Raw genomic sequence first — 57,471 nt, 5'->3', positions numbered from 1 at the left:
GGCCGACAGCGCGAGCCTGTACCTGTGGAACGCCGACGACCGGGGCGTCCTGCGCGCGGTGACCGTCGCTCTGCTGATCCTCGACCTGGCCTGGTACGTCGCCCTGCTGGCCGCCGAGTTCGGGTGGCCGCGTCCGCACTATGACGTCCGGCGCTGGGCGACGGTGTTCCCGATGGGGATGACGTCGGCGGCGACCCTGTCCGTGGCCACCGCGCTCGACGTGTCGTGGTTGAGGACGCCGGGTCAGGTGCTGCTGTGGATCGCGGTGGCGGCGTGGCTGGCGGTGGCGGCGGGTGCCGTGGCCTCCGCCCGGGCCGGCATCGGAGCCGACGAACCTCCCCTCACGTCCACAGCACCGCGATGAAGACGTTGGCCACGGTCAGCGCGCCGACCAGCCCGAACAGCCCCTTCTCCACCTTCTCCTCGTCCCGCTTGACGTAGACCAGCCCGAGGATCACGACCAGCAGCGCCAGCTTCACGCCGATCTTGACGTTGTTGACGTGCTGGTCGTCCGCCTGGTTGAGGCCGACCAGGATCGCGCCGGTGACCAGCATGGTCAGCGCGCCGTGCAGCATCGCGGGGACGAAGCGGGCGGTGCCCTGCCCCATCGCCTTCATCTGCGTGAGAAAGCCGCCGAGCAGCGAGGCGATGCCGATGATGTGCAGGCCGACGAAGAGATGGATGAGTACGTCCATGGCCCCGGAGCCTAATCAGGGCCACGTCCACCCCAGCACACCACCCCCGTCTCCCCCCTCCCTTCGGAACGTGCATATATGCGCCCCATAGCACCGCACCGCCCCCGCCCGCTCCGGAATCCGCAGTTCGGTCAGCACCCCGCGTGAAGCGAAATGCGCAGCGCAGGGATCACGCTCACATGCGGACACGCACCGGTCCCCTGAGACCAGTTCCGCGCAACCCGTTACCCCCACGACACACACAGGTTTAGCGTCCTCCACCAGGTGACCGGCTCCCCACCGCCGCCCGGGCCAGGGGCGGCAGTCGATCACCACCGCCGAGAAGGTCCGGCGGCGGCCCGCTCCCCCTGTGTGGGCCGCCGCCGGACGCGTGTCACCGCCCCGGGCGGCCGTACGACGCTCCCCCTGGCGTCGGCATGGCCGGTGACGGCCCGGGGCGGCCCTCCGGTCCTCCGGACCAGGCGGTAGCTCGTACGGTACGAAAGGACGTGCAGTCCACGTGGCAGCGCACCGCAAGCCCAGACAGCGCTCGGTAGGCGGCAATACGGCCCGTACAGCGGCGACGATCGCCCTGGCGGGCGCGGCGACCGCGACGGCATTCGACGGGACCGGGCACGCCGAGCCGAACCTGACACCGGCTCAGGTGAAGGCGAAGGTGGACAAGCTGTACCAGGAGGCGGAGGTCGCCACCGAGAAGTACAACGGCGCGAAGGAGAAGGCGGACGCGGCCGAGGAACGGCTGAAGACGCTGCGCGACGAGGCGGCACGCAAGACGGACAAGCTCAACTCGGCGCGGGACGCCCTGGGTTCGATGGCGGCGGCACAGTACCGGGAGGGCGGCCTGGACCCGTCCCTCCAACTGGCGCTGTCCTCCGACCCCGACCACTACCTCGACAGCGCGGAGTTCGTGGACCGCGCAGGCACGCGCCAGGCGGCATCGGTGGCGAGCGTCCGCAGGCAACTCCGCGAGATCGAACAACTCCGAGGCGCCGCCCACATCGAACTGGCGTCGCTCAAGTCCCGCCAGGCGGAGCTGAAGCGCCACAAGAAGACGATCACGACGAAGCTGGACGCGGCGCGCCGCCTGCTGTCCCAACTCCCGCCGGAGGTCCGGGCGTCGGATGTCCAGCGCGCATCCAGGGACTCGTCCACGGGCGACTCCCGCGCCGCCCTGACCCCCACCACCGCAGGCAGGGCGTCAGCCCCCAACTCCCGCGCCGCGGCGGCCGTTTCCTATGCCTACTCCAAACTCGGCAGCCCCTACGTCTGGGGCGCCACCGGCCCCGACGCCTTCGACTGCTCGGGCCTGACCCAGGCCGCGTACCGCTCCGCGGGCATCTCCCTCCCCCGCACGACCTACGCCCAGATCGACGCGGGCCGCCGCGTCTCCCGCTCCGAACTCCAGCCGGGGGACCTGGTGTTCTTCTACTCCGCCATCTCCCACGTCGGCCTCTACATCGGCAACGGCCAGATGATCCACGCGCCGAACCCGACGGCGCCGGTACGGATCGCGCCCATTGACGAGATGCCGTTCGCGGGGGCGACGCGGGTGGTGTGACCAAGAGGCTCTCGCTGGCGCCGTGCCGCCGGTACCTTGTCCTCACCGCGTGAGGAGCGAGGTACGCAGGGTGAAGGTCTATCTGTCGTCCACGGTGTCGGACCTGGAGAAGTACCGGGCGGCGGTACTGGCCAGGCTGCGCAAGCTTCCGCTGGACGTCATCGCGATGGAGGACTACGCGGCCTTCGACGAACGGCCGCTGGAGAAGTGCCTGGCAGATGTGGCGAGTTGTGACGTCTACGTCGGCCTCTTCGCCTTCCGCTACGGATACGTCCCCGACGTCGGCCCGCAGAACCCGGACGGGCGGTCGATCACCGAGCTGGAGTACCGCAAGGCCGGCGAGGCGGGCCGCAAGCGGCTGATCTTCCTGGTCGAGGACGGAGCCTCGTGGCCGATGGGTCACGTCGACGCGCTCACCGACCCCGCCGCGCCTTCGGCCACGGGCATCAAGCGCCTGCGCGACGAGCTGAAGAAGGTCCACGGCATCGGCTGGTTCACCAACCCCGGTGACCTCGCCGCGGACGTGGTGTCGGCGGTGGCGGCCGATCTGCAGTTGCCGCCGGGTGCCCTCGCCCCGCCCAGGCCGGTAGCGGAGCCACCGCATCCCCGGAAGCTGGTCCATGACCTCCATCTGCTGCACGCGCCCAAAGACCGCGATGCGGCAGCCCAGTTGGCCGCGGCGGTAGGGGCGATGTGGAACGTCACCACATCCTCCACCGCACTCCTCACCTCCACACCCCAGGAGATGCTCACCCTGGACCGGGCCGTGACCGCGGCCCGCACGGTCGGCCTCCTGCTGTCCCCGCCCCTGACGACCATGCTCGGCGAGAACCCCGACCGCACCCGCCGCGTCCTGAACCTGGCCCGAGCCCGCACCGGGCGCCCCCTGCTCGGCATCAACGCACCGGGCTCGGACCCCGGGACGGCCGCCGCCGACGCCGCCCAGTGGGGCATCACCGAGACACTCACCGAGTCCGCGACCCTGACGCTGCCCAACCGTCTGCACGCGGCCCTCCTGCAGACCATCGGACTCCAACGCCCCGACCACGAGATAGGCCTGCCGGTCGTGGTGGTGGCCATGACCGGTACGGAGGCGGACGACCTGCTCGGTACGGCGTCCGGGCAAGTACGGGACATCATCGAGGGCCTCGGTCTGCCCCCGGAGTCGATCCGCGCCCGGTACGGCACGACACGGGCGGACTGGAAGCCGTTCGGCGCCGAGGGCCTGACCGCCGGCCAGGTACTGGAGTCCGCGGTGTCGGGCGTCAACGATCCCGACCTCCTCCTGCGCGGCAGAAAGATCAGACTCCAGCCGTACCTCTTCGACGACCTGCTCTCCTACGACCTCGCCCACTCCCTCGTCTTCCAGGACATCTCCCGCAACGGCTGCCTGGTGGTGGCCGACGAACTCTCCCTGCTCCAACCGGACTTGGACGCGGCCTTCCGCGCATCGCCGCTGTACGAAGGCCCTCAGGTCTCCCTCATCACCCTCTCCCCCGGCGACCCCGCCGCCGGCACCCCGCACGAACTCATCCGCAGCGTCCTGGCCGAACGCCTCCACCACACCCACCACCGCTTCGGCAACGCGCTGGACCCACTCTGCGAAATGAACGTAGCCAGCAGACGCCACCTCGACCGCTGGCTGCGCACCAGCCTCCCCCAGACCCTGGACGCCTACCGCAACGCCCGACCGAGCGCCGACAAGGCCCGGCGTCTGGAAGAGGAACTCGGCACCCGTCCCACCGGCGCCATGGCCCGGCTCATCACGGAAGGCTGAGCCAAGTGATCGTCACGTTCTACTCCTACAAGGGTGGCGTGGGCCGCTCCATGGCCTTGGCCAACATCGCCGACCAACTGGCGAGAAGCGGCATGAGAGTGCTGATGGTCGACTTCGACCTGGAGGCGCCGGGCCTGGAGCACTTCTTCCCGATCGAGCACGAACGGGTTCGCGGCCGGGAAGGCCTGCTGGACCTGCTCCTGGCGTTCAAGTACGCGATGTCCGTGGCTGCTTCGTCCGCCGACGAGGGCGAGGAGGACGCCTATCGCGACCTGGAACGCTACATCTGCAGCGTCTACCCCCGCCGCTCGGACGGCGGCCGCCTCGACCTGCTCGCGGCGGGCCTGCGCCAGACGGACGAGCAGATCACCCGCTACGGCAGCGAACTGCGCCGCTTTGACTGGCAGGACTTCTACTACGTCTGGTCGGGAGAGCTGTTCTTCGAGTGGCTCCGCAGGACGTGTGCCGATCAGTACGACGTCGTTCTAGTCGACAGCCGTACGGGAGTGACGGAGCTCGGCGGGGTCTGTGCCTACCAACTGGCCGATGCCGTTGTCGCCCTGTGCGCACCCAACCTCCAGAACATGGAGGGCACGGCATGGATGGTCCGGCACTTCCTGTCCCCTCAGGTAAAGGCGGTGCGCGGCGACCGTCCGCTACAGGTTCTGGTGGTCCCGTCCCGGGTGGACCAACAGGACCCTGGCCTCCTGGCGGACTTCACCGAGCGTTTCGCGCGGACGTTCGACCAATTCACACCCCCTGCGCTGGACGAGGCGGGCCTGACCTTCTGGGAACTCCAGGTGCCGTATGTGCCCGCCTACGCCTTCGACGAGCAGGTCATCACTGATCCAGGGCGGACGGATGACCGCAGGGCGCTGGTACGGGCATACGACAACCTGCGCAACGCGATCGCTCTGCTGGCCCCTGATCGGAACCCTATGGCGGCGTTGCGGCCGACGCCGGGCGCCGTCGGCAGAGAGCCGGTCGAGACCCGATATGACCCTACGACGCGATTCGCGACGCCGGATGTCTCCGTGTCACACAGCCACACGGGCAGAGGGGCAGCAGATCAGATCCGTGAGCTACTCACCCTGCGGGGAAAACTCAGGGTCGCTGAACCCGTGGCAGGCCAGCGGTGGAACATGGGCATCCGACCGGCCAAGGTCAATCTGGTCCTGGTCAGCCCGCCGGGGGAGCTGAGCCTCCTGCAGCTGAGCGAACTGGACGCCCTGGCCGCCGTTGAGGCACCTGTGCTGCCCGTCCTGCTACCCGGCATCACCAGGGTGCCGGAGGAACTGCGGGACTACACATGCCTCGACTTCAGCGACGGGCTGGACGCTGACCGGCTGCTGGAGACCGTGCAGGCGGGCCTCAGACAGTCGAAGGCGAAGAGCACCTTGACGGAGAATGCCGATCCGGCGCCGTATCCCGGGCTCATGCCCTTCTCGGAGTCCGATGCGCCGGTGTTCTTCGGGCGTGACGAACTGGCCGCCGAGGTTCTGAACACCTTGGCGCGCCACGGAACGTGCGCGGTCATCGGTGAATCGGGAAGCGGCAAGACGAGCCTGGTGAACGCCGGTGTGCTCCCGGCTCTTCGCGCGGGAGTGCTGCCGGGCAGCGAACTCTGGCCGATCGTGCGGGTCCGCGAGGACGGCCGTGCGACGGAGTTGGAGGCGGGGCTGCGTTCGCTGGCCGACCTTCCCGAGAACTCCCGCAAGGTGGTCGTCGTTCTGGACCAGTTCGAAGAACTCCTCACGCGTGAGCCGGTCGGCCGCAGTCACCCCCTCGACTTGTTGCGGACGCTCATGCGTGCGCCGGATTCGGCCTTCCTCCTGCTGACCGTCCTGCGCACCGACTTTCTGGCCCAGGCTCATGAGCACGCGGCCTCCTTCATGAAGCACCGGGTGCACGTCACCCCCATGAGCCCCGAGGAACTCCGGCAGGCCGTGGAGATGCCGGCGCGCTACATGGGGCTCCAGCTGGAACCGGGTCTCACCGACCGCCTGCTCGCCGACGTGGGCGGCGAACCCGGGGCCCTGCCACTCCTGCAGTCCGCTCTCCACAACATGTGGACGCGCAGGAGCGAGGGCTACCTCACCCATGACGGATACCTGGACATGGGCGGCGTACAGGGAAGCCTGGCCATTGCCGCGGAGGAGTGGTTCTACTCGCTGTCGGAGGACGACGCGAACAGGGCCCGCGAACTCCTCTTGCACCTGGTCAACATCGGATCCGACGGCGAGCCGCTGAGGCGAGCTGTCCCCACCGAGACCATCAACACGATGGGAGCCACCGGTCTGTGCGAGCAGTTGCTGCAACGGCGGTTGCTGGTCACGGGATACCTCACCAAGTCCGGTCAACCTCAGGTACAGCTCGCCCACCAGGCTCTCGTCGACAGCTGGCCGAGACTCCACGCATGGATCCTGGAGGCGGGTTCAGCACTACGGCTCCGCCAGAGGCTTTCCGAGGCCGCCGCGGACTGGATGTGGTCCGGGCATACACCCGAGGGGCTTCTCAGCGAGCGGAGTCAGGCAGCCGTTGAGTCCTCCATCACAGGCAGACTGATGCTCGGGGAACTGGAGAAGGACTTCGTGGCGGCTTCACGGGCTGATGCCAGGAGGAGACGCCTGGCAGGCAGGCTGACTTATATCGCTTTGTTCGCTGTCGGGCTCGCAGTCGGTACTTTCGGCTACTACATGCCCCAGGGCAGTCTGATGACCGTGCTATTGGGCGCGGGCACGGCAGCCGCGGCAACTTTGGGTGGGGGCTGGGCGACGCGATTGTCCAGACGCGAACGCCGCTCCCTCACGCTCTGACCAGACCGGCACGAAGCTCCCCGACCCAGGGCCTGAACATCCCGGACTTGCCTCCCCGTCGGCAATGGCTCCGCACCCCTGTCCCGTCCTGCGCAGGCCCCCGGCAGAAACCTCCCGGCAACGCCTCGGACTCACCCCGGCACCCCACAGTCGGTGCACCTGATCATGACGCGGCGTGCTCGCGCAGGCGCAGCGGCAGAACGCTCGGGCGGCATCTTGTCGACCAACCGACGGCGTAGGAAGGCGCGGGGCGAGTGCACCTGTTCAGGGAGCCCGGAGACGAGCGCCTGCGACAGCTGGTCCGGGGACATCCCTCGGGTGAGCCATTCGCCAGCCTGTTTCTTCGAGGGCAGCGCAGTCGACGGCGGAGAGGGCGAGGCCCGGGTCGCGGAGCCCGAGCCGGGCGAGGACGTCGTACGCCTCGGACGGCCGTACGACGGCGACGGCGGCCGCCTCGGGCGTCACGTCACCTGCGTCGCCTTCGACGGCCCGGGCCCGCCATTCGTCGTCACGTGCGGTACCTGACCGGAAAGTGTGGAACGCCCACCTCGTGCCGGTCTCGCCCTCGCTCGGCGGGATACGACGCCGTGCGCGCCGCAGATGCCCAGCGCGCCCGAGTTCGTTGAGCACCGAGCGCACCGCCTGTGCCCGTACAGGGGCTGGGCCTTGACGAGGGGTTTGGCGTCCATCGCCGCGCTCTCGGGGAGCCGGTCGAGTCCGGCGCGGGGTTTTCGTGAGCCACGGGATCGCGCTTTCGATCTTGGGGCGAGACCCCGGTGGGTGCTGCTACGCGTCGCAAGCCGATCACGAAAAGTCATCTCGGCTGGTGCGCGGGCGAGTTGACGCGGAGAGGGTGGGGGAGTTCTTTCCGGGTCTCGACGCCCGAAGCCCGGGGCTCAGGCCTCGTGGGAGGCGTACGCGACGAAGGCGGCCCAGGCGTCGGAGGGAACGTCGAAGCAAGGGCCTTGGGGGCCGAGCTTCGAGTCTCGGACGTGGGTTGCGTGGGGGCCGAGGGCGACTTCGAGGCAGGCGCCGCCCTGGGAGTCGCTGTAGCTGGACTTGAACCACGACAGCTCAGTCTTCATAGCTCCTGTGCCACCTTCCTGATGAACGCAGCCGACTCCTCAACTCCGAGAGCCTGCATGCGGATCATGCCATGCGCCTGTGCGAGGTCACCGACCTTGTGCGCATCAGCGTGGAGCGCGCTGGTCTCCGGGCTCTCGACGTAGGCGAAGTGCTCACGGTCAGCCGTCTCCAACAGAATGAACGACCCGTTGAGCGCGAGGCCCCCGCACTTACCGAAGGGCAATACCTGGATCGACACGTTCCGCCGCGTGCCCACCTCCGTCAGGTGGAGCAGTTGCTCTCGCATGACCTGCGGCCCGCCAACTCCCGTATGCAGCGCGGCCTCATAGATGACGAAGCCGTACACCGTGCCCGTTCGGCGCTTCAACGCCTCCTGCCTGGCCAGTCGTCCCCGTACCCGCTCCTCCACCGTCTCGTCGTCCAACGGCGGACAACTCTCGCCGATCAGAGCAGCGGCGTACTCCCGCGTCTGCAACAAGCCCGGAACCAGCCCCAGCGAATAGTCGTGTACCGCGATCGCCTCGGCCTCCAACTCCATGTACTCCTGCGACCGCGCCGGAAACGGCTCGGGCTTCAAGAACTCATGCCCCGCCAGCAACTTCCCCCGCGCCCCGCACATCTGGTCCGCAACCTGCAACAACCGCAACGTCGGCCGACGCCGCCCGCACTCCATCGACTTGACGTACTCGTAGTCGTACCCGGCCTCTTCGGCGAGCGCCTGACGGCCGACCCCCGCCTCCTCGCGCCACAACTTGACCTGCCCGCCGCAGTACCGCCAGTTCGGCTGAGTCATCCTTCGCGCCCACCCGTCTCCCGCCGACACCCCGTGTACACACACTCTCTGTACACACCTCGCCACTCCCCGAGGTTACGCGCCAACCGCCAGCCTGATCACGGCAAATGACGGAGAAACACCCGCAAGGAAGAGAACCGCGCATGTCCGAGGAAGCCGTCGAGTGGCAACTGCCCCGCCACCCCCGCAGCGTGGGCCGCGCCCGCGAGCTGCTCCGTCAGCGGGCTGCCGACTGGAAGCTCCCGGACGAGGTCACCGATACCGCCGTCCTGCTCCTCAGCGAGCTCATGACGAACGCGTACCGTCACGCGCGCGTCTCCCCCGGCCGGGAGATCAGGGTGCGGTGTGTACTGGGCGACGACCGGCGTCTCCGCGTCTCGGTGAGCGACGCGGACGAGACCATGCCGACGTTCCGGAACCCCTCCCCGGAGGACGAGTCGGGGCGTGGCCTGATCCTGCTCACCCTGCTCGCTGACCAGTGGGGAACCGAACCCCGCCCGCACGGAGTCGGCAAGACCATCTGGTTCTCGCTGGATCTCGACGTGACTACACCAGCCGCCGCGCCGTAGCCCACCGCGTCAGCTCATGCCGATTAGACAGCTGCAACTTCCTTAGGACCGCCGACACATGCGACTCCACCGTCTTCACGGAGATGAACAGCTGCTTGGCGATCTCCTTGTAGGCATAGCCGCGGGCGATCAGCCGCAGTACCTCGCGCTCGCGCTGCGTGAGGCGGTCGAGGTCCTCGTCCACCGGAGGCGCGTCCGTCGAGGCGAAGGCGTCCAGGACGAAGCCGGCCAGCCTCGGGGAGAACACCGCGTCGCCGTCCTGGACGCGGAAGATGGAGTCGACCAGGTCCGTGCCGGTGATGGTCTTGGTGACGTAGCCCCTCGCTCCGCCCCGGATGACGCCGATCACGTCCTCCGCCGCGTCCGACACCGACAGGGCCAGGAACCGCACCGGCTGCTCCGCGTCCCCCATCAACGGGGCGCAGCGGCGCAGGACTTCGACTCCGCCGCCGCCGGGGAGGTGGACGTCGAGAAGGACCACCTCGGGGCGGGTGGCGGTGATGACCGTGACCGCCTGGTCGACGTCGGCGGCCTCGCCGACGACCTCCACGCCGGTCTGCTCGGTCTGGCCGATCTCGGCCTGCACGCCCGTACGGAACATACGGTGGTCGTCGACGAGGACCACTCGCACCCGGCGCTCGCCCGTCGCTGTGTCGTTCGCCTCGGTCGGGTCACTCATGACGTCTTCTCCGCCCTCTCCATCTCCAGCTCGACCTCCGTGCCGCCGCCCGGCACCGCGCGCAGGCGGGCCGTGCCGCCGTGCCGCTCCATGCGGCCGATGATCGATTCTCTGACACCCATGCGGTCGGCGGGTATGGAGTCGGGGTCGAAGCCGGGGCCGCGGTCCCGGACCGACACGAAAACCGTCTTTCCCTCGACCTCGGCGTAGACCTGCACCGCGCCGCCCTCGCCACCGTACTTGGCCGCGTTCACCATCGCCTCGCGCGCGGCCTGCATCTGTGCGCCGATCCGTTCGTCGAGGGGGCAGTCGCCGACGATGACGACCTCCAGGGGGACGCCGTGCTTGTCCTCGACCTCGGCCGCGTTGCGCCGGACGGCCTCGGCGAGGGTGTCGGGCTCGTCGGCCTCGTCCTTGCCCGTGCCCTCGGGTTTGTAGAGCCAGGTGCGCAGGTCGCGCTCCTGGGCGCGGGCGAGGCGGCGCACCTCCCCCGCGTTCTCCGCGTTGCGCTGGATCAGGGTCAGGGTGTGCAGCACGGAGTCGTGGACATGGGCGGCGACCTCGGCGCGCTCCTGGGCGCGGATGCGCATCAGGCGCTCCTCGGAGAGGTCCTGGGTCATGCGCACGAGGTAGGGGCCGGCGAGGAGGGTGATGCCGACCAGGACCGCGAGGGCCGCCTGGAGGACGGAGCCGAGGTGGGCGGCCGAGCCCTGCATGACGAAGATGCCGGACACCCCGGCCGTGACGAGCAGGACGCCGCCCGCGGCGCGCAGCAGGCTGAGGGTCCGCCTGCGGCGGCCGACCTCGGCCCAGCGGGCCCGGCGGGCGTTGTCGGCCTGGCGCCAGACCAGGGCCACACCGGCGCCGACGAGCACGGCAGGCCAGAGGTAGGCCTTCGCGCCCGTGCCCAGGTTGACGTTGCCCACGAAAACCATGGCCACCACGACCATGAGGAGCAGGGCGACGATCTGGCCCTTGTCCGGTCTGCGGGCGACGAGGCGACGGCGGCCGTCGGGGGACGTCTCTGTGGTGACGAAGGACGGGGCTTTCTGGCCGCTCACGCCTCCGACGCCGAGCGGCACGAAGAACCAGAACGCGGCGTACAGCAGAGCGCCGAGGCCGTCCGCCATGAACAGTCCGGCGAACACGAGCCGCACCCAGATCACGGGCAGCCCGAGATGCCCGGCGAGCCCCCGCGCCACACCCCCCAGCCAGCGTCCGTCACTGCTGCGGTAGAGCTTGCGCGGCGGCCGCGGTTCGACGAGTGGCGCTGCTGCGGCTGCTTCCGGCATGTCATCGATGTTCACACGGCGCGACGGCCCGAGCATCAGGGTCGGCCCCCTAGACTCCCCTGATCTTCGAGACACGCAGAAACGGCACGGCCCTCGCCCGTCTCCCCGGCGTCGGGTCAGGGGCGATATCAGGGTCCGGCCAGGGTCGTTCCGACTCCCGTCGCGGCAGCTCGCCCGTCACCATGGACACATGACAGATCACCAGCACGCCGCGGACCCGGCGCCCGACGAGGGCACCTCGTCTGCCGCGCCCTCCGCGACCGCCGCCGGTGAGGAACCGCGCGCGCACGAGCGGGCGGGTGCGCGGAAGGAAGAGGAGCGGCCGGGCGCGGCTGGGCCATCGGGCGAGACCGGCGACAGGGGTCTCCCGGCTGATGACGCAACGGCCGTGCCGCCGTCGAAGTTCCGCCGCGACCGGCAGCACAAGATGCTCGCGGGCGTGTGCGCCGGGCTGGGGCGGCAGTGCGACATGGACCCGGTGATCTTCCGGATCACCCTCGCCGTGCTCTCCGCGACGGGCGGCATCGGCCTCATCTTCTACGGCTTCGCGTGGCTCTTCGTGCCGTACGAGGACGACGAGGAGAACGAGGTCCGCAAGCTCCTGACCGGCCGGGTCGACGGCCAGGCCCTGGCGGCCGTGCTGTTCGCGCTGGTCGGCTGCGGCGTGTTCCTGACCATGTTGAACAACGCGACGGTGCTGACCTTCGCGGTCGTCGTCTCCCTGCTCCTCGCGGGCGCCGGGTACTGGGCGCGGCAGCGCGGCACCCCCGACACCGACCCGCTCGCCGCCCAGGCCGCCGCCGACGCCCCGCCGGAGGCCCAGGCCCCGCCCGTCAGCGCCACGTACCCCTCCTGGTGGCGCGACCCCATCGTCAAGGACGGCACCCACGAGGGCGGCACCGGCTATCTGTGGGGCCCCGGCGACTCCCGCACCCGCGACATCGCGGACGCCATCGACTTCAGCCTGGCCCGTGGCTACGGCCACGCCGGTGCGGACCTCCGCGCCGCCCGCCCGCAGCCGCCCAGGCAGCGCGGCCCCCGCTGGATCGGCGGCTGGATCTTCCTGCTGGCCCTCCTCGCGGCCGGTCTCGGCACCGGGCTGACGTGGGACGAGCACCCGCTCGGCATCAGCCTCCAGACCGGCCTGGCCTGCGCGCTGATCGTCCTGGGCCTCGGTATCGCGGTCAGCTCGTTCCTCGGGCGTACGGGGGCGGGCTCGATCTTCCTGGCGGTGCTCACGGCGGGGCTGCTCGCCGGGGCGGCCGCCGTGCCCAGGGACATCGGCACGGACTGGGTCCGGGAGAACTGGCGGCCCACCGCGGTGGCGGACGTCCAGCACAAGTACAACCTGGGCACCGGCGTCGGCACGCTCGATCTGAGCAAGCTGGACCTCACCAAGGCGCGGACGGTGACGACCAGGGCCGAGGTCGGGGTCGGCAAGCTGAAGGTGATCGTGCCGAAGGACGCGACCGTGAAGGTCCACGTCGACGTGGGCGTGGGCGACATCCAGCTGCCCGGCGACGACCAGGAGGACGTGGACGTGGAACCGGGCAAGTACAAGGAGGCCACCTTGACCCCGGCCAAGGGCGTCAAGCCCTCCGGCACCCTCGACATCGACCTCCAGGTCGGCGTCGGACAGGCGGAGGTGAGCCGTGCTGCGTCATGAGTTCCGTCCAGGCAAACTGATCGCCGGCTTCTTCCTGACCCTGGCGGGCATCATCTACGCCGGAGACGCGGGCGGCGCCTGGGAAACCCCGTGGTTCGCGATCATCCCCGTGGTCACGGCGGGCCTGTGCCTGGCGGGCGCGGTGGGACTGCTGACCCGCTCGGTCCGGCGCCGCCGCAGAACGGCCCGCGGCGCGGGGACACCGGAGGAGCCTTCGCCGGAGATACCCAGGTAGGCCCAAGCCTCCCCGCCACCGCACGGTCGGCCCTACGGTGTGGGGATGGGTGACTGGCCGGCGAGCATCGAAGTGCCTGACCTGGTGGGGATGACGGGACAAGAAGCCAGGGCTGTCTGCCGTGATCTCGGGCTGTTCCTGGGCTACTACAACATGGACCAGCAACTGCCACGGAGCATGGTCATCGCTCATCAGGAGCCGCCGCCCGGCACCATGGCAGAGCGTGCCGCGGCGGTCAGGATCTGGACGACGCTGGATCCGCCGCCCGCCGACCGTCAGCGATCGGACGAGGCCGGCTGACGGCGGGAAGCGGCGCCCTCGTCACCAGGCGGAGGCCCCGCTCGGTTCTCGGCGTCGGTTTCTGATCAGCGCGTCCAGGGACAGATAGGGCGCCCCCGCCAGCACCAGCGGCAGCCAGGCCATCAGGTAGGCGAGGTCGTTGCCGTAGTAGTAGGGCTCCGCGGCCCAGCTCATCGTCAGCCAGAGGCTGAGGGAGATCAGGGCTCCGCCCAGGGCGGCGAGGCGGGCCAGGAGGCCGAAGAGGGTGCCGAGGCCCACGGCCAGTTCACCGAAGGCGATGGCGTAGCCGAAGCCGACGGGGTTGTTGAGGGCCATGTCGACCATGGCCGGGATCGCCGACGACTGCTTGACGTTGCGCATCTGGTCGCCGATCGAGCCCACGCCCGAGTCCTTCATGAAGGCGCTGTCGGTGAGCTTGTCCAGTCCGGCATAGATGAAGGTGACGCCCAGGAAGACGCGGAGCGGGAGCAGCGCGTAGCGGGTGGCGGTGTCGCGCCAGCCGCGGCCGCCGCCATCGAAGTAGGGGGTGTGCGTGTCCGTACGAAAACCGTGAGTCATCGCTCCTAGCCGCCTCTCACCCAGCGTGCCGTGACCCCTCAAAAGACGATACGCACGAAAGGGAGGTACCGCTCAATGCCGGGACGACGGGTTTCCGCCCTCTGGGCGCGCCTTGCCCGAGGCCGGTCGTGGCGCCGGTCAGAGGTGCGCCCGGATCTGACGTACCGGGTGGCCCAGGGCCTGCGCGACGGAGGCGAGTTGCTCCTCGCTCAGCGCGTCGGTCTCCGGGTTCCAGACGGTGATCTCGAAGCGGGCGAAGCCGCAGGGGCCGTCGTAGTCGAGGCGGTCCAGGGTGGTGGCGGCCCCGCAGCAGGGGACGGTCACATCGAGGGTGGGGAAGCCGTCCTCGTGGGCCTCCACCAGGTCCTCCCACCAGGCGCGGTCGATCGTCGCCCGGCAGCTCGGGCACCCGACCCGCTCCAGGTTCTGCGCGCTGTCGACGACGGTCGGGTCGTCGTACCAGTCGACGTCGATCTCCACGTCCGTGTCCGCGCCCAGGCCTCCCGTCAGGGCGGTGACCAGGGCGACGGCGCGCTCGGCCGCGGGGTGTTCCGGCTGCCAGTGCGGGTCGGCGGGGATGACGGACAACACGTCGTCACTCATGGCTCAGGCCTCTCCTTCAGTCGTCACGGCTCGGGCTTCTCCACTGGTCGTCAGGCCTCGGGCGTCTCCGCTGGGCGTCATCGCTCCGCCCTCTCCACCGGTCGCCACCACTCGGGCGTCCCCACCGGTCGCCACCGCTCGGGCGTCCCCACCGGTCGCCACCGCTCGGGCGTCTCCGCTGGGCGTCATCGCTCAGTCCGTCACATCGATCGCGTACCGGTTCGTCTCCACGCCCGCGGCGGTGATCACCTGGACCTCGACCCGGCCCGGTTCCACGTCCGCCGGGACGGGGACGGTCAGGACAGCGTCCGTGGGGTTGCTGAAGCCGCCGGTCACCGGGACGAGCGGGACATGGACGTGGACGGTACCCACGCGGACCGTCATACGGGACAGCCGCTCCGCGCCCTGGGCGCCCGGCGGTACGAACCCGGCGCCGCGGATCTCGATGTCGTCGCCGGTGCGGATCGGGCCGTCGAGGTCGCCGGCCTCGCGGGCGCGGACGACGGAGAGGATGACGGGACGGCCGCCCTCGGCGTACTTGCCGGCCAGGTAGGTCGCGGCCGAGATGAGGACCACGACCGCCAGCCCCCAGGGGAGGTCGGGGAGTTGGTCGGGGCGGCGGGCCAGCCGTACCGCGGCGAACAGCAGGGCGACCGCGCCGATGACGACGTACTGGATGTCGGCGAAGGTGCCGCGCCCGGCGTCGTCGGTGAGCAGGTCGGCGGCCCTGGGGCGGTCGGCGCGTACCTTCTGCAGCCGCTGCCCGAGCACGCGCAGCCCGACCACGCGCCGCACCAGCACCGCGATCCCGCAGACCACGGCGAGGACGGTCACCACACCGGCACCGCGGGCGAGTTCGAGCCCGGAAATCAGGGTGTCGCGCTCGGCCGGGTCGGACGCGGCGGCGAGCCGGCCGACGAGGACGAGCACCGCGTACACGACGAACAGCACCCAGGCCACGGCGACCGCGCGGGAGGTGGAAAGACGGTTGTCCTCGCCGATGACGGGGGCCAGCGCGCCGCCCCGGGCGCGGTGGAACCAGGAGGCCGCGGTCAGGGCACCGGCGGCCAGCACGGCGGCCAGCAGCCCGGCGGTGCGGGCGGCGGTCCAGCCCGCGCCGATCGCCGTGAGCGCCTGGACGAGCAGGAGGACGACCACGCCCGCCCACACCGTGTACGCGGTGCGGCTCCACAGCCGGGCCAGCCACGCCTCGCCCTCGGCGCGGCCGCGTTCGGCGACCAGTTCCGCGGACTGGGTCAGTTCCTCCGACACCCACTGACGGGAGGCCGAGGCCGAGTGGGCCACGGCGGCCGGCAGGCCCTGTCCGGCGGCGAACTCGTCCCGCTTCAGGAGGAATGCGGCGACCGCCCGCCGATGCCCCTCCCGCGCCCCGTGCGGACAGTCCCCGCAGGTGCAGCCGCCTCCGTGCGCGCCCGCATCCGCGCTCTGTCTCGCCTCCTGCACCGCCACGCCCGACGCCCGCCTTCCCCGCGATCTCCACGCTGCGTGGCCCCTGCCGATGTCTCGGCCGCCGCCCTGCAACTCCCGTGCGATGACAGCGAATTGTGCCCTACGCCACGGCGGGCTCGTCCGGCAGGTCTGGTCAGGGCGGGTGAAGCCGGGGTCGCCGTGTTGACCTGGCTGCGAGAATTTCCGTATGGCCGAGATCATCCAGCGCGACGGGACCTGGGCCTTCGACGGCACGACGGTCAGGATCACGCCGGGACTCCACCGTTCGGTGCCGCTGTTCCGGCAGACGTACGGAGAGATCGCCGTGCCTCTGGAGGCCGTCTCGGGTGTCGTCTTCGAGCCCGAACGCAAGCGGGGGCGGCTGCGGATGCGGCTGCGCGAGGGCGCGGATCCGCTGTTGCAGGCGACCGGGGGCCGGCTGCCGGACGCGGCGGACCCGTACCGCCTTGCGGTGGACGTCGACCGGGCCGGGGTCGCGGAGTACGTGGCGGAGGAGATCCGGCATGCGCTGCTGCTCGACCAGATCCCCAAGGACCCGACGAAGACGTATCTGTTGTCGGGGCCGCCGGTCCCGGTCTCCGTGCGCTCCTCCGACGGCAGCGTCTCCTTCGACGGCCTCCAGGTCCGTATCGACTGGGCCGACACCTCGGACCGGGTGAAGCGGGCGACCGGCCCGCGGATCATCGCGCTCTCCGACCTGGTGGGCGTGGAATGGCTGCCCAACTCCGGTTACGAGGACGGTTTCCTGCGGTTCGTGACCCGCGAGACGGCGTTCTCCAAACTCCCGCCCGAGAAGGACCCGTACGCCCTGGACCTGTGGGGCAGCGCCCGCCGCGACCTGCTCACGGCGCTGGTGGCGACCGCGGTCACCGCCCGCCTCCCGCACCCCTCCACCCGCACGGCCGACGACCGCGCCAGCCGCTTCCCGCAGCTCCCGGCGGCGGTGCCTGCGCAGGCCGACCATCACGACGTGCTCCTGCGCAGGCTGCGGGAGCTGGGCGAGCTGCATCGCGAAGGGGTGCTGACGGACGAGGAGTTCGCGATGACGAAGGCAGTGATACTCAGGGGCTTCCAGGGCCTGTCCTAGCTCAGCAGATCCGGCTCGCTCCGGCTGATGTCCTGCCACAGGGGCTGGTAGTTGATCCATGCGACGAGGTCGCCGCCCAACTGCTCCCTGGTCGCGACCGCCGCCTTGTGGTCGATCAGGATCGGGCGGCCCGCCGCCTTGGCCGTCAGCTGGACCTGGGCGGAGCGTTCCATGGACAGGAACCACCAGGCCGCCGCGTCGACCGAGTCGCCGACGGTCAGCAGGCCGTGGTTGCGCAGCACCAGGCCCTTGCCGGAGCCCAGGGCGGCGGCGATCCTGCGGCCCTCGGCGGTGTCCACGGCGACGCCCGAATAGGCGTCGTACACCGCGTGGTCCTCGTAGAAGGCGCAGCTCTCCTGGGTGATCGGGTCCAGGAGGTCGCCGAGGGCGGAGAGGGCGCGGCCGTGCACGGAGTGGCAGTGGGCGACCGCGACGACATCGGGCCGGGCGGCGTGGACCTGGGCGTGCACGGTGAAGGCGGCCTGGTTGACGTGGTAGCGGCCTTCGACGACCTGTCCGTCGGTGTTGGCGAGCACCAGGTCGCTGACGGTGACGTGCTTGAAGGGCATGCCGAACGGGTTGACCCAGAAGCAGTCGGTGAACTCCGGGTCGCGTGCGGTGATGTGGCCGGAGACCCCGTCCTCGAAGCCCTGCCGCCCGAAGATCCGCACCGCGCCCGCCAGCCGTTCCTTGCGGTGCCGGCGCTCGTCCTCGACCGAGTCGTGCATCGGCGGCATCGCGAACCGGAGGCTGTCGGTGGGCAGGGGGGCCGGCGGGGTCGGTCCCGGTTCATACGTCCCGTGCATCGGTCCTCCAGCACTGGGGTGGCTTTACGGGGCGGAAGTTACCGTCGGTCAGCGCAGGAGAACAGGCGTATGAGGTAACGATGCCGTGCGCAACCCTTCCGGGGGCTCGGTGGTCTGGTGTGCGGAACGACAAGTTCCCGACACTTCAGCACCAGTTTTCAGTCATCCCCGGAGCCTTCCTTGAGCCTCGTCGAACGTCACCTCAGCTCCCTCATGCGGCAGCTCGCGACCCAGGACCATGTCGAGCTGGTCCACCCCTTCGCCGAGCACAAGCTGTTCGGGGCACTGGTCTACGTCGCCGAGTGCTTCGGCTTCCGCTACGCCGGTGTCCGCCTCGTCGGCCGCCACAAGATCCTCCACGTCCACCTGGTTCGCGACACCCACCCCGCGGCCCAGCAGCGCGCCGCCGCGAACCTCGCCGCGTTCCCGCAGGTGGGCGCGGGCGGCACGGTTCCCGGCATGTACCTGAACTCGCTCACGCCGGTCCCCGAGGCCCAGGCCGACATCGACCTGATCATCGCGCTCATCAAGTACGACGCCCTGGTCGAGGCGGGCAACCCCCGGCAGCTCAAGACCATCGGCTGGGGCGCCGCCGCCCTGTTCCTGCTGATGGCCCCGCTGACCGGCAAGTACGCCGTCCTTCTCCCGCTCGCCGTGCTGATGCCGGCGTTCATGTACGGCGCCCTGCGCATCAACACGGTCCGCCGCGCCAAGCTGGCCGCGCGGCTGACGGCGGGCGGCTGTGCGCAGGTGCGGGACGACGCGGGACGGGAGCGGTACGTGCGCCCGCTGCCGTACGCCACGCAAGGCGCGTAATACCGGACAGCAGATGTCGGGTATCGGCGCCACACTCGTCGTATGACTGCGAACTGGTCCGCCTTCACCGCCGCCGAACCCGATCTCGCCCAGCTCGTCGAGGAACGCTTCGGCGCCTTCACGCACCACACCCTCGCGACTCTCCGCAAGGACGGCTCGCCCCGCACCAGCGGCCTGGAGGTGCGGTTCCTGAACGGCGAGCTGTGGCTCGGCATGATGCCGGACTCGCTCAAGGCCCTCGACCTGCTCCGCGACCCGCGGTTCGCGCTCCAGGCGAACCCCGGGGAGGGGCAGTCGCTGGGCGGCGGCGACGTACGGATCAGCGGGCGGGCGGTCGAGGTCGTCGATGCGGCGACCAAGGCCGAATACGTCGAAGAGGTGGAACCGCCGGAGCCGTTCCACCTCTTCCGCACCGAGCTGACGGAGGTCGTCAGGACCTACGTCGAGGACGACAAGTACCTCGTCGTCCAGGTCTGGAAGCCCGGTGAGCCGGTGCGCCTGATCAAGCGCACCTGAGCCTCGAAAAGGCTCACTCCCACTCGATCGTGCCCGGCGGCTTCGAGGTCACGTCGAGGACGACTCGGTTGACGTCCGCGACCTCGTTGGTGATCCGGGTGGAGATCTTCGCCAGCACCTCGTACGGCAGGCGCGACCAGTCGGCCGTCATCGCGTCCTCGGACGAGACCGGGCGGAGGACGATCGGGTGGCCGTAGGTGCGGCCGTCGCCCTGGACGCCGACCGAGCGGACGTCCGCGAGCAGGACCACCGGGCACTGCCAGATGTCCCGGTCGAGGCCGGCCAGCGTGAGCTCCTCGCGGGCGATGGCGTCGGCGTCGCGGAGCAGGTCGAGCCGCTCCTTGGTCACCTCGCCGACGATCCGGATGCCGAGGCCCGGGCCGGGGAACGGCTGGCGCTGGACGATCTCCTCCGGCAGGCCCAGCTCCTGGCCGACCATCCGGACCTCGTCCTTGAAGAGCTTGCGCAGCGGCTCGATCAGCTTGAACTCGAGGTCCTCGGGGAGGCCGCCCACGTTGTGGTGGGACTTGATGTTGGCCGTGCCGGTGCCGCCGCCGGACTCGACCACGTCGGGGTAGAGCGTGCCCTGCACCAGGAACTCCACCGCCGGACCCTCGTCCGCGATGATCTCCGCCTGGGCCTGCTCGAAGACCCGGATGAACTCGCGGCCGATGATCTTCCGCTTCTCCTCGGGGTCCGAGACGCCCTTGAGCGCGGTGAGGAAGCGCTCCTCCGCGTCGACGACGACCAGCTTCACGCCGGTCGCGGCCACGAAGTCCTTCTCGACCTGCTCGGTCTCGCCCTTGCGCATCAGACCGTGGTCCACGTACACGCAGGTCAGCTGGTCGCCGATGGCACGGGCGACGAGGGCCGCGGCCACCGCGGAGTCGACGCCGCCGGACAGCCCGCAGATCGCGCGCTTGTCGCCGACGCGCGAGCGGATCTCGGCGACCTGCTCCTCGATCACGTTGCCCGTGGTCCAGTCCGGCTTCAGACCGGCACCCCGGTACAGGAAGTGCTCCAGGACCTGCTGGCCGTGCGTGGAGTGCATGACCTCGGGGTGGTACTGGACGCCGTAGAGCTTCTTCTCGTCGTTCTCGAAGGCGGCGACCGGGACGACATCCGTGGAGGCCGTGACGGAGAAGCCCTCGGGGGCGGCGGAGCAGGCGTCGCCGTGCGACATCCACACGTGCTGCTCGTCCGGGGTGCCCTCGAAGAGGGTGGAGGACGACTTCGAGACGTGCAGGTCGGTGCGGCCGTACTCACGGGCGCCGGTGTTGTCCACCGTGCCACCGAGGCTCTGCGCCATCAGCTGGAAGCCGTAGCACATGCCGAAGACGGGGACGCCGGCCTCGAAGAGCGCGCGGTCGAGGCGGGGGGCGCCCTCCTCGTAGACCGACGAGGGGCCGCCGGAGAGGATGATCGCCGCCGGGTTCTTGGCGAGCATCTCCTCGACCGGCATGGTGCTCGGCACGATCTCGCTGTAGACCCGCGCCTCGCGGACGCGACGGGCGATGAGCTGGGCGTACTGCGCGCCGAAGTCGACGACCAGGACGGTGTCGGGGGCGGCGGCGGGGGTCGCTGATGACACGGGGTGCCTTCCGGCGGTTTGGGCGAGGGCTGTGAGGCCGATTCTAGCGGGGTGCGGCCGCGGCCCCTCCCGGCCGGTGACGTCGCCCCATCCCGGCCGCCGTCTCCAGCCCTACCCGGCCGGTGACCTCGCCCCCTCCCAGCCGCCGTCTCCGGGCCGTCCCGTCCGCCGTCTCCGGCCCGTCCCGGCCGCCGTCTCCGGGCCGTCCCGTCCGGTGGATGGACCGCTGGTTGGACAGGATCGGGAGCGCGTGCATACTGCTGCCATGCTCACGCACCCGACCTTCGTCTTTACCTATGGCAACCGGCCCGCCGGCTGCCATGGTCGTGCTGCTTGAGCTACTGACAAGCGACTTCCCAGGCGCCCCGGGCCGACAAGGTCCGGGGCGCCTGTCGTTTCCTTCCGGATCTTGCCGCTCCGGGGCACCTCACCCAGAACACGAGGAGCCACCGTGACCACCACCACGCCCGAAGCCGTCATCGCCGACGCCCGTGAGCGCATCGACGCCATCGACGACCGGATCATCGGCCTCATCCAGGAACGGGCGGCCGTCTCCGCCGTCGTGCAGCAGACCCGTATCGCCTCCGGCGGACGGCGCGTGCACCTCGCGCGCGAGATGGAGGTCCTCCACCACTTCAGCGAGGCGCTCGGCAAGCCCGGCACCTCGCTCGCGATGACGCTGCTCGAACTGTGCAGGGGTCGCATCTGAGTTCGGGCCGCCTCTCACCCGTACGGCGCGTGACCGCATCGCGGACCGCTTCGTTGGTGGTGGTGTCCGTGCCAGCCAGGGGCGGGCCCGACAGAACCACGCGTGGCTCGCTGGAGCGATGAGACGTTCGGATCTTGCCGTACGTCGTGGGACCTCGCTCCAGGTAAGTGACCGGACGGCAGGGGACAGCAGCCCGGTCACCCAAGAGAACGGTCGGCTCCGGGGACGCCCGGGGCCGGCCGGCGGGAACAGAAGGCTGGACCAAACGGTTGCGGAGGCCGGGTCCGTCCAGCACGATGCCTACAAAGCCCAAGTCCCCCTGTACACACCCACATTGTCTGTGCGTTACGGCCCTGCCAGAGGTCGAGACCATCCGCGCGCCCCGCATGCGCCGGGGCGCCGACCCGGGCATCCAGGACCAGCGGCGCAACCCCCCGGCGCCGCTCCCCAGGCACCGGCGCTGCCCTGACGCCGGTGCTGACGAAAGAAGGGCCCCGCGGTTCCGTCCCGCGGGGCCCTTCGCATGTCATCGGCATGGTCGGACAGGGGTCATGTCCGGGACACGGTCCCGCAGCCCTTGTCGTCACTGATGTCCCGGCTGCGGTCGTACGGGTCCGTCGTCGGGCCTGTCGGCGTCGCACCCGTGGGCTCGGCCGACGGGAAGTGCGGGTGCAGGAAACCGTCGTAGACGTCGCAGGCCGAGTTCCCGATGTCCTGGTCGTACTTCACGACGCCGATCTTGCCCGGGGTGACCCGGTACTTGGCCGGGTCGGAGAGTTCGAGGTCGAGGACGCGGCGGACGATGGTGCGGGCCACGTCGGTCGTGCCGTCGGTGCGGACCACCGGGTAGACGAAGGTGTAGTCGGCGTGCACGGCGACGGCCGCGCCCTGGCCGGCCTTGAAGGTCATACGGCCGCGGGTCTTCACGACGTCACCGACGAGCCGGACCTCGTCCGGGTCGAAGCGGCTGAACATCACCAGCGGATCATGCTTCCTGTCCGGCTTGCTCAGGGCCTTCTTCAGGAAGCCGGGCACGTTCTGCTGCGGCTCCAGCAGGTCGAGCGCCGTCTCCGGACGTTCCCCTCGCAGGGTCGCCGGGTCCAGGTTCGCGTCGATCAGCAGCTTCCGGGTCAGCTCCAGGGCACTCGCCACATCCGCCTTGCTCCGCCCGCCGACCGCCTTCGCCTCCGGTACGACGATGCCGGCCTGGCCGTCGGCCCAGCGCTTGGCGGGCGAACCGGCGAACGGGTCGTCGAGCGTCGGGGTGCGCGGGGCCGCGGACGCGGGCGGGCCGGTCGGCGCCGCCGTCTCCGCGGGCAGGGTCTCGGACGCCTCGTCGGCGGAGTCCGCGCCGAAGGGGTCGCCGGGCAGCAGCGACGGCTTGATCGCGACGACGGCAACGGCCACGGCGAGCAGCACCCCCAGGGCCTTCCACACCCCGCGGCCGCGCTTCTTCTCCTGCCGGGCGGGCCCGGCGCGCCACCCCTCGGGCAGCTCGCCCCGCGCCTCCTGCCGGCGGAGCCGTTCCGTCACCATGCGGGCGCGGGCGGAGGGCTCCTTCGGAGCGGCCGTTTCATTGGCGCGAACGAACTGTTCCCAGACCTCGTCCGGCACTTCGGGGGTCGAGGAGGAGTCCTCGGCAGGCTTGTCAGACACGATCGTCAGTTCTAGGGGGTCGGAAAGCGCCTTCACAAGGAAAATCCGGCGGGATCCGGCTGTGACTCAGGCCACATAAGAATTCTGTGAATGCGAGTGCAACCATTCACAGCCCTCGTGGATCAAACCATGCGTACCAAGGGCCACAGCCGCGCCCCACACGCGAGGCCCCACTGCCCCACTCGCGTGCTGCGACGCAGCACACCGGACTTCTTGAGGTCTTGCATGAAGCTTCGCCGTGCCATGGCCGCAGCGGCTGCGACGGCTGTCATAGCCCCGCTCGCGCTGCTGTCCGCGCCTGCCGCGTTCGCGGACGAGACGTCCCCGGCCCCCACCGAGACGGTGACCGAGACGCCGTCGGAGACGCCGACCGACACCACCTCGCCGACGGCCCCGACCGAGGTCCCGAGCGACACCGCTTCGCCGACCGACACCACGTCGCCCACGGCCTCCACCCAGCCGACCGACACGACCTCGCCGACCGGCAGCGCGTCGCCCACCGACTCCACCGAGCCCAGCGAGTCGGCCGAGCCGAGCGAGGAGCCGACCGACCCGGACGTCCCCTACTGCGAGGACCTCGACGAGGACTTCTCGGACGCCAAGGTCTCCGCGGACATCAAGGGCCTGCCCGGCAAGATCGTCGCCGGTGACGGCTTCCACAACTTCAAGCTGGTCGTCACCAACGACTCCGGCACCACGGTCGACGGCGTGGCCTTCTACGCCGAGGTCGAGAACTACGAGCTCGACGAGGCGAAGTTCCTGAGCCCGTACGTCGACCTGGAGTTCAAGAACCCCGAGACGGGTTCCTGGGACCGCATCGGCAACGACGACTGGGCCGGCGACTACTTCTTCTACATCGACGAGCTGAAGGCGGGCAAGAGCCAGTCGGTCAACCTGCGCGTCAGCATCGACGCCAAGGCCCCGGCCGGTGACGCCTACTCCTTCGGTTCCGGCGCCTATCTCGACAACGTCGACGGTCAGGACTGCATCGCCGAGGGCTGGGCCCAGTACGACTTCTCGGTCCTCAAGGCCGGCTCCGCGAACCCGAACCCGGGTGAGGCCGACAAGAGCGACAAGGGCTCGAAGGACTCGGTGAAGAAGCCGCAGGGCGACGTCTCCGACCTGCCGACCGGCAACCTCGCCGAGACCGGCTCCAGCTCCGCGCTGCCGACCATCGGTCTCGTGGGCGGCGTCGCGGTCGTCGCCGGTGCGGGTGCCGTCTTCGCGGTGCGTCGCCGTAAGGCGGGCACGCAGGCGTAACACAAGCCAGTTGCAAGAAAAAGAGAGAAGGACCTGCGTTCGGAGGGGGATGCAGGTCCTTCTCTCTGTCTGCCGTCGGTTCTACGACGTCTGCCGTCGGTTCTAGGACGTCTGCCGTCGGTTGTACGACGTCTGTCGTCGGTTCTACGGCTTCGGCGGCACCGCCGGCATCCCCAGGAACGGCAGCCGCAGCGCGCCGAACGCGTCCGCCGGGACCGCCGGTGACCGCGGCTCGACCGGCTTCAGACGCTCGTACGCCGCCCCCTGCGCCGGCCGCGGGTCGGCCTCGCCGTTGTTGGGCCAGTACGACATCGCCCGCTCGGCCTGCGCGGTGATGGTGAGCGACGGGTTCACGCCCAGGTTGGCGGAGACCGCGGCGCCGTCGACGACCGAGATGCCGGGGTGGCCGTAGAGGCGGTGGTAGGGGTCGATGACCCCGTCCTCCGGGCTCGCCCCGATCGGGCAGCCGCCCAGGAAGTGGGCCGTGAGCGGGGTGCCCATCAGCTCGCCGACGTTCGAACCGGCGAAGCCGTTGATCTCCGCCGCGATCGCGGAGGCGGCCTCCGAAGCGGCCCTGATCTGCTTGGGGTTGGGGGCGCCATGGCCCTGCCGGGCGGTCAGCAGCCCCTTGCCGACCCCGTCCGGCTTCAGGTACGTCGTCAGGGAGTTGTCCAGCGACTGCATGACCAGGCCGATGATGGTCCGCTCCGACCAGCGGCGGTTGGAGAGGGACCGCAGGACGAGCAGCGGATGCCGGGCCGCGTTCGCCAGCCAGCCCGCGACCCTCGACGAGCCCTCCGCGTAGGGGACTTGGAGGATCGACAGGCCGCCCATCGAGTTGGAGCCCTTGCCGTAGCGGACCGGCTCGATGTGGGTGTTCTCGTCCGGGTGGATGGACGAGGTGATGGCGACGCCCCGGGTGAAGTCGGCCTTGGCCGAGCCCGTCGCCCTGCGATAGCGCCGGTCGTCGGTCTGCGCGCCGACCAGTGCCTCGGAGTTGGTGCGCGTCAGCTCGCCCAGCTTGCCGGAGATGTACGGCAGTTGCCCGCCCGCCTTCATGCGGTGCAGCAGCGTCTGGGTGCCGTAGGTGCCGGCGGCGATGACGACCCGGCGGGCTTTGAAGGTCCGGCCTTCGCCCTTCTTCCTCCGGTCCGTGGGGAGGGTGGCGATCGCGTACCCGCCCTGCGAGTCGTCCGTGACCGACACGACCGTGGTCATGGGGTGCACGACCGCGCCCGCCTTCTCGGCGAGGTGGAGGTAGTTCTCGTTGAGGGTGTTCTTCGCGCCGTGGCGGCAGCCGGTCATGCACTCGCCGCACTCGGTACAGGCCTTGCGGGCCGGTCCCGCGCCACCGAAGTAGGGGTCGGTGACGTGTTCGCCGGCCTTCGCCCGCACCGAGCCGTCGGCGTCCTTGCCGTCGCCGAAGAAGACGCCGACGGGCGCCATGTGGAAGGTGTCGCCCACGCCCATCCGCTGGGCCGCCGCCTTCAGATGGACGTCGGACGGGGTCATCGTCGGGTTGAGCCGTACGCCGAGCATGCGCTGCGCCTGGTCGTAGTACGGCCTCAACTCCTCCTCCCAGTCCGTGATGTCACGCCACTGCGGGTCCTCGAAGAACGGCTTCGGCGGTACGTAGAGGGTGTTGGCGTAGTTGAGGGAGCCGCCGCCGACCCCCGCGCCCGCCAGCACCATGACGTTGCCCAGCAGATGGATGCGCTGGAGGCCGTACATGCCCAGCTTGGGGGCCCAGAGGTAGTTCTTGAGGTCCCAGGAGTTCTTGGGGAGGGTCTCCCTGGTGAAGCGGCGGCCCGCCTCCAGGACGCCCACGCGATAGCCCTTCTCCGTGAGGCGAAGGGCGCTGACCGAACCGCCGAATCCGGAACCCACGACGATGACGTCGTAGTCGTAGTCGTCCTGTGGCACGTGTGCTCTCCCTACCGGAACCGGAACGCCTTCATCAGCCTCAGGCTGCGGCTCATGAACTGGGCGTACTTCTCGTCGTCCATCCCCAGCGCCGGGGCCATCGGCAGCAGCCGCTGCTGGGCGACCGTCTGGGCCTCGGTGTACTTGAGGATGCCCTCGGAGCCGTGGCGGCGGCCGAGGCCGGAGTCCTTCATGCCGCCCATCGGGGACTGGACGCTGCCGTAGGCGGACGCGTAGCCCTCGTTGACGTTGACCGTGCCGGTGCGCAGCCGGGCGGCGACCTCGCGGCCGCGCTTGCCGTCCTTCGTCCAGACCGAGGCATTCAGGCCGTACGAGGTGGAGTTGGCGGCCTCGATGGCCTCCTCGTCCGTCTTGAAGCGGTAGAGGGAGACCACCGGACCGAAGGTCTCCTCGGTGCAGATCGCCATCGGCTCGGTCACGCCGTCGAGGATGGTCGGCTCGAAGAAGTACGGGCCGATGTCCGGGCGGGCGACGCCACCGGCGACGACCTTGGCGCCCTTGGCGACGGCCTCCTCCACGTGCCGGGTGACGGTCTCCAGCTGCCGCTCCCCCACCAGGGAGCCCATGTCGGCGCCGTAGGCGAGGGACTTGCCGAGCCGCATGGCCTTCGTGCGGGCGGCGAAGCGCTCCAGGAAGGCGTCGGCGATCGACTCGTGGACGTACAACCGCTCGATGGAGATGCAGAGTTGGCCCGCGGAGGAGAAGCAGGCGCGAACGGCGCCGGCCGCGGCCTTCTCGATGTCCGCGTCCTCCAGGACCAACATGGCGTTCTTGCCGCCGAGTTCGAGGGACACGCCGACCAGCCGGGCGGCGGCGCCCTGGGCGACCTCGCGGCCGGTGCGGGTGGAGCCGGTGAAGGAGACGTAGTCGGCGTGCCGGACGACCTCGGGGCCGATGACCGGGCCGTCGCCGAGGACGACCTGGAAGACGTCGGCCGGCAGACCCGCCTCGATGAGCAGGTCGCGCGCCCACAGGGCGGTCAGGCAGGTCTCGGTGTCGGGCTTCATGACGACGGCGTTGCCCGCGACGAACGCCGGGAGCGCGTCGCCGACCGACAGCTCCAGCGGGTAGTTCCAGGGGGCGATCTGGCCGACGACACCGCGCGGGTGACGGAGTTCGGTGACGCGCGTGAGCGTGGGCATGGCGCCCGCGTGCCGCTTGGGCTTGAGATAGGCGGCGGCGCGGCGGCCGTAGTGGCGGGCGGCGACCGCGACGGCCTGCACCTCCTCGTGGGCGTGCAGACGGGCTTTGCCGGTCTCCAGCTGGATGAGGTCGAGGACCTCGGCCTGGCGTTCGAGCACCAGGTCGTGGAAGCGGAGCAGCACCGCCGCGCGCTGCCGTACGGGCGTCTGCGCCCACACCGCCTGCGCCGCGCGGGCCGCCTCGAAGGCCTTCGCCACGTCCTCGGGCGTCGACTCGGGCAGGTCGGCCAGCTTCTCGCCGGTGAACGGCGTGTGATTGGCGGTACGACCGGAGCCGACCACGCCCTTGGTGAGCTGCGCGACCAGCTCCGGGGTGACCACGTCGGCGGCGGTACGGGCGCCCTCCGGGGCGGGGGCGAGGGGGTTGGTGCCGGTCAGTTCCGGGGCCTGCGAGTCCGTCATGACGCGCAGGGTATGCCGGGTCGGGGACTTTGGGTACCCGGCGGTAACCGGGATTCACCGACCGCACACACGGCGCCAGTGACCGCTGGCGGCAAACGCCCTGATCAGGGCGTTGTGGCAATCGTCAGCCGGTCGCGGGCGTCCTTGAAAACCGCCGTTCCCCGTTTCTCCTCGGCCGTGCCCTTGGGCATTTCGACGCGCAGCTCGTACAGCCGGTTGTCGTCCGTGCGTACGAACAGTTCCAGGAGCCGGCGCCGGAGGTCCTTGTCACCGTAGGTGATGTCGGACTGTACGGCGTCCCAGCCGTGGAGGCTGGTGGTGGTGTACTGCGGGGTGGTGGGGTTCTCGAAGAACTCCGCGGTTCTCACGTGCTGTTCGGCCTGGCTCATCGGCGTTCCGGGCGCTTTGTCCCACTTGGTGAAGCGGACCTGGACGGAGCCGGCGGCGTACTCCACCTGGCGGGGCTGGAAGGTGTCGCTGCCCGAGCGGGCGAACTCCTTGTACGCGGCGGGGAGGACGAGGGTCGCGTTCATGCCCTTGTCGGCGTGCGCGGTCCAGCCGTCGGCGGAGGTGGGTGCCGGCGTCGGCGGCGCCTTCGTCTCCGTCTCCGTCTCCGTCTCCGGTGAAGCGGAGTGGTCCGCGGCCGTGTTCTTCGTGCCCGCGCCGCTGTCGGGGCCGGTGAGGGAGGCGATGCCGAACCAGGTGGCGCCGACGAGGAGGCCGCCGGTGAGGGCCAGGGACAGGGGACGAGGCATACGTCGTCCGGCGGCCGCGGGTTCGGGCACCGTGTCGTCCGCCGGAGCACCGACGGCCGTCAGGGTGTCCGCGTCGGCCCCGGCCTGCCCCAGCCGTACGGTCCCGATGTCGTCCCCGAACTCCTCCAGACCCGAGGCGTCCTGGAGCCCCGGGTCCTCCGCCGCCCGCGGCCACTCCCCCGCCGCCGCGGCCAGCGCCGCCTCGATCTCCTCCGCGTCCGGCCGCCCGGCGGGGTCCTTCTCCAGCAGCCGGGTGAGGAGCGGGCCGAGGGGGCCGGCCTGTTTCGGCTCGGGCACCTCCGCGGTCAGGATCGCGGCGAGCGTCGACTCCACCGACGTACGACGGAACGGGGACCAGCCCTCCACGGCGGCGTAGAGAAGCACGCCGAGGGACCACAGGTCGGACGCGGGACCCGCACTCCGCCCCGACATGCGCTCGGGGGCGATGAACTCCAGCGAGCCGACGAACTCGCCGGTGGCGGTGAGGGAATCCTCGCCCTGGACATGCGCGATGCCGAAGTCGGTGAGGACGACGCGGTGGTGCGATCCGAGCAGGACGTTGGCGGGTTTGACGTCCCGGTGCACGATCCCGACGGCGTGCGCGGCGCGCAGCGCGCCGAGGACGGCGAGGCCGATGCGAGCGGCCTCGGCGGGCTCCAACGGCCCGCGTTCGAGCACCGCGTGCAGTGACTCGCCCCGCACCAGCTCCATGACGATCCAGGGCAGCCCGTCCTCGACGACGACGTCATGGATGGAAACGGCGGCGGGATGATCGACCCGGGCGGCGGCACGGGCCTCGCGGTACAGCCGGTGCGAGGCCCGCTGATGGGCCTCGTCCTCCGGGTCACCGGGCAGCCTCGGCTGCTTGACGGCGACGTCCCGGTCGACGAGCCCGTCGAGCGCCCGCCAGACGGTACCCATACCGCCCGACCCGATGCGCTCGACGAGCCGATATCGCCCACCTATGAGTCGCCCCTTGGGGCTCACGCCGCCCCCGTCGTTGCTCATGTCCCATGAGTACCTTGTGGCGTGGGGGGTTGTCGACGCGGGGCGGCCGGGCGTCAGATGACGTCGACGTCCAGTTCGGCGATGGCGGTCTTCGCCACCTCCTGGCCGCGGGCCGTGAAATCGCCCTTCCCGGGGTAACTGATGGTGAGCTTGTACATGTCGCCCTTGGAGGTCTTGTAGTAGAAGATCTGCATCTCGCGGGGGCGGGGGTTCTGGGTGTCGTCGGTCGTGTACGTGATCGTGTTCTGGGCGGCCGGCTTGCCCTGGTAGGTGGCGCCGCCGTCCGTCTGCGTGCGCGGGTTCTCCGGCATCTGGAGGTCGTACTCGCCGTTGTCCTTGAACTGCTTGTTGTCCTCGTACATTTCGGCGGCGGCCGAGTCGGCGATGCTGTTGTTCGGGTCCTCGGACTTCTTGTCCAGTCGCAGGCCGATCCAGATGCTGCCGCTCCAGTCGGTGTACGTGACCCAGTGGCCGTCGTCCGTCTTCCGGTCCGGGTACCTCGGCTGGTAGTCGGCGGGCACCGCCAGGGAGGCGGCGACGTCCTTCTCGTGAACGGTCTTCCAGCCGTCCGGCAAAGGCCCCGCGAACGGGTCCGCGATCACCAGGTACGCCGCCACCGCCGCCGCGACGACCGCCGCACCGAGCCCGACGAGTGTCTTGCGGCCCAGCCGGATGCCCTTCGCGACACCCTCGGCCGGCGGCACGACCCGCGTCGGCGCCGGTGCTGCGGCGGCCTTCTCCAGCAGGGCACGCACCTGGGCGGCGGTCGGGCGGCGGCCCGGCTCCTTCTGGAGGAGCCCCGTGATGACCTCGGCCAGCGGGCCCGACGCCGAGGCGGGCGCGGCGGGGGTGGCGTTGAGGACGGACTGGAGGGTGGCCGGCGTGTTGCTGCGGCGGAACGGTGAGACGCCCTCCGTGGCCGCGTACAGCACGACGCCCAGCGACCACAGGTCGGACGCCGGGCCGGGGCGCTGCCCCAACACCCGTTCCGGTGCGATGTATTCGGGTGAGCCCACGAAGCCGCCCGTGTCGGTCAGGCTCGTCTCGCCCTCGATCTGGGCGATGCCGAAGTCGGTGAGGACGACCCGGCCGTGGCGGCCGAGCAGGACGTTGTCCGGCTTGACGTCGCGGTGCAGGATGCCCGCCGCGTGCGCGGCCTCCAGCGCGGCCAGCACCTGAAGGCCGATGCTCGCCGCTTCCCGCGCCCCGAGGGTGCCCTCCTGCAACGCGTCGCCCAGCGAACGCCCCCGCACCAGCTCCATGACGATCCACGGCCGGCCGTCGACGACCGCCACGTCGTGCACGTTCACGACCGCCGGGTGATCGAGCCGGGCCGCGGCCCGCGCCTCGCGCCGCATCCGCTCGAAGGCGTTGGCGCGTTCACGCTCGGGAAGGTGGTCGGGGACGCGCGGCTCCTTGACCGCGACCTCACGGTCCACCGTCTCGTCCTTGGCCCGCCACACCGTCCCCATCCCGCCGTCCCCGAGCTTGCCGAGCAACCGGTAGCGGCCCGCGATCAACCGCCCCGCGCCGGCGTCCTGTCGAGGCGCCGTCTGCTGCGGCACGACCTGGGTGGTGGGTGCGGCGTACGGGTTGTCGGGGTGCGGCACCGCCACGGGCGGGTTCGGCGGTTGCAGACTGAAACTCGTTGGCTCGTCGGACCCGTAAGGGGCTCCCCCGTCGCTGCTCATGGGTCCATCCATATCGCGGCAGGCACCGCGGTATCCAGCCAGAACGCTCTCCGGTCACAGAGCCGTGACCAATCCCCGTCATGGCCGTCGCCGTGCTCGCAGCACCGCCGTCAGCGCACCCCGCAGCGAACGCCGCTCGACGCTCGGCATGTGCCCCGTCTCCAGAAAGATCCGCAGCATCCGCTCCGCCGACTCCCCGTCCAGCCGCCGCCCCGGATCACGCTCCAACAACCCCCGTACGACGGGCAGCAGCGGCGCGGCCTGCGCGGGCAGCCGGATCTCCCCGGCGACCACGGCATGCAGCACCCCGCCCAACGAGTCCCGCCGGAACGGCGATTCACCGCTGACGGCCGTGCACAGCAGCGCACCCAGCGACCACAGGTCGGACGCGGGGCCGGTCGCGAGCCCGGACATCCGCTCCGGCGCGGTGTACTCGGGCGAGCCGACGAAGGAGTCGAGGTCGGTGAGGGTGGTCGCGCCCGCGACCCGCGCCACGCCGAAGTCGGTGAGCACGACCCGGCCGTCGTCGGCGATCAGCACGTTCGCCGGTTTGATGTCCCGGTGCAACACGCCCGCCGCGTGCGCCGCCCGCAACGCGCCGAGCAGGGCGACGCCGATCCGCGCGGCCTCGGCGGCGTCGACGGGGCCGCGCGCGGCGATCCGGTCGGCGAGGGAGCCGCCCTCGATCAACTCCATGACGAGATAAGGCCGTTCGTCGTCCTCGACGACGTCATGAACGACGATGATGTGCGGATGCCGGAGCTGCGCGACCGCCCGCGCCTCGCGCAGGGTCCGGTCGCGCCAACGGCGGGCCTCACTCTCGGAGAGGGTCTCGCCGAGGGCCAGCTCCTTGACCGCGACACGCCGTCCGAGCAGCTGATCGGTGGCCCGCCAGACAACTCCCATACCACCACGCCCGAGCCGCACCTCCAGGCGATAACGCCCCGCTACGACACGGAAGTTGCCCCCCTGGGTCCCCATGAGCCCCATGATGCCCCGCCGGACGAACACCTTCCGGGGCGGTGACCGGCCAAATGGGAATTGCCTCACGGGGGCCGGCACCTTACCTAACTACGGCTCACTCACACCCAAGAGTGTCTATTTTCAGCCATTCCCGGTTTCCGAATGGATGCAAAGCGTTGCAAATCACCGCGACATGCACCCGATATCGGAGAAAACGGGTGACTGGAATCACGCTGTCCCGTGAATCATGAAAGCCTTACCGTCCACACATGGGAAACACATTGAAGCGTCTTTCAGTCACGAGTGTCGCGGCGGTGGCCATATTTGCCACGGCCACAGTGACCAACGCCAGTGCGGCGAGCGGCGGCGCCGCATGCTCCACAAACGGCGCCTCGGGGAGCATGACCTTCACCAACTGGTCAAACAACCACGTGGACATAAGCGGCTGGGTCAAGGACACCTCTGCCGATGGCCACCATGTGGCCATTCGGCTTGTCTCCACCGACGGCGGCAGCCCTGTAGAGGTCAAGTGGCCTTGGCATCACGAATATGACGGAAATGGATCGAAACTCAACTTTACTACCTACGCATCCGACGACAACGGCATGCTCCGCTTTGTCGGGGTGCGTGTGGCGGTCATGGAAGGTGACAGCATAGTCGACAATCGCTTCTGCACCGACTGGGCCTGAGCAGTACACAGCAATCTAGGACACGTTGTCAGCCTGTTCGGCGAAGTTCTTGCACCGAGTTTCACCGAAATTGTCCGTCGAGTCGGGCGGAGTCAAGGCGACGGTTACCGACTGAACCCTCCTTCTCGCCAGCCCTGCAGCAGACCGAGGTACATCAGGTCAGCTGCTCGGTACGCCCCTCGGACGAACACATTTCGAGGCGCTGACCGGCCAAGTTGGGGCGGGTCAGGAGTGGTTCGGCTGCCAGCTCCGCAGCACGGTGGTGAACCGCTTGCTCGTTGCGTCCCAGTCGGCAGCCGGAGAGGCGGTGTAGAGGGCGTACTCGACACTGTCAGGGGTCATGTACGCCACGTCCAGCGCGCGGTACGGGCCGGCGAAGAGCGAGTCCTTCGCCAGCTGTGTCCAGGTGTACTCCCAGCGGACACTCGGCTGGTCGCGGTAGATCTCCTGCCTCATGCTCAGCGTCGTGTAGTCCTTGAGCCGCTTCTGGTTTTTCGTCTCCAACTGACGCATGTGGTCGTAGGAGTTGGTGAAGTCCGGCGCGGTGTCGACGGCGACGCGCACGAGGGTCCTGCCGTTGTCGGGCGAGTAGTCGACCTGCGCCAGACCGTCCTTCTCCTCGATGGAGACCGTCCGGTCCCAGCCTTTGGGCAGGTACAGGCTGAAGCCCAGGGGATCGTCGTACCTCACCCAGCCGGCGGGAATCGCCCCCTGCACACCCTTCGTCGGGGAAGAGGTCGGAGTCGGAGCCGGACTCTCGCTCGACGAGGAGGAGGGGCTGCCCGAATTCCACTGCTGCAACGCGACCGCACCACCCCCGCCGACGATCGCCGCGAGTGCCACGACCAGGGCGAACGTACGCAACCGGTGACGCTTGCGCGGGACGGGAGCGGCCGGGACCGGGGCCGTCAGCGGCGGATACGGCGTGGCGGCGGCCGTCTGCCCCGCACGGGTCCCGGTACCGGCGGTGCCCGTCTCCGGCGCGTACCGCACAGGCCCCGTCGGCACATACGCCTGCGCCGCGCTCGCCCGCCGCCCCTCGGCCACCTCCGCCAGCATCTGCTCAGCCTGCGCCGCGGTGGGCCGCTCGGCCGGTTCCTTGCGGAGCAGTGCCGCGAGGACGGGCCCCAGCGCACCCGCGTGCACCGGCGCGGCCGGTTCCTCCTCGACGACCGCCTGCATGGTGCCGAGCGGCGAGGTGCGGCGGAACGGCGAGCGGCCCTCCACCGCCGTGTACAGCGTCGCGCCCAGCGCCCACAGGTCCGACGCCGGACCCGGGTCATGGCCGCGGACCCGCTCCGGCGCGAGGTAGTCGACCGAGCCGACGACCTCGCCGGTGCGGGTGATCGTCGTATCGCCCTCGATCTGGGCGATGCCGAAATCGGTGAGGAGGACGCGGCCGTCATGGGACAACAGCACATTGCCGGGCTTCACGTCGCGGTGCAGGACCCCCGCGTCGTGCGCCGCGCGCAGCGCCCGCAGCACCCACAGGCCGATCCGCGCCGCCTCGACCGGCTCCACCCGCCCGTCCGCCTTCACCGCGTCCGCCAGCGAACGGCCCTCGACCAGCTCCATCACGATCCACGGGCGGGCGTCGTGGTCGAGGACGTCGTGCACGGTGACGACGGCGGAGTGGTTGATCCGGGCCGCCGCGCGGGCCTCGGCGCGCGTGCGGTGGAGCAACCGCTCCTGGTCGCTCTCGGAGACGTACAGGGCGGCGGTCAGCTCTTTGATGGCGACAGCCCGGTGCAACACCTCGTCGTGGGCCCGCCACACGCGGCCCATGCCGCCGCTGCCGATGGTGTCGGCAAGCCGGTAGCGGCCCGCGATGAGCAGGCCCTGCATCTGATTCACGTTGCCCCGCAATGGTCTTGACAGGGTCAGCGTAAGGATCGGTCCCTACGCAGGGAACCACGGGGGTGCCAAGGAGACAGCACTGTGACAGTTGTCGCTTTCACCAGCCGGAAGCAACCGTCACCGAGTGTCCTCAGCCCGTCACCTCGTATGTCGCCGACGCCTGCTCGAACAGTCGTGTGACCTCGTCCCGCTCCGCCTCGGGACCGCGCACCTGCACCACGTGGTACTTCCCGCCGACGAGGATCGCCAGATTGCGCACGAACAGCTCGCGCCCCGCGTCGTCGGTCCAGGTGAACTGCCCCTCGGCCATGGTCCGCCCGCCCACCGAGATCGTCTTCAGCCCGGAGGCGCTGGCCCAGCTGGAGTCGCGGTACGGCTGGAGCTCGCGCTCGTCCTCCCGCTGGTACGCCATGGGGTCCTCGCCGTACTCGTCCGCGCTGTCCCGGCCGGGTACGAGGATCAGGTCGAAGTCGCCGTGGGAGTACACGACCTGACCGCGGCCGTTCTTCGGCGTCCGGTCCCAGCCGTCGGCCACGGCGACGCGGAACCCGGCGGTGTCCGAGCGCAGGGTGAAGCCGTCGGCGACGTCGGGGTCATTGGACTGCGTTTCGGGCGGGCTGCTGCCGTCCGCCTTGGGCGTGGTCTGCTCGGGCCGCGGCTCGCTGCTGGCGGTCTGCTTCGGCGCGTCGCTGATCTCACCCGCGGCGCCGGTCCGGTCGGCCGCGCCCGTCCCGCCCGCGCCGTCCTTCGAATCGGCCTTCGGCATGAACAGCATGGCGTACGCGATCGCCCCCGCCATCAGCAGCAGCACGAGCAGCAGCAGCATGCGCCCGAGCCTGCGCGGGGACGCCTCCTCCTGCCGGGCGGCCTTGGCCCGCTTGTGCCGTCCGTGCGGGCTGGTCGCGGGCAGTCCGGCGCGCCGCCTGCGCACCAGCTCGCCCCGCCGCCGCACGATGGGCAGCCGGTTGCCCTCGACCGGCGGCGCGGCGACGACATACGTGCCCGCCTCCGGCTCCGGCGCGGAGCGCACGAGCGAGCGCAGCCAGCCCCGCAGCTCCTCGAAGTCCAGCCGCTCGGTGGGGTCCTGACGCAGCAGCGACTCCACGACCGGCCGCAACGGCCCGCACTCCTCGGCGAAGGCCGGCGGCTCGCCGCACACCATCTGCACCAGCTCGGCCGTCGACTCCTCCGGGTACGGCGCATGCCCCTGCACGGCCCGGAACAGCAGCGCGCCGAGCGCCCAGAGGTCGGTCGCGGGGCCGATCGGCGCGGCCAGCTGCCAGTTCTCGTGCACCGGCCCGGCCTGCTCGGGCGCCCATCGCTCGGTCACCGGCCCGACGACGGCCATCCTGGCCTGCCGCGCCCGCTCGGCGGCGAGCGCGGTGGCGGGGCCGCGGGGCGCGGGCGCGGCGACGGCGAGTTCGTCCCAACGGCTGGGAGCAGGAGCCGGGTGCGGCACGGACGGCCCGGTTCCGCCCGAAGGCAGTGCGGCCGTACGTCCTTCCGACCCGCCCGGCAACGCCCTGCCGCCACCGCCACCGGGAGCGGCCCCCTGCCAGGAGTCGGTCCGGACGCCGTAGGGGTCGACGATCTGCCCCGGGAGGGTGGCACCGGGCCGCCGATGCTCGTCCCGGCCGGGTGCGACCGTGCCACCCAGGGGTCCGGAGGCGGGCACCGCCCACCCCGCCTCACCAGGGCCCGCGGCACCGGGAGCGACCTGGGTGCCGCCGCCCGGTCCGTACGGCGGTGTCGGCCCGCCGTCGACCCCGGCACCGGTCGCGGGGCCCTCCTCCGGCGAGGGGCGGGCTCCGGGCAGGGCGGCGTGGCCGTTCTGCTGGGCTTCCTGGACGCGGGCGGCGGCCCGGGCACCCGCGCGATACGCGGCGATCGCCCCTGCGCGCGCGGCCCGGACGTCCCCGCCGGTCGGCTCCACGGCCCTGCGCGCGACCGCGCCCGACCCACCGGCACCGTTCGCCGTCTCACCGCCGAGCCCCGGCAGCCCACCGGCCTCCCGAGCCTCGATGGCGGCCCGCCGCGCGGCCTCGGGGTCCAGGGAGCCCGCGGGTGCGGCGGGCCCGGAGGCGCCACCGAGACCGGGGCCCGCGCTCACGCCCCCCGGCCCACTGAAAGTCCCCGGCACCGCCCGCACACCCGGCGCCCCCTGCGGCCCGAGCTCCCGCCCGTCACCACCGAAGCGCCCGTCGCCACCGGATCGCCCGTCGCCACCGGATCGCGCGTCACCACCGGATCGCCCGTCACCGCCGGCTCCTGGCGCTCCCGCCACACCCCCGGCCCCGCCGACTCCAGGCGCTCCCGCCACACCCCCGACCCCGCCGCTCCCGTCACCCTCCGGAGCCGGCACCGGGTCGTACCCGCACAGCGCTTCCTCCGCCGCGCCGACCGCGAGCCCGGTCAGCATCACGCGTCCGTCGTCGCAGACGAGCACCGTACGGGCGGTGATGTTCCGGTGCACCCAGCCGTGCGCGTGCAGCACCCGCAGGGCCATCAGCACGTCGGAGGCGACCTCGGCCGCTCGGTAGGGCGTCAGCGGCTTCTCCGCGAGCAGCGCCGCCAGCGGCCGCGCGGCCACCAACTCGCTCACTATCCACAGCGACCCGCCCTCGGCGAACACGTCGAAGACCTGGTCGAGCCGTGGATGATCGGGGATCGCGGCAGCGGCCTGCGCGGCCTCGACAGCCCGCCGCACGGCCGGATCGGTCGGCCTGCGCGTGCTGGTCCGCGCCGCGGCACCGCCCCGCCGGACTCCCCTGTCGCGCGGGTCCCTTGCCGTGAAACCGTCGGGCAAGCCCTCGGCGTCGAGCACCTCCGCCTCGACGACCTCGGGCAACGGCACCTGCCTGACCAGGACTTCCTGCCCGCTGTAGGTGTCGAAGGCCCGGGTCTCGGTCAGTTCGTACTCGTCGGAGGGGGGCAGCGGCAGGCGGTAGCGGTCGGCGAGTACCCGTCCCGCATAGTCGTCCACGTTGCCTCCCCCGGCAGCCCGGTCGGTCAATTCCGTTCGCCCTGCGTGCCGTTCCGCACCCATACCTGGATGCGTACGGTCCGCAAGCATTCACGATACGTGCCGGAGGCAAGCCGCAAAGAGGGGATGCCAGATCTCATGTCCGAAACGCGGGACCGGTCACCGCACGGTCACTTCACGATTTCGGTTCGAACGTCTTCGCGAGCGTCTGCCAGGTGTCCTTGCGCAGCTCGCTGCCCCAATTGGCGGCTTTCGCCGTGTACATCAGCGCATATCCGAGATGGTCGTTGACGACGAAACCCCGGTCGATGGTCCGGTACTTCGTCCCGCCCTCGCTGTAGGTGAACTCCCAGTCGGCCGCGAGCCAGCCCCGGTAGTCCACCTTCGCTATGCGAACCCGGTCGTACTGGGAGCGCACCATGTACCGCTCCTGGTTCTTCCAGTCCGCCACCGGGTCGCCCTTCGGCGTCGACGTCCAGGCGACCAGCAGCTTCTGCCCGTCCGGGCCGGTGAACCGGTCCCCCGCGGAACTCGAGGTCTGGAACTTCCACCCCTTGGGCAGCCCGATCGAGTACCCCTGACCGCCGTTGTACGTCTTCACCGCGGTGCTGCCGCCTCCGGCGGAACCGCCCGCGTCACTGCCGCCGGTCGCGGTGGGACTGTTGCTCGGCGTGCTCCCGGACGTGGCCCCGGCCTCCGCCGACTGGCTCGCCTGACCGTCCGTCCGGCCGCCGCCACCGCCCTTGTCCTCCTTGGTGGAGGGACTCGCGCTCGTACCGGCGGAAGTCTTGGCACCGCCGCCGCCCGCGGAGTTGTCGGACGAGCCGTCATCCCCACCGAGCGTGAGGGCCAGCACGACCGCGACCACGGCGAGCACCACGATCACCGCGATGATCACCAACGTCCGCCGCGGCACCACATCGGTGAGCGGCGCCCTCGGCACCGGCCGCGGAGGCAGATCCGGCGGCGTCATCACGGGCCACCCCGAACTCCGCCCACCACCGGCCGAGTTGCCCCCGGTCCCCGCGGAACCCGCCGCCCCAGTAGCACCGGCACCGGAACCACTCACACCGACCGAACCGGACCCCGCGGCAACACCCGAACCAGAGCCCACACCGGCACCCGCGCCCGAACCCGAGCCAGAAGCCACACCCCCACCGGAAGCCGCCCCACCGGCGACACCAGCAGCACCAGTACCAGCACCGGAAGCACCGGCACCGGAAGCCGTCTCGGCCCCCGAACCCCCCTTGCCCGCCCCGGACTTGGCCCGAGAAGCCGCCGCCGTACCGGCCGCACCCGCCGCCACCGCGGCCTTGCGCACCGAACGCAGCGCCCCGCGCAGCCGCTCGCCGCCCTCACCCCGGTCGGGCTGCGGAGGCAGCGGTACGACCTTCGTCGCGTCCGGCGCCGGCGCGGGCTCGTCCGGCTTCGGCTCGGGCGCGTGGATCACGGCGTTGAGCATCACGCGGGCACCCGCGTCGTCGAGCCGCTTCTCGGGGTCCTTGGTGAGCAGGCCGTAGATGACGTCCTTCAGCGGACCCGCGTTCTTCGGCTCCTCCAGCGGCTCGGTCATCACCGCGGTGAGCGTCGCGATCGCGGACCCCTTGTCGTACGGCGGCACACCCTCCACCGCCGCGTACAGCAGTCCGCCCAGCGACCACAGGTCGGCCGCGGGCCCCGGCTTGTGCCCACGGGCACGCTCCGGGGAGATGTAGGAGGGCGCGCCGACGAGCATGCCGGTCGAGGTGATGGACGGGTCCCCCTCGACCTGCGCGATGCCGAAGTCCGTGAGCACGACCCGGCCGTCCTCGGAGATCAGCACGTTGGACGGCTTCACGTCCCGGTGCAGGATGCCCTGGCGGTGCGCCGAGCGCAGCACGTCGAGCACCGCGAGACCGACCTCCGCCGCCCGCTTCGGCTCCAGCAGGCCGTCCTCGCGGATGACCTCGGCGAGCGACTTGCCCTCGACGAGTTCCATCACGATCCACGGCCGGTCGTCCTCGTCGACCACGTCGAAGACCGTCACCGCGCTGGTGTTGCGGATCCGCGCGATCGCCTTGGCCTCCCGCAGCGTGCGCGTGATCAGCCGGCGCTTCTCCTCCTCGTCGATGTTGGAGGGGAACCGCAGTTCCTTCACGGCGACGATCCGGCCCAGGGTCTCGTCCTCGGCCCGCCACACCGTGCCCATGCCGCCGCGGCCGAGCACTGCTCCCAACCGGTACCGCCCGGCGAGGAGACGTTCGCTCTTGTCCTGACGGGATGCTCCCGCCCGCTCCGCCTCCGACATGCGTCCCCTCATACAACCCGCCCTGACAGAGCCTCCATTGTCCCTCACCCGACAAGTGCCCAACGCCCAGGGTGCCCCTGGCGACAAGCCGACCATCAGGGCGACCGAACCCTCACAGCGCGTGGCGGTCACGCGCCCCAAAGGCACCCCAAAGCCACCTCAAAGACACACCGACCCCGCCCCGCGCCCCACGTCCGGGACCACCCGACGCCGAGTTTCAGCCACCCTGCATGATGGGCCGCACCACCGGAGGAACCCGCCACACCGAACAGCGGGAACCCGCCTCGCCGGACAGGAGGACCCGCCGTGCCCCCGTTGCGGACACTACTGGCCGTACCTGTGTCCTTGGCGCTCCTCGCCCTGGCCCCGGCCGCCTCTTCCGCCCCCGCCACCCCACCGACGGACACGGTCCTGCCCCTGCTCCTCACCAGGGGCGAAGCACCGGCCGCCGCCCTGCTGGCCCACGAGGAGACGGAGACGCACTACGCCGAGGCCGGGCCCGGAATCGCCCGCGCCGACCACTTCCGCGCCGGCAGCATCACGAAGACCTTCATCGCGACCGTGGTCCTCCAACTGGCCGCGGAGCACCGGCTGTCCCTGTCCGACACCGTCGACCAGCACCTGCCCGGCCTGGTGCGCGGAGCCGGCAACGACGGCCGCGCGCTGACCCTGCGCGCCCTGCTCACCCACACCAGCGGCCTGTACGACTTCACCGCGGACACCCGTGGCCTGGTCCCCCTCTCGCCTCTTCAGGCCGTACGCGTCGCGGTCTCCCACCCTCCGGCCGACCGCGGCCGTTACTTCTACTCGAACACCGACTACGTCGTCCTCGGCATGGTGATCAAGCAGGTCACCGGCCACTCCTACGCCGTCGAGGCCGAGCGGCGCATCCTCACTCCGCTGCGCCTGACCGGCACCTCCTTCCCTGGGTCCCGCGCCTCTCTCCCCTCCCCGCACGGCCGCGCCCGCGCGACCGACGGCACCGATGTCACCGAGCTCGACCCGCGGGTGGCCGGGGCCGCGGGCGAGCTGGTGACCACGCTGGCCGACCTGGACCGCTTCTACGCGGCGCTCCTCGGCGGCCGGCTGCTGCCCCCGCGCCGGCTGCGCGAGATGCTCGACACCCGTGCCGCACACGGCCTGTACGGCATGGGGCTGTTTCCGGTGAAGCTGCCGTGCGGCACGACGGTGTGGGGGCACAACGGCCGTATCCCGGGCAGCTACGTGCGCACCGCGGCCACCCTCGACGGACGTCGTGTCCTCACCTTCCGCGTGAACACGACCGCGATCGCAGATCCCGACCTCGAACCGGCCCTGCTCGCCGCCGAGTTCTGCCCCCGCACCTCGTAGAACGACCGGGTCCCGAACGAAGATCCCGCCTCACGACACCCGTTCGAGTGAAGTCGAGCCCCCACACCGCGCAAAGGCCTCAACGCCACGGCCCCCACACCAACGCGCCGCCGCCAACGCCCCTACAACGGCACGATGTCCGGCGCCCCCAACCGCGCCGCGTCCGCCGTCAGATCGTCCGGCTGTCGTTGCGACTCCCGCTCGGCCTCCACCCGCTTCTCGTAGTGCTCGACCTCGCGCTCGATCTGGTCCTTGTCCCAGCCCAGCACCGGCGCCATCAGCTCCGCGGCCTCGCGCGCGCTCCGCGTGCCCCGGTCGAAGGTCTCGATGGAGATGCGGGTCCGCCGGGTCAGCACGTCGTCCAGATGCCGCGCCCCCTCGTGCGAGGCGGCGTACACGACCTCGGCGCGCAGATAGTCGTCGGCCGCCTGCAACGGCTCGCCCAGCGACGGGTCCTGCGCGATGAGCTCCAGGACCTCCTCGGCCAGTGAGCCGAATCGGTTCAGCAGATGCTCCACCCGCACCACGTGCAGCCCCGTCCGCGCGGCGATCCGCGCTCGCGCGTTCCACAGCGCCCGGTACCCCTCGGCGCCCAGCAGCGGCACGTCCTCGGTGACGCATTCCGCGACCCGCAGATCGAGCCCGTGCACCGCCTCGTCCACGGCGTCCTTGGCCATGACCCGGTACGTCGTGTACTTGCCGCCCGCCACCACGACGAGCCCCGGCACGGGATGCGCCACGGTGTGCTCGCGGGAGAGCTTGCTCGTGGCGTCCGACTCGCCGGCCAGCAGCGGCCTGAGCCCCGCGTAGACGCCCTGCACGTCGTCGCGCGTCAGCGGCACCGCGAGCACCGAGTTCACGTGCTCCAGCAGATAGTCGATGTCCGCGCTGGACGCGGCGGGGTGCGCCTTGTCGAGGTCCCAGTCGGTGTCCGTGGTGCCGACGATCCAGTGCCGGCCCCACGGGATGACGAAGAGCACGGACTTCTCGGTGCGCAGGATCAGCCCGGACGTGGAGTGGATGCGGTCCTTGGGCACCACGAGGTGGATGCCCTTGGAGGCGCGGACGTGGAACTGCCCGCGCTCGCCCACCATGGCCTGGGTGTCGTCGGTCCACACACCCGTCGCGTTGACGACCTGCTTGGCGCGGATCTCGTACTCCCCGCCCGCCTCGACGTCCTGCACGCGCGCCCCGACGACCCGCTCGCCCTCGCGCAGGAAGCCGGTCACACGCGCGCGGTTGGCGACCGTCGCTCCGTACGCCGCCGCCGTCCGCACGAGCGTGGCCACGAAGCGGGCGTCGTCCATCTGGGCGTCGTAGTACTGAAGCGCCCCGACCAGGGCGTCCTTCTTCAAGGCGGGAGCCACGCGCAGGGCGTGACGGCGGCTCAGGTGACGGTGCATCGGCAGGCCGCGTCCGTGTCCGCGCGCCATCGACATCGTGTCGTAGAGGGCGACGCCCGAACCGGCGTACAGCCGCTCCCAGCCCTTGTGCTGGAGCGGGTAGAGGAAGGGCACCGGCTTCACCAGGTGCGGGGCGAGCCGCTCCAGCAGCAGCCCGCGTTCCTTCAGGGCCTCGCGGACGAGCGCGAAGTCGAGCATCTCCAGATAGCGCAGGCCGCCATGGATGAGCTTGCTGGACCTGCTGGATGTGCCCGACGCCCAGTCACGCGCCTCGACCAGGCCGACGGACAGCCCGCGCGTGACCGCGTCGAGGGCGGTTCCGGCACCGACCACACCGCCGCCCACCACCAGTAGGTCCAGCTCGCGCTCAGCCATGGCGGCGAGTGCCTCGGCTCGCTGCACCGGCCCCAGTGTCGCTGTCCTCACCGCTGCCTCCCGCTGTCGGTCACGCCGGTCTCACCCGTGAGGAGTGACCCGGTCCGTATCCCCCATGCCCAAATTCTGACCGGCTTGCCCGACTTCAGCCACCAGTCGCCCCCAGCCTGTGGACAACTTCCACGACACGTAGGCGAAAGCTCCAGGAACCGCCGGGAGACACACGGAATCAATCCCGTATATCGGTCATATTTACTCCTAGTCTGACATTGCGCTCGCCCATCCTGTCCACAGGACTTGCGCACCTGTCCCCCTTCGACTAACCCGCGCTCTCTCGGCTCTGGGAAGGACGGTCCACGCCATGCCCGCAGATCTCGCCGTCATCGGACTCGGCCCCTACGGACTGCCCCTCGCCCAGGCGGCCGTGGCCGCCGGAATCCCCACGCTCGGTTACCGCACCGGCCCCGAGGCCGGCTCGCTCAGCCCCGCCGAACTGCGCCGGATGCTCTCGGGGGGCTTCCGGCCGGCCACCTCGCCCGCCGAGCTCGGCCGGGTGCGTACGGCGGTCATCTGCGCGCCCACCCCGCGCGGCGCGGACGGCGGCCTCGACCTCACCCAGGTGGAGTCCGCGGCCCGTACCCTCGCCGCGCACCTGCGCCCGCACACCACGGTCATCCTGGAGTCGCCGGTCCCGCCGGGCACCACCGAGAACTTCCTGCGCCGGCTCCTCGAAGAGGGCTCCCGCCTGCGCGCGGGCCGCGACTTCCATCTCGCGTACTCGCCCAGCCGGGTCGACCCGGGCAACCGCGACTTCACCCCGGCCAACACCCCCAAGGTGATCGGCGGTCTGACCCCGGCCTGCACCGAGTCCGCGGCCGCGTTCTACTCGCGCCTCACCGACAAGGTGGTACGCGCGCGTGGACCGCGCGAGGCGGAGACGGTCCAGCTCCTGGAGACGAACTTCCGGCACGTCAACATCGCCCTCGTCAACGAGATGGCCGTCCTCTGCCACGACCTCGGCGTCGACCTGTGGGACGTGGTCCGCTGCGCGGAGACCAAGCCGTTCGGCTTCCAGACCTTCCGCCCCGGCCCCGGCGTCGGCGGCCACTCGGTCCCGCAGGACCTGACGAGCGCCCCCGTCGGCCGCGGCCTGCGCATGGTGGAACTCGCCCAGCAGGTCAACAGCCAGATGCCGCGCTACGTGGTCCAGCGCGCCGCCACCCTCCTCAACGAGCACGGCAAGTCCGCGCGCGGCGCCCGCGTGCTGCTCCTCGGCGTGACGTACAAGCCGGACCTCGCCGACCAGCAGGCCACTCCCGCGCGCGAGATCGCGGTACGGCTGATGGAACTCGGCGCCTCGGTCAGCTACCACGACCCGCACGTCCCGTCCTGGAACGTCCTGGACCGCCCGGTCCCCCGCGCGGACTCCTTCTACGAGGCCGCCGCCGACGCGGACCTCACGATCCTGCTCCAGCACCACCGCACGTACGACCTCCAGGGCCTGTCGGTGAAGGCACAGCTCCTGCTGGACACCCGGGGTGCCACCCCGACCGGAGCCGCACACCGCCTCTGAGCCGATACCGATACAGCCGATACAGCCGACGGCACGCGAAAGGGCCCGCCCACCTCCCCGGTGGACGGGCCCTTCCACAGCGTGGCGTCTACCGCTTGTGCTGCGAGTCCGCGACCGTCACCTCGACGCGCTGGAACTCCTTGAGCTCGCTGTAGCCGGTCGTGGCCATGGCCCTCTTCAGCGCGCCGAAGAAGTTCATGGAGCCGTCCGGGATGTGCGAGGGGCCGGTCAGGACCTCCTCGATGGTGCCGACGGTGCCGAGGTCGACCTTCTTGCCGCGCGGCAGCTCCTCGTTCACCGCCTCCATGCCCCAGTGGTGGCCGCGACCCGGCGCGTCCGTGGCGCGGGCCAGCGGGGAGCCCATCATCACGGCGTCCGCGCCGCAGGCGATGGCCTTGGGGAGGTCGCCCGACCAGCCCACGCCACCGTCGGCGATCACGTGCACGTACCGGCCGCCGGACTCGTCCATGTAGTCGCGGCGGGCCGCCGCCACGTCCGCCACCGCGGTCGCCATCGGGACCTGGATGCCCAGCACGTTGCGCGTGGTGTGCGCGGCGCCGCCGCCGAAGCCGACCAGGACGCCCGCGGCACCGGTGCGCATCAGGTGCAGGGCCGCGGTGTAGGTGGCGCAGCCGCCGACGATCACCGGGACGTCGAGCTCGTAGATGAACTGCTTCAGGTTCAGCGGCTCGTGGGAGCCCGAGACGTGCTCCGCGGAGACGGTCGTACCGCGGATGACGAAGATGTCCACGCCGGCGTCGACCACGGCCTTGGAGAACTGCGCCGTGCGCTGCGGGGAGAGCGCGGCCGCCGTGACCACGCCGGAGTCGCGCACCTCCTTGATGCGCGCGCCGATCAGCTCCTCCTTGATGGGGGCGGAGTAGATCTCCTGGAGGCGGCGGGTGGCCGTCTCCGCGTCGAGCTCCGCGATCTCGTCGAGCAGCGGCTGCGGGTCCTCGTACCGCGTCCACAGGCCTTCGAGGTTCAGCACGCCGAGGCCGCCGAGCTCGCCGATGCGGATCGCGGTGGCCGGGGAGACGACCGAGTCCATGGGGGCGGCCAGGAACGGCAGCTCGAAGCGGTAGGCGTCGATCTGCCAGGCGATCGAGACCTCCTTCGGGTCGCGCGTACGACGACTCGGGACGACGGCGATGTCGTCGAAGGCGTACGCCCGGCGGCCGCGCTTGCCGCGCCCGATCTCGATCTCAGTCACGTGTGTGGCCTTTCCCTGATGCGTTGCAGCGCCTTCCAGTATCCCCGACGCATACGACAAGGGCGGCCCCGGATGCTCCGGGACCGCCCTCGTGAAGCCTGGCGACTACTTACGGCTGTAATTCGGCGCCTCGACCGTCATCTGGATGTCGTGCGGGTGCGACTCCTTGAGGCCCGCCGAGGTGATCCGGACGAACCGGCCGTTGTCCTGGAGCTCCGGGACGGTACGGCCGCCGACGTAGAACATCGACTGGCGCAGGCCGCCGACCAGCTGGTGGACGACCGAGGAGAGCGGGCCGCGGTAGGGCACCTGGCCCTCGATGCCCTCGGGGACCAGCTGCTCGTCGGAGGCGACGCCCTCCTGGAAGTAGCGGTCCTTGGAGAAGGACTTGCGGTCGCCGCGGGACTGCATCGCGCCGAGCGAGCCCATGCCGCGGTACGACTTGAACTGCTTGCCGTTGATGAACAGCAGCTCGCCCGGGGACTCCTCGCAGCCCGCGAGCAGCGAGCCCAGCATCACGGTGTCGGCGCCCGCGACGAGCGCCTTGGCGATGTCGCCGGAGTACTGGAGGCCACCGTCGCCGATGACCGGGACCCCGGCCTCCTTGGCGGCGAGCGAGGCCTCGTAGATGGCGGTGACCTGCGGGACGCCGATGCCGGCGACGACGCGGGTCGTACAGATGGAGCCGGGGCCGACGCCGACCTTGATGCCGTCCACGCCGGAGTCGATGAGCGCCTGGGCTCCGTCACGGGTGGCGATGTTGCCGCCGATGACGTCCACGCGCGTGTGGTTGGACTTGATCTTGGCGACCATGTCGCCGACCAGCCGGGAGTGGCCGTGCGCGGTGTCGACGACGATGAAGTCGACGCCCGCCTCGATCAGCGCCTGGGCGCGCTCGAAGGCGTCACCGGCGACACCGACCGCGGCACCGACGAGGAGCCGGCCCTCGGCGTCCTTGGCGGCGCTCGGGTACTTCTCGGCCTTGACGAAGTCCTTGACGGTGATGAGGCCCTTGAGGACACCCTCGTCGTCGACCAGCGGAAGCTTCTCGATCTTGTGCTTGCGCAGCAGCTCCATGGCCTCGACGCCGGAGATGCCGACCTTGCCGGTGACCAGCGGCATCGGCGTCATGACCTCGCGGACCCGGCGGGAGCGGTCGCTCTCGAAGGCCATGTCGCGGTTGGTGACGATGCCGAGCAGCTTCTTGCCCGGGTCGGTGACCGGGACGCCGCTGATGCGGAACTTGGCGCACAGCGCGTCGGCCTCGGCGAGCGTGGCGTCCGGGTGCACGGTGATCGGGTCGGCCACCATGCCGGACTCGGAGCGCTTGACGAGGTCGACCTGGTTGGCCTGGTCCTCGATGGAGAGGTTGCGGTGCAGAACGCCGACGCCGCCCTGGCGGGCCATCGCGATCGCCATGCGCGACTCGGTGACCTTGTCCATGGCGGCGGACAGCAGCGGGATGTTCACCCGCACGTTCTTGGAGACGTACGAGGCGGTGTCGATCTCGTCGGGAGCCATGTCCGACGCGCCCGGCAGCAGCAGCACGTCGTCGTAGGTCAGCCCGAGCGTCGCGAATTTGGCGGGCACTCCGTCGACGTTTGCAGTCATGACACCTTCCCCAATGGCCTTGATCGGTGCGGATGTCCATGCTAACGGGAAGGAAGGGTCCCGAATTCCACGGTTCCGTCCTGCTACCGGCTTCGTATCTTCGTACGGAACCGAGGCAGGGCCTGTTCACCGAAGCCACAAACAGCGGGCCCTACTGCTCGGCCAGCGCCCGCAGCCTGCTCAGCGCACGGTGCTGTGCCACCCGCACCGCGCCGGGTGACATTCCCAACATCTGTCCCGTCTCCTCCGCCGTCAGCCCCACCGCGATCCGCAGCAGCAACAGCTCCCGCTGGTTCTCGGGGAGGTTGGCCAGCAGCTTCTTGGCCCATTCGGCGTCACTGCTGAGCAGCGCCCGCTCCTCGGGCCCGAGCGAGTCGTCGGGCCGCTCCGGCATCTCGTCCGACGGCACCGCCGTCGAGCCGGGGCCCCGCATCGCGGCACGCTGGAGGTCGGCGACCTTGTGGGCGGCGATGGCGAACACGAAGGCCTCGAAGGGCCGGCCGGTGTCCCGGTAACGCGGCAGCGCGAGCAGCACCGCGACACAGACCTCCTGCGCGAGGTCCTCCACGAAATGACGCGCGTCGCCGGGGAGCCGGGACAGCCGCGTACGGCAATAGCGCAGCGCCAGTGGGTGGACATGGGCGAGCAGGTCGTGAGTCGCCTGCTCATCCCCGTCGACGGCGCGATGGACAAGCCCACCGATCACCGTCGTCTCGTCCTCGCGCATCGGTCCATGGTGCCTTGCGGCCGATTCATCCGTGGCACCGCGTCCGATGTTGTGCACCGAAGCGTTATGAGCAGGTGCGCCGGAACTCATCCCCTGCGCCCTCCCCTTCCGCTCGACCGACTCGTCCCCGAGAGACTCCACACCTCAAGGATGCGGCATCGGCGCCGAAACCAGCACCGGGCACGATGACCCGCGCCCCATAGGGGCGCGGGGAACTGCGCGACCAGCCACGACGCACCCGCAGCCGAGTTCTCAGCGAACCAGACCCCAACGGAACCCAAGAGCGACGGCGTGCGCCCGGTCGGACGCACCCAGCTTCTTGAACAGTCGCCGAGCATGCGTCTTCACGGTGTCCTCGGACAGGAACAGCTCCCGCCCGATCTCCGCGTTGGACCGCCCGTGGCTCATCCCTTCGAGCACCTGGATCTCACGCGCGGTGAGCGTGGGCGCCGCCCCCATCTCGGCGGACCGCAGCCGGCGCGGAGCAAGTCGCCACGTGGGGTCGGCAAGAGCCTGCGTCACGGTCGCCCGCAGCTCCGCACGCGAGGCGTCCTTGTGCAGATACCCGCGGGCGCCGGCGGCAACGGCCAGCGCGACCCCGTCCAGGTCCTCCGCGACGGTGAGCATGATGATGCGCGCACCGGGGTCGGCGGACAGCAGCCGCCGCACGGTCTCGACGCCGCCCAGTCCGGGCATGCGTACGTCCATCAGAATGAGGTCCGAGCGGTCGGCGCCCCAGCGGCGGAGGACTTCCTCGCCGTTGGCCGCGGTCGTCACGCGCTCGACGCCGGGCACGGTCGCGACCGCGCGGCGGAGCGCCTCTCGGGCAAGCGGGGAGTCGTCGCAGACGAGGACGGATGTCATGGCCGCCCTCCGCAGCTGATGCACGTCACCTTGAGCCTCCAGGCTGGTACGAAATGTCACCTGTGCGGTCGACCGTCCCGGACGCCTGCCCGAGCACTTGTTGCTTCAACCGCCTCCGCACTCTCAACGACGGTCACTCGAAAGAGTTACGGGGCTGTGCGCCGTCTTCGGCACTCTACGTGAGGGTGCGGACACGGTGCAGACATGCGCGGCGGACCCACAACGTTTCATCACAACCGGTGCCCCATTCGGCCCTATTTCTTCCCATTTACTGGTGTCTGAGGCTAGATTCGCAATGAGTCATATTTTCATCTCCTTAGATCGTAGATGTACGGTCGTGGACACCGTATCCGCCGCAGAACGGCTACAAGGGGTCACGTAATGGCAGATTTCTCCCGCCTTCCCGGACCGAACGCGGACCTGTGGGACTGGCAGCTCCTTGCTGCCTGCCGCGGGGTCGACAGTTCGCTCTTCTTCCATCCGGAGGGAGAGCGCGGTGCGGCGCGGAGTGCTCGTGAGAACTCGGCCAAGGAGGTCTGCATGAGATGCCCGGTGCGCGCGCAGTGCGCGGCGCACGCGCTGGCGGTGCGAGAGCCGTACGGCGTGTGGGGCGGGCTGACCGAGGACGAGCGCGAGGAGCTCATGGGCCGGGCGCGCAACCGCCTGGTGACGGCGTCGTCGTCGAGTGGCGGGCACGCCGTCTCGAACAACTGAAGGAACGTTTCTCCAAAAGGGGCACGCGCACGTCTCCAAAAAGGGCACGCGCACGCGTGCCCCTTCGCTTTCCCGCTACGGCTGCTTGCGCCCCGCCGCCCGCTCCAGCTGGTCCAGCGTCGCCGCCACGGCCGGCACCTGGGCCAGGTCGGGCAGGGTCAGCGCGACGATCTCCCGGCGCACGGCCGGTTCCAGGGTGACCGTGCGCGCACCGCGCGGCCGTACCGACTCGATGGCGAGCTGCGGCAGGACGGCGACGCCCAGGCCGGCGCCGACCAGACCCACCACGGCCGGATAGTCGTCGGTCGCGAAGTCGATGCGGGGTGTGAAGCCGGCGCCCTCGCACACCTCCACCAACTGGCCGCGGCAGCGCGGGCATCCGGCGATCCAGGGCTCGCGCGCGAGTTCCCCGATGGCGACGGACCCGGCCCGCGCGAGCCGGTGCCGCTCGGGTACGAGGGCGACGAGCCGGTCCCGCAGCAGGGGCCGTACGACGAGGTCCTCCCACTCGTCGCCGCCGCCCGCGGCGCCTTCGTACCGGAAGGCGAGTGCGACGTCGCAGTCGCCCTCTCTCAACATCTCGACGGACTGCGGCGGTTCGGCCTCCTCCAGGGAGACGCGGGTGCCGGGGTGCGCGGCGCGCAGGGCGGCGAGGGCGGTGGGGACGAGGGTGGAGCTGCCGCTGGGGAAGGAGACCAGCCGCACCCGGCCGGCGCGCAGGCCGGCGATGGCGGCGACCTCCTCCTCGGCGGCGGTGAGCCCGGCGATGATTCCGGCGGCGTGCCGGACGAGTGCCTCGCCCGCCTGGGTCAGCCGCATCTCGCGGCCGCTGCGGATGAGCAGCGGGGTGCCCACGGACGCCTCCAGGGCCTTCATCTGCTGGCTGACGGCGGGCTGGGTGCAGCCCAGCTCGCGGCCGGCGGCCGAGAAGGAGCCGGTGGCGGCGACGGCACGGAGAACGCGCAGGTGACGAGCTTCGATCACCCTTCGAGGATAAGCCAGGCTTTGATACGACGCCGAATAATGCGTAGCGGCTTTGACGGCGGCCGCCTACCGTGCCGTCCATGAAGCTTCTGTCGGTGAATCTGGGCCGGGCCAAGGCCGTGTCGTACACGGACAACCCGGAGGGGGTGACCGGGATCGACAAGCAGCCGGTGGCGGGGCCGGTGCGGGTGGCGGCGCCCGGGCCGAAGGGGATCGGCGGCAGCGGGCTCGCCGGGGACGACGTGTGCACGCGGCAGCATCACGGCGGGGACGACCAGGCGGTGTACGCCGTCGCGCGCGAGGACCTGGACGACTGGGAGCGCGAGCTCGGGCGGACGTTGGCCAACGGCGCCTTCGGGGAGAACATCACCACCCTCGGTCTGGACGTGTCCGGGGCGCTCATCGGTGAGCGCTGGCGGATCGGGCCCGAGGTGGTGCTGGAGATCACCAGTGCGCGGATTCCGTGCGCGACCTTCCAGGGCCACGTGGGTGAGCAGCGGTGGGTGAAGCGGTTCACCGCCAAGGGGGCGCCGGGGGCGTATCTGCGGGTGATCGAGCCGGGCGAGTTCCGGGCCGGGGATCCCGTCGAGATCGTGCACCGGCCCGACCACGACGTGACGGTCGCACTGTCCTTCCGGGCGACGACCACCGAGCGCGCCCTGCTGCCCCGGATGCTCGCCGCGGGGGACGCGCTGCATCCGGAGGTGCTGCGGTCGGCGCGCGCGTATGTGGAGAAGTACGGGATGTCCGACGCCTGACGGTCGTCGGACGCTGTCGGTCCGGGTCACTAACCTTGCGCCATGACAACGGCATTGATTACGGGATCGACCGCGGGCATCGGTGCCGCGTTCGCACGACGGCTGGCGGCTGACGGGCACGACCTGGTGCTGGTGGCCCGCGACACCAAGCGGCTGCGCGAGCAGGCCACCGAGCTGCACGACCGGCACGGCGTGGAGGCGGAGGTCCTCACCGCGGACCTGGCCACCGACGACGGCATCGAGTCGGTCGCCGAGCGGCTCTCCGACCGCCGCCGCCCCGTCGACCTGCTGGTCAACAACGCCGGCTTCGGCAACAAGGGCCGCTATCTCGACGTCTCCATGGCCGACGAGCTGCGGATGCTCAAGGTGCACTGCGAGGCGGTGCTGCGGCTGACGTCGGCCGCGGCGGAGGGGATGCGGGAGCGCGGGCGGGGCGGTGTCGTCAATGTCGCGTCCGTGGCCGCCTTCGTGCCGCGCGGGACGTACGGCGCCTCCAAGGCGTGGGTCGTGCAGTTCACGCAGGGGGCGGCCAAGGATCTCGCGGGCAGCGGGGTGCGGTTGATGGCGCTGGCCCCCGGGTTCGTGCGTACCGAGTTCCATGAGCGGGCCGGGATGGGGACGGACAACATCCCCGGGTGGATGTGGCTCGACGCGGACAAGCTGGTGGCGTCCGCGCTCGGCGACCTTGCCCGGGGGAAGACGTTGTCGATCCCCGACCCCCGGTACAAGGCGCTGATGGGCGTGGTGAAGGTGGTGCCGCGCGGGCTGCTCGGCGGGATCAGCTCGAAGACGGGGCGGAAGTACGGCCCGCAATAGCGGAAGTACGGCCCGCGATAAGGGCCTCTTACGCGACCGGCCTCAGCGTGACGTCCGGGCGGAGTTCGGCGAGGAGGTGCGCGACCGTGGCGCCGATGGCCTCGCTGTGCGCCGCGTCCTCGCCCGGGCAGCCGAGCACGACCAGGAGCGCTTCCCCGCTGTCGGGGGCGAGTTGGCGGCTCGCGGCGTCGCAGTCGCGGCGGCCCAGCCAGGCGAAGGGTTCCTCGACGGCGCCGTCCGGGTCGGCCAGACCGTAGAGCAGGTCGCCGGCGGGGACGGGCTTGGACTTGGTGGAGAAGGCGGGGACGATCCGCTCGGTGCCGGCCGCCCGGGTGACGACGAGGTCGCTGCCCTCGTCCTCCTTGAACAGGCTGTGCAGTCCGATGCCCGCGCCGTGCCGCAGCGTCGCCATGCTCACCGCGTCGACGACCGCGCCGTGCGAGCGCCAGCCGCGGCTGCGGACGCCCTCGCGCAGCCGCTCACCGGCGGGCGTCGTGCCCTCGTAGCCGAGGTCGGCCAGCAGCTTCCGGTACCCCGCGGGGAGTTCCGGGGCGTCCTGCTCCCAGGCCCCGGCGGCGGCCTCGGCGCTCAGACCGTCGTCCGCGCGCAGCAGGGGCTGGTCGGAGGTCAGCTTCCAGACCCGGACGTGGTGCAGACCGAGGCGGAGGGCGGACGGGGAGGTGATGAGGCGCATGTGTCGTCTTCCAGGTGGTTCAGCGGGGTGTGGGGAGGATCGGGCACGACGGAGGTCCCGGTGTGCCCGGTGCCGAAGGAGCCGTACAGCAGGGCGTGCGGCACCCTGCCGTCGAGGAGTTGGGCGCGGCCGACCCCGGCCCGGACGGCCCGCAGACAGCTCTCCAGTTTCGGGGCCATGCCGCCGGACAGGTCGGGCAGCAGTTCCGCCGCCCGGGTGACGGTCAGGCGTTCGACGATCCGGTCCCGGCGCGGCCAGTCGGCGTACAGGCCCGGTACGTCGGTGAGGATCACGAGGTGGTCGGCGCGCAGGCCGGCCGCGAGGGCGGCGGCGGCGCTGTCGGCGTTGATGTTGTAGACCTGTCCGTCCGTGCCGCGGCCGATGCCGGTGACCAGCGGGACCAGACCGCTGTCGGTGAGGGCGCGCAGGACGTGGGTGTCGACGTCGGTGACGTCGCCGACGAGGCCGATGTCGACCTCGTCGCCGTCCAGGACGGCGAGCCGCTTGGCGGCGGTGAGCAGCCGGGCGTCCTCGCCGGTGATGCCGACGGCGAGCGGGCCGTTCTCGTTGAGCAGGCCCACGAGATCGCGTTGCACCTGGCCGGCCAGCACCATCCGGACCACGTCCATGGTCTCGGGGGTGGTGACGCGCAGGCCGGCCGTGAAGGTGACGGGCAGGCCGAGCTTCTCCAGGTGCGCGTTGATCTGCGGGCCGCCGCCGTGCGCCACGACCAGCCGGACGCCGGCGCGGTGCAGCCGGGCGACGTCCTGGGCGAAGGTGCGCAGCAGGTCCCGGTCCGCCATGGCGCTGCCGCCGAGCTTGACGACGACGGTGCGGTCTCGGAAGGGACGAAGGTCAGGGATGCCGTCCATGTCAGAACGCCGTGATGCCGGCCGGGGCCCGTTCCGCGCGGCTGAGGGCGCGCAGTACGGCGGACTGGCCGTGACGGCGCAGCGCCAGCCGGGTCAGCAGGCCGACGGTCGCCTCGACGGCGGGTCCGGGCAGCTCGGGGGTCGGGATGCCGGCGCTGAACGCCAAGTCGTCCGTGTGCACGACCAGTTCCATCAGACGGGTCGTCAGGAAGTCGTCGAGGCTCAGCGCGTAGTCGCCCCACACCGGCAGCCGTACGGCCCGGTCGGGCTCGGCGGGCAGCCGGGTGCGCAGGGCGCGTACGGTGTCGGCGGCCCGGTCGGCCAGCGCCCGCACGCCCTCGGCGCCGGCGTCCTCACCGCCGCGTCGGATACGGGCGTTGGCCTCGTCGTGGAGACCGGCGTCGATCCAGCGGACGCGGGCGTAGTAGTCGTCGAGGCCGATGACCGGCTGGGTGGGGGCGGGTTCGTCGAGGACGGCCGGAAGGAAGAAGACCTGCCAGGCGAGATGCCCGGCGAGCCCGCCGACGCTCCACTCGTCGAGCGCGCTCGGCTCCTTCCAACGAGCAGCCAGCGCAGGGTGGTTGAGCAGATCCACCGCCACGTCGGCGGCATCGAGGTACGCGCCGGTGATGCGGCTCATCGCGGCAGCCTTTCGGTGGGGTTGACGCGCGTAGCGGGAAGCGCGGGGACGGGGATGCGGGTGCGGTTCCAGGTGCGGGGTGTGGCCGTCTGCTCGGCCATGACCTCGTCGAAGGCCTCGCGGAGGCGGGCCACCCCGGTGGTCAGGGTGTCCGCGTCCAGGGCGAAGGGGAGGCGGAGTCGGTTCTCCAGGGTGCCGTCGGCGCCGAACCGCGGGCCGGGCAGCACCTGGACGCCGTGCCGCCCGGCGGCCAGCGAGAGCTTGGTGCTGATCTGCGCGCCGAGATCCACCCACAGGCACAGTCCGCCGCGCGGCACCGTGAACCGCCACTGCGGCAGCTGAGCGCGCAGCACGTCGGTCAGGGCGGTGCGCTGGGCGATCAGTTCCGCGCTGCGGGCGCGCAGGAGCTCGTCGTACATCTCGAAGAGCCGGCAGGCGATGAGCTGCTGGACCAGGGGATTGCCGGGGTCGCTCGGGCCGCGGACGGCGACCAGGCGGGAGATGACCGACTTGGAGGCGCGCACCCAGCCGACCCGGAGCCCGGCCCAGACGGTCTTGCTGAGCGAACCGATGCTGATGACGGCGCCGGGTCTGCCGTACGCGGCCATCGGCGGCGGCAGCGGGCCCGCGTCGAGGTTGACCTCGGAGAGCGTCTCGTCCACGACCACGTAGGTGCCGCTGCGCAGCGCCGCGTCGACGACGGCACGGCGTGCGGGCTCGGGCATGACCAGGCCGGTGGGGTTGTGGAAGTCGGGCATCAAGTAGGCGACGGCGGGCCGGGGTTGGCGCAGGGCGCTCTCGACGAGGTCGATGTCCCAGCCGGCGTCGTCCAGGCCGACCGGCACCGGCCGGGCACCGTGGCTGCGGATGGCCTCCAGGGCGTTGGGGTAGGTCGGGCTGTCGATGAGGACCGGTTCCCGGGGCCGGACGAGGAGCCGGAGCAGCAGCCCCCAGGCGTGGTGGGCGCCGACGGTGACCATGATCTGGTCGGCGGTGGTGCGCACCCCGCGTGCCGTGTAGTGGTCGGCGATGGCCTGCCGCAGGGCGGGCAGCCCGACGAGGTCGTAGCCGTGGCCGTCGGAGTGGCGGGCCATGCGGGTGGCGATGTCGGCCACCGCGAGGCTGAACGCCGGTTCCGGTGCGGGCAGTGACGCGCAGGTGAGGTCGATGTGCGTGTCGACGGCCTGCCCCGGCACCCAGGACAGGGCCCGCGGCGCCCGTTCGGCGCCGTCGGGCAGGGCCGCGTAGCTTCCCGCGCCCTGCCGGCTGCGCAGATAGCCCTCCTCGCGCAGCCGCTGGTAGGCCGAGGCCACGGTGTTCCTGCTGATGCCCCAGGCCGCGGCCAGGGTTCGTTCGGCCGGGATCCTGGCCGCCACCGAGAGGCGGCCGTCCAGGATCAGTGCTTTGAGCGCCTGCGCCAGGTCCATGTACGCGGTGCCCTGTCGCCAGTCGCCGAGCAGTCTTGCCAATTGGTCCGCGTTCACCTTTTGGGCGACGTCGTCCCTCATTGCGGTCCCCCCGCTAGTCAGGTTCGTTTTCCTGCCAGCGGGAGTCTTGGCCGAGAACAGCGCCACTACAAGATCTTTTGGAAAGTTTTCACGATCGGGAAATACTCCGGCCAACGTTGTCACTCACCGTCCCATTTGCGGAGAGCGGGGAGTGCAAACGCCGCGACGAGCAGGGACAGGATGCCGCCGATGATCCAGGGAGCGACGAGTCCCAGCCAGTCCGCGACGAATCCGCCGACCAGCGCGCCCAGCGGCATCGCGCCGAAGGCGAACATCCGCCCGGCGCCGCTGACCCGTCCCATCAGCTCGTTCGGGATGAGCCGCTGACGTACCGACCAGGACACGACGTTCCACATCGACAGCGCGATCGAGAAGAGCGTGAACAGGGCGACCACGGTGACCGGATCGCGTCCGACCAGGCCGATCGCCAGCCAGGCCAGGGGGCACACGACCTGCACGCCGATGGCCACCTGCCGGGCCCCGAAGCGGTCCACGACCCGGTTGCTGACCAGCCCGCCGATCACCCCGCCGATGGCCATCGCGGCCAGCAGCAGACCGTAGCCGCGGTCGCCGATGCCGAGGACGTCGTGGGAGAAGAGCACCAGCGTGGCCAGGGCCATCGACTCGCAGAAGTTGCCGGAGCCGGCGATGAGCGTGAGGGTGCGCGGCAGCCGGTTCTTGGCCAGCCAGCGCAGTCCCTCGGCGATCTCGGTGCGCATCGCGGTCGGCTGCTCGGGGCGGGGCGGCCGGCCGGTGGCGCGGATTCGAGACAACAACAGCAACGACACGAAGAACGCGATCGCATTCAGCCAGAACGGCAGCGGAATAGCGAACGCGAACAGGGCGGCGCCCAACGGCGGCCCGGCAAATTCTCGGGAAACCGAGGCGGTCGCCACCAGGCGTCCGTTGGCTGCTTCCAGATGGTCCGACTTCACCAGAGTCGGCACCAGGGCCTGGCTGGCGCCGGTGAACAGGATCTCCGCGCAGCCCACTCCGAAGGCCAGCACGTAGAGCATCCAGATCTGCGCCAGGTCGAAGGTGGCGATGACG

At 70.9% G+C, this 57,471-nt stretch carries 49 protein-coding genes and 1 pseudogene (2 of these 50 cut by a window edge); 20 read left to right on the top strand and 30 right to left on the bottom strand.

The genetic code is table 11. The features are described from left to right. Positions 1-364 carry the 3' portion of a tellurite resistance/C4-dicarboxylate transporter family protein gene (locus EJC51_RS29745; RefSeq protein ID WP_126273880.1) on the top strand. Its footprint begins 641 nt before the window's first position, so the window shows 364 of its 1,005 coding nt (coding positions 642-1,005); the start codon falls outside the window, past its left edge; the stop codon is at positions 362-364. On the opposite strand, the gene EJC51_RS29740 is transcribed toward EJC51_RS29745, so the two are convergent. Then, positions 342-695 carry a hypothetical protein gene (locus EJC51_RS29740; protein WP_126273879.1) on the bottom strand — a complete coding sequence of 118 codons (354 nt, stop codon included), beginning with the start codon at positions 693-695 and terminating at the stop codon, positions 342-344. The genes EJC51_RS29745 and EJC51_RS29740 overlap by 23 nt on opposite strands. A 499-nt stretch (positions 696-1,194) precedes the next feature. On the opposite strand from EJC51_RS29740, the gene EJC51_RS29735 reads away from it, so the two are divergent. The 4 genes from EJC51_RS29735 (at position 1,195) to EJC51_RS29720 (ending at position 7,371) form a co-directional block, all read left to right on the top strand. Beyond that, positions 1,195-2,253 carry a C40 family peptidase gene (locus EJC51_RS29735; RefSeq protein WP_126273878.1) on the top strand — a complete coding sequence of 353 codons (1,059 nt, stop codon included), beginning with the start codon at positions 1,195-1,197 and terminating at the stop codon, positions 2,251-2,253. 49 nt (positions 2,254-2,302) lie between these two features. Then, entirely contained in the window at positions 2,303-4,030 is a 1,728-nt protein-coding gene (locus tag EJC51_RS29730; protein ID WP_166682919.1) for a DUF4062 domain-containing protein, read from the top strand. 5 nt (positions 4,031-4,035) lie between these two features. After that, complete coding sequence (locus EJC51_RS29725; protein WP_126273876.1) at positions 4,036-6,846, top strand: nSTAND1 domain-containing NTPase; 2,811 nt, start codon at positions 4,036-4,038, stop codon at positions 6,844-6,846. A gap of 318 nt (positions 6,847-7,164) precedes the next feature. Then, the gene (locus tag EJC51_RS29720) at positions 7,165-7,371 is read left to right on the top strand and encodes a hypothetical protein (protein ID WP_126273875.1); all 207 of its coding nucleotides are present in this window, start codon (positions 7,165-7,167) and stop codon (positions 7,369-7,371) included. A 371-nt stretch (positions 7,372-7,742) separates the two neighbouring features. On the opposite strand, the gene EJC51_RS29715 is transcribed toward EJC51_RS29720, so the two are convergent. Together EJC51_RS29715 and EJC51_RS29710 are read right to left on the bottom strand one after the other, a co-directional pair. Next, entirely contained in the window at positions 7,743-7,931 is a 189-nt protein-coding gene (locus tag EJC51_RS29715) for a DUF397 domain-containing protein (protein ID WP_126273874.1), read from the bottom strand. Continuing rightward, positions 7,928-8,725, bottom strand: coding sequence for a helix-turn-helix domain-containing protein (locus EJC51_RS29710; RefSeq protein WP_126273873.1), 798 nt, complete (start codon positions 8,723-8,725; stop codon positions 7,928-7,930). Before EJC51_RS29710 ends, EJC51_RS29715 begins: the two co-directional genes overlap by 4 nt. A gap of 143 nt (positions 8,726-8,868) precedes the next feature. On the opposite strand from EJC51_RS29710, the gene EJC51_RS29705 reads away from it, so the two are divergent. Next, positions 8,869-9,294 (top strand): ATP-binding protein, encoded by a 426-nt coding sequence (locus tag EJC51_RS29705; protein WP_126273872.1) that lies wholly within the window; start codon positions 8,869-8,871, stop codon positions 9,292-9,294. Here EJC51_RS29705 and EJC51_RS29700 read toward each other — a convergent pair. Both EJC51_RS29700 and EJC51_RS29695 read right to left on the bottom strand, forming a co-directional pair. Next, positions 9,272-9,973, bottom strand: a complete 702-nt coding sequence (locus EJC51_RS29700) for a LuxR C-terminal-related transcriptional regulator (RefSeq protein ID WP_126273871.1) — start codon at positions 9,971-9,973, stop codon at positions 9,272-9,274. The genes EJC51_RS29705 and EJC51_RS29700 overlap by 23 nt on opposite strands. Further along, complete coding sequence (locus EJC51_RS29695; protein WP_126273870.1) at positions 9,970-11,265, bottom strand: ATP-binding protein; 1,296 nt, start codon at positions 11,263-11,265, stop codon at positions 9,970-9,972. Before EJC51_RS29695 ends, EJC51_RS29700 begins: the two co-directional genes overlap by 4 nt. 190 nt (positions 11,266-11,455) lie before the next feature. Between EJC51_RS29695 and EJC51_RS29690 the strand changes: the two genes are divergently transcribed. From EJC51_RS29690 to EJC51_RS29680, 3 genes are read left to right on the top strand one after another with little or no spacing between them, the layout of a single operon-like run. After that, complete coding sequence (locus EJC51_RS29690) at positions 11,456-12,931, top strand: PspC domain-containing protein (RefSeq protein WP_126273869.1); 1,476 nt, start codon at positions 11,456-11,458, stop codon at positions 12,929-12,931. Continuing rightward, complete coding sequence (locus tag EJC51_RS29685) at positions 12,918-13,166, top strand: hypothetical protein (protein WP_126273868.1); 249 nt, start codon at positions 12,918-12,920, stop codon at positions 13,164-13,166. Before EJC51_RS29690 ends, EJC51_RS29685 begins: the two co-directional genes overlap by 14 nt. A 45-nt stretch (positions 13,167-13,211) precedes the next feature. Further along, positions 13,212-13,466: a PASTA domain-containing protein gene (locus tag EJC51_RS29680; RefSeq protein WP_126273867.1), complete on the top strand. Its 255-nt coding sequence runs from the start codon at positions 13,212-13,214 to the stop codon at positions 13,464-13,466. A 21-nt stretch (positions 13,467-13,487) separates the two neighbouring features. On the opposite strand, the gene EJC51_RS29675 is transcribed toward EJC51_RS29680, so the two are convergent. The 3 genes from EJC51_RS29675 to EJC51_RS29665 all read right to left on the bottom strand — a co-directional run bounded on the left by EJC51_RS29675 (position 13,488) and on the right by EJC51_RS29665 (position 16,097). Continuing rightward, positions 13,488-14,024 (bottom strand): DoxX family protein, encoded by a 537-nt coding sequence (locus tag EJC51_RS29675; RefSeq protein WP_126273866.1) that lies wholly within the window; start codon positions 14,022-14,024, stop codon positions 13,488-13,490. A 138-nt stretch (positions 14,025-14,162) separates the two neighbouring features. Then, a complete protein-coding gene (locus EJC51_RS29670; RefSeq protein ID WP_126273865.1) occupies positions 14,163-14,627 on the bottom strand; it encodes a hypothetical protein in 465 nt (154 codons plus the stop codon). Positions 14,628-14,819: 192 nt separating this feature from the next. Further along, positions 14,820-16,097, bottom strand: a complete 1,278-nt coding sequence (locus EJC51_RS29665) for a hypothetical protein (RefSeq protein ID WP_126273864.1) — start codon at positions 16,095-16,097, stop codon at positions 14,820-14,822. Between the two features lie 187 nt (positions 16,098-16,284). On the opposite strand from EJC51_RS29665, the gene EJC51_RS29660 reads away from it, so the two are divergent. Further along, positions 16,285-17,184, top strand: coding sequence for a DUF4429 domain-containing protein (locus EJC51_RS29660; protein WP_126273863.1), 900 nt, complete (start codon positions 16,285-16,287; stop codon positions 17,182-17,184). On the opposite strand, the gene EJC51_RS29655 is transcribed toward EJC51_RS29660, so the two are convergent. Beyond that, positions 17,181-17,990: a class II aldolase/adducin family protein gene (locus EJC51_RS29655; protein WP_126273862.1), complete on the bottom strand. Its 810-nt coding sequence runs from the start codon at positions 17,988-17,990 to the stop codon at positions 17,181-17,183. The two genes, EJC51_RS29660 and EJC51_RS29655, sit on opposite strands and share 4 nt — an antisense overlap. A 180-nt stretch (positions 17,991-18,170) precedes the next feature. On the opposite strand from EJC51_RS29655, the gene EJC51_RS29650 reads away from it, so the two are divergent. Both EJC51_RS29650 and EJC51_RS29645 read left to right on the top strand, forming a co-directional pair. After that, on the top strand, positions 18,171-18,806 hold the full coding sequence (locus EJC51_RS29650; RefSeq protein ID WP_126273861.1) for a hypothetical protein: 636 nt from the start codon (positions 18,171-18,173) through the stop codon (positions 18,804-18,806). A gap of 42 nt (positions 18,807-18,848) precedes the next feature. Continuing rightward, positions 18,849-19,322, top strand: coding sequence for a pyridoxamine 5'-phosphate oxidase family protein (locus tag EJC51_RS29645; RefSeq protein ID WP_126273860.1), 474 nt, complete (start codon positions 18,849-18,851; stop codon positions 19,320-19,322). A gap of 13 nt (positions 19,323-19,335) precedes the next feature. On the opposite strand, the gene guaA is transcribed toward EJC51_RS29645, so the two are convergent. Beyond that, positions 19,336-20,913 carry a glutamine-hydrolyzing GMP synthase gene (gene guaA, locus EJC51_RS29640; RefSeq protein WP_097267936.1) on the bottom strand — a complete coding sequence of 526 codons (1,578 nt, stop codon included), beginning with the start codon at positions 20,911-20,913 and terminating at the stop codon, positions 19,336-19,338. Positions 20,914-21,364: 451 nt separating this feature from the next. Here guaA and EJC51_RS29635 point away from each other — a divergent pair, with 451 nt between their 5' ends. Further along, positions 21,365-21,622: a chorismate mutase gene (locus EJC51_RS29635; protein WP_126273859.1), complete on the top strand. Its 258-nt coding sequence runs from the start codon at positions 21,365-21,367 to the stop codon at positions 21,620-21,622. A gap of 549 nt (positions 21,623-22,171) precedes the next feature. Here EJC51_RS29635 and EJC51_RS29630 read toward each other — a convergent pair. Further along, positions 22,172-23,278 (bottom strand): hypothetical protein, encoded by a 1,107-nt coding sequence (locus EJC51_RS29630; protein WP_126273858.1) that lies wholly within the window; start codon positions 23,276-23,278, stop codon positions 22,172-22,174. 243 nt (positions 23,279-23,521) lie between these two features. On the opposite strand from EJC51_RS29630, the gene EJC51_RS29625 reads away from it, so the two are divergent. After that, positions 23,522-24,538, top strand: a complete 1,017-nt coding sequence (locus tag EJC51_RS29625; protein ID WP_166682918.1) for an LAETG motif-containing sortase-dependent surface protein — start codon at positions 23,522-23,524, stop codon at positions 24,536-24,538. 144 nt (positions 24,539-24,682) lie between these two features. Here EJC51_RS29625 and EJC51_RS29620 read toward each other — a convergent pair whose 3' ends face one another. The 5 genes and pseudogenes from EJC51_RS29620 to EJC51_RS29600 form a co-directional block, all read right to left on the bottom strand. Continuing rightward, positions 24,683-26,461, bottom strand: a complete 1,779-nt coding sequence (locus EJC51_RS29620) for a GMC oxidoreductase (protein ID WP_126273856.1) — start codon at positions 26,459-26,461, stop codon at positions 24,683-24,685. An 11-nt stretch (positions 26,462-26,472) separates the two neighbouring features. Continuing rightward, the gene (locus EJC51_RS29615) at positions 26,473-28,086 is read right to left on the bottom strand and encodes a succinic semialdehyde dehydrogenase (RefSeq protein WP_126273855.1); all 1,614 of its coding nucleotides are present in this window, start codon (positions 28,084-28,086) and stop codon (positions 26,473-26,475) included. Positions 28,087-28,190: 104 nt separating this feature from the next. Then, on the bottom strand, positions 28,191-29,849 hold the full coding sequence (locus tag EJC51_RS29610) for a serine/threonine-protein kinase (protein WP_126273854.1): 1,659 nt from the start codon (positions 29,847-29,849) through the stop codon (positions 28,191-28,193). A gap of 53 nt (positions 29,850-29,902) precedes the next feature. Further along, positions 29,903-31,540, bottom strand: coding sequence for a serine/threonine-protein kinase (locus tag EJC51_RS29605; protein WP_126273853.1), 1,638 nt, complete (start codon positions 31,538-31,540; stop codon positions 29,903-29,905). Between the two features lie 141 nt (positions 31,541-31,681). Then, positions 31,682-32,521: pseudogene (locus EJC51_RS29600) on the bottom strand (serine/threonine-protein kinase); the annotation flags it as partial. 251 nt (positions 32,522-32,772) lie between these two features. Here EJC51_RS29600 and EJC51_RS29595 point away from each other — a divergent pair. After that, positions 32,773-33,192: a hypothetical protein gene (locus tag EJC51_RS29595; RefSeq protein WP_126273852.1), complete on the top strand. Its 420-nt coding sequence runs from the start codon at positions 32,773-32,775 to the stop codon at positions 33,190-33,192. Between the two features lie 225 nt (positions 33,193-33,417). Here EJC51_RS29595 and EJC51_RS29590 read toward each other — a convergent pair whose 3' ends face one another. The 3 genes from EJC51_RS29590 to EJC51_RS29580 all read right to left on the bottom strand — a co-directional run bounded on the left by EJC51_RS29590 (position 33,418) and on the right by EJC51_RS29580 (position 40,319). After that, complete coding sequence (locus EJC51_RS29590) at positions 33,418-35,037, bottom strand: serine/threonine-protein kinase (protein ID WP_126273851.1); 1,620 nt, start codon at positions 35,035-35,037, stop codon at positions 33,418-33,420. A gap of 142 nt (positions 35,038-35,179) precedes the next feature. Next, positions 35,180-38,032 carry a protein kinase gene (locus EJC51_RS29585; RefSeq protein ID WP_126273850.1) on the bottom strand — a complete coding sequence of 951 codons (2,853 nt, stop codon included), beginning with the start codon at positions 38,030-38,032 and terminating at the stop codon, positions 35,180-35,182. Positions 38,033-38,207: 175 nt separating this feature from the next. Then, positions 38,208-40,319 (bottom strand): serine/threonine-protein kinase, encoded by a 2,112-nt coding sequence (locus EJC51_RS29580; protein ID WP_126273849.1) that lies wholly within the window; start codon positions 40,317-40,319, stop codon positions 38,208-38,210. Positions 40,320-40,625: 306 nt separating this feature from the next. On the opposite strand from EJC51_RS29580, the gene EJC51_RS29575 reads away from it, so the two are divergent. Next, a complete protein-coding gene (locus tag EJC51_RS29575) occupies positions 40,626-41,669 on the top strand; it encodes a serine hydrolase domain-containing protein (protein WP_126273848.1) in 1,044 nt (347 codons plus the stop codon). 122 nt (positions 41,670-41,791) lie between these two features. On the opposite strand, the gene EJC51_RS29570 is transcribed toward EJC51_RS29575, so the two are convergent. Then, a complete protein-coding gene (locus EJC51_RS29570) occupies positions 41,792-43,498 on the bottom strand; it encodes a glycerol-3-phosphate dehydrogenase/oxidase (protein WP_126273847.1) in 1,707 nt (568 codons plus the stop codon). Positions 43,499-43,808: 310 nt separating this feature from the next. Between EJC51_RS29570 and EJC51_RS29565 the strand changes: the two genes are divergently transcribed. Further along, a complete protein-coding gene (locus EJC51_RS29565; RefSeq protein WP_126273846.1) occupies positions 43,809-45,020 on the top strand; it encodes a nucleotide sugar dehydrogenase in 1,212 nt (403 codons plus the stop codon). Positions 45,021-45,108: 88 nt separating this feature from the next. On the opposite strand, the gene EJC51_RS29560 is transcribed toward EJC51_RS29565, so the two are convergent. The 4 genes from EJC51_RS29560 to EJC51_RS29545 all read right to left on the bottom strand — a co-directional run bounded on the left by EJC51_RS29560 (position 45,109) and on the right by EJC51_RS29545 (position 49,435). Then, a complete protein-coding gene (locus tag EJC51_RS29560) occupies positions 45,109-46,233 on the bottom strand; it encodes a GuaB3 family IMP dehydrogenase-related protein (protein ID WP_059192856.1) in 1,125 nt (374 codons plus the stop codon). 105 nt (positions 46,234-46,338) lie between these two features. After that, positions 46,339-47,844 carry an IMP dehydrogenase gene (gene guaB / locus EJC51_RS29555; RefSeq protein WP_126273845.1) on the bottom strand — a complete coding sequence of 502 codons (1,506 nt, stop codon included), beginning with the start codon at positions 47,842-47,844 and terminating at the stop codon, positions 46,339-46,341. A 151-nt stretch (positions 47,845-47,995) separates the two neighbouring features. Beyond that, positions 47,996-48,661 (bottom strand): sigma-70 family RNA polymerase sigma factor, encoded by a 666-nt coding sequence (locus EJC51_RS29550; RefSeq protein WP_373559684.1) that lies wholly within the window; start codon positions 48,659-48,661, stop codon positions 47,996-47,998. 162 nt (positions 48,662-48,823) lie between these two features. Then, positions 48,824-49,435 (bottom strand): response regulator transcription factor, encoded by a 612-nt coding sequence (locus tag EJC51_RS29545; protein WP_003948568.1) that lies wholly within the window; start codon positions 49,433-49,435, stop codon positions 48,824-48,826. A 381-nt stretch (positions 49,436-49,816) separates the two neighbouring features. Here EJC51_RS29545 and EJC51_RS29540 point away from each other — a divergent pair, with 381 nt between their 5' ends. After that, entirely contained in the window at positions 49,817-50,149 is a 333-nt protein-coding gene (locus EJC51_RS29540; RefSeq protein ID WP_126273844.1) for a WhiB family transcriptional regulator, read from the top strand. A 75-nt stretch (positions 50,150-50,224) separates the two neighbouring features. Here the strand turns inward: EJC51_RS29540 and EJC51_RS29535 are convergent, their stop codons facing one another. Further along, on the bottom strand, positions 50,225-51,133 hold the full coding sequence (locus tag EJC51_RS29535; RefSeq protein ID WP_126273843.1) for a LysR family transcriptional regulator: 909 nt from the start codon (positions 51,131-51,133) through the stop codon (positions 50,225-50,227). Between the two features lie 80 nt (positions 51,134-51,213). Between EJC51_RS29535 and EJC51_RS29530 the strand changes: the two genes are divergently transcribed. Both EJC51_RS29530 and EJC51_RS29525 read left to right on the top strand, forming a co-directional pair. After that, complete coding sequence (locus tag EJC51_RS29530; protein ID WP_126273842.1) at positions 51,214-51,891, top strand: MOSC domain-containing protein; 678 nt, start codon at positions 51,214-51,216, stop codon at positions 51,889-51,891. Positions 51,892-51,933: 42 nt separating this feature from the next. Next, complete coding sequence (locus EJC51_RS29525; protein ID WP_126273841.1) at positions 51,934-52,707, top strand: SDR family NAD(P)-dependent oxidoreductase; 774 nt, start codon at positions 51,934-51,936, stop codon at positions 52,705-52,707. 28 nt (positions 52,708-52,735) lie between these two features. On the opposite strand, the gene EJC51_RS29520 is transcribed toward EJC51_RS29525, so the two are convergent. From EJC51_RS29520 to EJC51_RS29500, 5 genes are all read right to left on the bottom strand, one after another. Next, positions 52,736-53,401 (bottom strand): hypothetical protein, encoded by a 666-nt coding sequence (locus tag EJC51_RS29520; protein ID WP_126273840.1) that lies wholly within the window; start codon positions 53,399-53,401, stop codon positions 52,736-52,738. Then, positions 53,335-54,273 (bottom strand): acetylglutamate kinase, encoded by a 939-nt coding sequence (argB, locus tag EJC51_RS29515; protein ID WP_126273839.1) that lies wholly within the window; start codon positions 54,271-54,273, stop codon positions 53,335-53,337. The genes EJC51_RS29520 and argB overlap by 67 nt, the downstream gene beginning before the upstream one ends. A 1-nt stretch (position 54,274) precedes the next feature. Further along, complete coding sequence (locus EJC51_RS29510) at positions 54,275-54,913, bottom strand: maleylpyruvate isomerase N-terminal domain-containing protein (RefSeq protein ID WP_126273838.1); 639 nt, start codon at positions 54,911-54,913, stop codon at positions 54,275-54,277. Continuing rightward, complete coding sequence (gene yczR, locus EJC51_RS29505; protein WP_126273837.1) at positions 54,910-56,421, bottom strand: MocR-like transcription factor YczR; 1,512 nt, start codon at positions 56,419-56,421, stop codon at positions 54,910-54,912. Before yczR ends, EJC51_RS29510 begins: the two co-directional genes overlap by 4 nt. Positions 56,422-56,540: 119 nt before the next feature. Next, positions 56,541-57,471 carry the 3' portion of an MFS transporter gene (locus tag EJC51_RS29500; RefSeq protein WP_126273836.1) on the bottom strand. Its footprint extends 332 nt past the window's final position, so the window shows 931 of its 1,263 coding nt (coding positions 333-1,263); its start codon lies off the right edge, out of view — the gene reads right to left on this strand; it ends in the stop codon at positions 56,541-56,543.

This window comes from Streptomyces aquilus (assembly GCF_003955715.1).
Classification (GTDB): Bacteria; Actinomycetota; Actinomycetes; order Streptomycetales; family Streptomycetaceae; genus Streptomyces; species Streptomyces aquilus.
The sequence above is the reverse complement of the archived record's forward strand: the minus strand, read 5'-3'. Positions and strand labels throughout refer to the sequence as shown.

Coding starts and splice junctions, on each gene's coding strand:
- EJC51_RS29740 (WP_126273879.1), bottom strand. CDS start 695: ATGGACGTACTCATCCATCTCTTCGTCGGCCTGCACATCATCGGCATC.
- EJC51_RS29715 (WP_126273874.1), bottom strand. CDS start 7,931: ATGAAGACTGAGCTGTCGTGGTTCAAGTCCAGCTACAGCGACTCCCAG.
- EJC51_RS29710 (WP_126273873.1), bottom strand. CDS start 8,725: ATGACTCAGCCGAACTGGCGGTACTGCGGCGGGCAGGTCAAGTTGTGG.
- EJC51_RS29705 (WP_126273872.1), top strand. CDS start 8,869: ATGTCCGAGGAAGCCGTCGAGTGGCAACTGCCCCGCCACCCCCGCAGC.
- EJC51_RS29700 (WP_126273871.1), bottom strand. CDS start 9,973: ATGAGTGACCCGACCGAGGCGAACGACACAGCGACGGGCGAGCGCCGG.
- EJC51_RS29695 (WP_126273870.1), bottom strand. CDS start 11,265: ATGCCGGAAGCAGCCGCAGCAGCGCCACTCGTCGAACCGCGGCCGCCG.
- EJC51_RS29690 (WP_126273869.1), top strand. CDS start 11,456: ATGACAGATCACCAGCACGCCGCGGACCCGGCGCCCGACGAGGGCACC.
- EJC51_RS29680 (WP_126273867.1), top strand. CDS start 13,212: ATGGGTGACTGGCCGGCGAGCATCGAAGTGCCTGACCTGGTGGGGATG.
- EJC51_RS29675 (WP_126273866.1), bottom strand. CDS start 14,024: ATGACTCACGGTTTTCGTACGGACACGCACACCCCCTACTTCGATGGC.
- EJC51_RS29670 (WP_126273865.1), bottom strand. CDS start 14,627: ATGAGTGACGACGTGTTGTCCGTCATCCCCGCCGACCCGCACTGGCAG.
- EJC51_RS29660 (WP_126273863.1), top strand. CDS start 16,285: ATGGCCGAGATCATCCAGCGCGACGGGACCTGGGCCTTCGACGGCACG.
- EJC51_RS29655 (WP_126273862.1), bottom strand. CDS start 17,990: ATGCACGGGACGTATGAACCGGGACCGACCCCGCCGGCCCCCCTGCCC.
- EJC51_RS29645 (WP_126273860.1), top strand. CDS start 18,849: ATGACTGCGAACTGGTCCGCCTTCACCGCCGCCGAACCCGATCTCGCC.
- EJC51_RS29625 (WP_166682918.1), top strand. CDS start 23,522: ATGGCCGCAGCGGCTGCGACGGCTGTCATAGCCCCGCTCGCGCTGCTG.
- EJC51_RS29615 (WP_126273855.1), bottom strand. CDS start 28,086: ATGACGGACTCGCAGGCCCCGGAACTGACCGGCACCAACCCCCTCGCC.
- EJC51_RS29610 (WP_126273854.1), bottom strand. CDS start 29,849: ATGAGCAACGACGGGGGCGGCGTGAGCCCCAAGGGGCGACTCATAGGT.
- EJC51_RS29605 (WP_126273853.1), bottom strand. CDS start 31,540: ATGAGCAGCGACGGGGGAGCCCCTTACGGGTCCGACGAGCCAACGAGT.
- EJC51_RS29595 (WP_126273852.1), top strand. CDS start 32,773: ATGGGAAACACATTGAAGCGTCTTTCAGTCACGAGTGTCGCGGCGGTG.
- EJC51_RS29590 (WP_126273851.1), bottom strand. CDS start 35,037: ATGCAGGGCCTGCTCATCGCGGGCCGCTACCGGCTTGCCGACACCATC.
- EJC51_RS29580 (WP_126273849.1), bottom strand. CDS start 40,319: ATGTCGGAGGCGGAGCGGGCGGGAGCATCCCGTCAGGACAAGAGCGAA.
- EJC51_RS29565 (WP_126273846.1), top strand. CDS start 43,809: ATGCCCGCAGATCTCGCCGTCATCGGACTCGGCCCCTACGGACTGCCC.
- guaB (WP_126273845.1), bottom strand. CDS start 47,844: ATGACTGCAAACGTCGACGGAGTGCCCGCCAAATTCGCGACGCTCGGG.
- EJC51_RS29550 (WP_373559684.1), bottom strand. CDS start 48,661: ATGAGTTCCGGCGCACCTGCTCATAACGCTTCGGTGCACAACATCGGA.
- EJC51_RS29545 (WP_003948568.1), bottom strand. CDS start 49,435: ATGACATCCGTCCTCGTCTGCGACGACTCCCCGCTTGCCCGAGAGGCG.
- EJC51_RS29540 (WP_126273844.1), top strand. CDS start 49,817: ATGGCAGATTTCTCCCGCCTTCCCGGACCGAACGCGGACCTGTGGGAC.
- EJC51_RS29530 (WP_126273842.1), top strand. CDS start 51,214: ATGAAGCTTCTGTCGGTGAATCTGGGCCGGGCCAAGGCCGTGTCGTAC.
- EJC51_RS29525 (WP_126273841.1), top strand. CDS start 51,934: ATGACAACGGCATTGATTACGGGATCGACCGCGGGCATCGGTGCCGCG.
- EJC51_RS29520 (WP_126273840.1), bottom strand. CDS start 53,401: ATGCGCCTCATCACCTCCCCGTCCGCCCTCCGCCTCGGTCTGCACCAC.
- argB (WP_126273839.1), bottom strand. CDS start 54,273: ATGGACGGCATCCCTGACCTTCGTCCCTTCCGAGACCGCACCGTCGTC.
- EJC51_RS29510 (WP_126273838.1), bottom strand. CDS start 54,913: ATGAGCCGCATCACCGGCGCGTACCTCGATGCCGCCGACGTGGCGGTG.
- yczR (WP_126273837.1), bottom strand. CDS start 56,421: ATGAGGGACGACGTCGCCCAAAAGGTGAACGCGGACCAATTGGCAAGA.